The following is a 45,569-nucleotide window of genomic DNA, read 5'->3' as shown; positions in this document are numbered from 1 at the left end:
ACTCCCACGGAAACTCCGACTCCAACTCCCACGGAAACTCCGACTCCAACTCCCACGGAAACTCCGACTCCAACTCCCACGGAAACTCCGACTCCAACTCCCACGGGAACTCCGACTCCAACTCCCACGGAAACTCCGACTCCGACTCCCACGGGAACTCCGACTCCGACTCCCACGGGAACTCCGACTCCGACTCCCACGGGAACTCCGACGGGAACTCCGACTCCAACTCCCACGGGAACTCCAACGCCAACGGGAACTCCAACGCCAACGGGAACTCCAACGCCAACGGGAACTCCGACTCCGACTCCGACGGGAACTCCGACTCCAACGGGAACTCCTGTTGACTCTGACAGCGTTGGCGGCGGCGATGCCGATTGCATTTGCGAACAGATTACCCTACCCGCGATCAGTTCGATTCCGGGCCCGAATTCAGTCGATCGCACTTTCAATGGCACTGACGGCGACGACTTCCTCATCGGCAGCAATCTCAACGACGTTATCAGCGGTTTCAACGGCGACGACATTCTGCTTGGCCAAAAAGGCAACGACAATATTTACGGGGGACTGCCCAGCAATATCCCCCTTGGTCCCAATGCAGACAAAGACTTGCTGTTTGGGGGCAATGGCAATGATTACCTCAACGGCGCCGGCGGCGACGATCGCATTTTCGGGGGTAAGGGCGATGATGTGGCGATCGGCGGCAAAGACGATGACTTGATTTGGGGCGACAAGGGCAATGACACTCTAGTTGGGGCTCAGGGTAACGACTGCTTGTTTGGAGGCAGTTTTGACCCGTCTAGCCCTGACTCGAATGGACGCGATTTGCTGTTTGGCGGTGCTGGCAACGACTTCTTGAATGGGGGAGATGCTGCAGACACTCTAAGCGGCGAAGAGGGCAACGATACGGTTTACGGCGGCAAGGGCAATGACGTTGTGGTGGGGGGTACTGGCAACGATCTGCTGTTGGGCGATCGCGGCAGTGATAGCATTTGCGGCGACGACGGGGACGATACTATTTTCGGAGACAGCGCGATCAACTTTAACGGTGAGCCTGATTCCCTGTGCGGCGGTGCTGGCAATGATTTGATGTTTGGCAACGGCGGTAGTGACAAGCTATGCGGCGAGGAGGGCAACGATACTCTCTACGGGGGTAAAGGCGACGATTGTCTGATAGGGGGTTTGGGCAATGATATTCTCAGCGGCGGCATTGGGCGCGATCGCTTTGTTTTAACAGTAGGTGAAGGCAGCGATCAAATTACTGATTTCACAATAGGGGAAGATTTGCTGGTGTTAGCGGGTGGCCTAACTTTTGGTCAACTTAGTATTACCCAAAACGCTAATGCAGCTTTCATCAGGATTGGTGAGAACGGTCAACTGTTAGCTGCTTTGAATGGAGTGCAAGCTAGTGCGCTCGGTGTGAATGATTTTACCATCTTCGGGTAAGCACAAATTAATTAACTAAGGTGCGGAGTACGCACCTTAGTTAATTATGTAGAGTGGGCAACGCGCTGCTTACCGCTATTAGTAGTGTGTCAAATCATATCGTTTCCGATTGCATCGGTATTGTTCCAATGTCCAAACAGTCAGTTATCCCGAAAGCATAATTTTAGTCAACAGTCAACACTCAAAAATCATATCGCTCGTGCAACCTGAATTGATATCAAATCACTTTTTGTGTCCAGGAGTGCGATCGACAATAATCCAAGCTTTTGCTTGACACTACTCAGAACTCCAGATATTATTTTAGTAATAAAAATGACTTAAACAAGCCACTCTACGGACAAACTACTGACAGTGTATTTACGTAAATAAAAAGATTTAACGTAAAAAAAACATTAGTTGATAGCTAATACATAATCATCTCAAATTTAGGTGCATCTAGATGGGACAGATAATTATTAACGAATTCCGGCGGGATACTGGAAACATTACAGGCAACGAGTATGTAGAGTTACTGCTCACAGAAGATGTAAGTGCAACTCAGCTTCAGAGCTATTTTGTAGGCGACTCAACTGATCCAACTACCGCTAAATATTCAGCTTATCGATTTACTAATATGGCAAGTATTGCTCCTGTGTTTAAAGCAGGAACAATACTTACGATCGGCGGTTCGGTTGCTAATCAAGAGATTGCCTACAACCCCATACCGTCGGGAACAAACAACGATTGGAACATTCGATTGAGTCCCGCAGGTGGATTTTTGACAAAGCTGCTCCCAGCCGGAAATTTGCCTGGGGATTTTGCAGCATCAGATATTGTTTGGGTAGATACTAGCAGTGCGGGAATTACTTCTGTTGATTCCCTCGCCTGGAGGACATCAGGAACACACGGAGCATTTGGGAGTGCAGCTAAGGTGCAAATTCCAGCACCAAGCAACGGGGGTAATGTCGAGTTTGTGAGCGATATTGGCGGCATCAACAGAACTGCTAGTTATACTATAGATAGTCCCGGCTCCTTGGGTTTACCCAACGGCGGAATTAATACTATTTATATTAACAGTCTCCGCAATCGGCCGGTTAACATTGCTCCGAGTTGGGCAGATCTTAATGTGAATCCGCTGCTCGCAATTAATGAAGATATACCCAGCGCAGATAACACAGGCTTTAGTATTTTTAACCTCACTAGCGAGTTAGGAAGTGACGCTAATGGCGATCCTTTGGGTGTCGCAGTCACCGCAGCAGACAATACTAACGGTAACTGGCAATTTTCAACGGACGGCAATACTTGGACAAATTTCGGCACAGTGTCGGAAAGTTCAGCAACCCTACTAGGCCCGACTCCTCTTTATAATGGCTTACTTGGTAACACTCCCACTGCTCAAAATTGGCTGTCTTTGACTAACTTAAATCTTGCTTCTCCTACCGCAACAGCTTCCGAATTTTTTAACGGTAATGGAGTTAATTTAAACAGCACTGCCACCAATAGTATTTATGCTGGCTATAGAAATAATCCTTTAAATCCGTCATTTCCTCCGCTCGATCGCACTACAGGCTTTAGCCTGTCTTTTAATCTCCAAATTATCTCGGAATCCCGCACTAATCAAAATCGGGCTGGTTTTAGCATTGTTGCTGTTACTAGCGATCGCAAAGCGATTGAAATCGGTTTCCAGCAGCTATCTGCAACTTCTGGCAATATCTTTGCACAAGGCGACGGCATTACTCCCAACCCAGGCGGACAAACCAACGGCTTATTTGTTGCAGCCGAGAATTTTGCTTATAACACCAATATTGCTACTAACTACACTCTCAGAGTTCAAGGTGACAATTACTTTCTTTCCGATGGCAGCGATATCATACTAAGCGGCCCGCTGCGCGATTATTCAGGATTTAGCGACCAGATCGATCCTTACGAAACTCCTAATTCTCTATTCCTCGGTGACGGCACTACCTCCGCCCAAGCTAACATCAACCTGACGCGGGTTTCCCTGCAAACGCCTGCGAGAGTCCGCTTTGTACCCAACCCAGACTATTACAGTACCCCAGGAAGCGAACCAACAATTACTTTTCGGGCGTGGGATGGAAGTAACGGAGTGGGTAACGGTACTGCCGGCGTCAATGCTTCTGTTACCGGGGGAACAACGCCGTTTAGCACTAATAGTTTAACAAGTTCGATCGCAGTTAATCCAGTCAACGATGCACCTTCGTTTGTCAAAGGAGTCGATCGCACTCTCAGCAGCAATTCGGGGCCACAAATCATCCCCAGATGGGCGACTGCGATTTCTCCAGGCCCTAACGAATCGGGACAAACTGTGGCTTTTCAAGTGGTAGGGAATGATAATGCTGCTTTGTTTAGTGTACCACCGGCGATCGACTCGGTGGGGACGCTAACCTTTACACCGGTGCCGGGGGCGATCGGCAGTGCTAATATCACTCTGAACCTGAAAGATAATGGCGGTAGAGAGAACGACGGGCTCGATACTTCTGACACCCAAGCGTTCATTATCAATCTCACCAATCCAGGCACATTTAACTTTAGTGCCGCAAATTACAGCGTTAATGAAAACGGTAATTTTGCCACAATTACTGTTACTCGCACTGATGCTACTAATGTGGCTGCTGCTGTCAGTTACAGTACAAGTAATGGAACAGCTAATGCTGGCAGCGATTATAACCAGACATCGGGAACCTTAAATTTTGGCATTGGCGAAACCACTCAAACTTTCACGATTCCCATTGTTGATGATTCAGAGATAGAAGAGGATGAAACTGTTAATTTAACTCTGAATAATCCCACTAATGGATCAGATTTAGGAGCGATTTATAGTGCTGTTTTGACTATTGTAGATACAACTCCGACTCCGACACCGACGCCTGCGGAAACTCCAACTCCAACTCCGACACCGACGCCTGCGGAAACTCCAACTCCGACTCCGACACCGACGCCTGCGGAAACTCCAACTCCGACTCCGACACCGACGCCTGCGGAAACTCCAACTCCAACTCCGACTCCGACACCTGCGGAAATTCCGACGCCAACTCCGACTCCGACACCTGCGGAAATTCCGACGCCAACTCCGACTCCGACGCCTGCGGAAATTCCGACGCCAACTCCGACTCCGACGCCTGCGGAAACTCCGACTCCGACGCCTGCGGAAACTCCGACACCAACTCCGACTCCGACGCCTGCGGAAACTCCAACTCCGACGCCTGCGGAAACTCCGACACCGACTCCGATACCTGCGGAAATTCCAACTCCGACACCGACTCCGACGCCTGCGGAAACTCCGACACCAACTCCGACTCCGACGCCTGCGGAAACTCCGACACCAACTCCGACTCCGACGCCTGCGGAAACTCCAACTCCGACGCCTGCGGAAACTCCGACACCGACTCCGACGCCTGCGGAAACTCCGACACCAACTCCGACTCCGACGCCTGCGGAAACTCCAACTCCGACGCCTGCGGAAACTCCGACACCGACTCCGACGCCTGCGGAAACTCCGACACCAACTCCGACTCCGACGCCTGCGGAAACTCCAACTCCGACGCCTGCGGAAACTCCGACACCGACTCCGACGCCTGCGGAAACTCCGACACCAACTCCGACTCCGACGCCTGCGGAAACTCCAACTCCGACGCCTGCGGAAACTCCGACACCGACTCCGACGCCTGCGGAAACTCCAACTCCGACGCCTGCGGAAACTCCGACACCGACGCCTGCGGAAACTCCAATTCCGACGCCTGCGGAAACTCCGACACCGACTCCGACGCCTGCGGAAACTCCAATTCCGACTCCGACTCCGACGCCTGCGGAAACTCCGACACCGACTCCAACGCCTGCGGAAACTCCAATTCCGACACCGACTCCGACGCCTGCGGAAACTCCAATTCCGACGCCTGCGGAAACTCCGACACCGACTCCGACGCCTGCGGAAACTCCAATTCCGACACCGACTCCGACGCCTGCGGAAACTCCAATTCCGACGCCTGCGGAAACTCCGACACCGACTCCGACACCTGCGGAAATTCCAACTCCGACACCGACTCCGACACCGGGGGAAATTCCGACGCCAACCCCGACTCTGACACCGGGGGAAATTCCGACGCCAACCCCGACTCTGACACCTGCGGAAACTCCAATTCCGACACCGACGCCCATTCCGACGCCGACGCCTGCGGAAACTCCAATTCCGACACCGACGCCAATTCCTGCTGAAACTCCGACGCCTGCGGAAACTCCAATTCCGACACCGACGCCAATTCCTGCTGAAACTCCGACGCCTGCGGAAACTCCAATTCCGACACCGACGCCAATTCCTGCTGAAACTCCAATTCCGACGCTAATTCCTGGGGAAACTCCGACACCAATTCCGACGCCAATTTCAACATCTGCGGAAACTCCAATTCCGACGGCTAAACCTGGGGAAACGCCGATCGCCAATCAGAATTCGATCGCCCCAACCACATCTCCAACAACCGAAACCCCCACACCTGCGCTAATTCCTGCTGCTTCGGAAGACTGTATGTGCGATCGAATCACTTTACCCGATCGCACTTCCATTCCCGGCCCCAATATCCCTGAAAATATCCTCAACGGTACTGACGATAAAGATACTCTAACCGGCAGCGATATTAATGACATCATCAACGGTTTCAACGGCAGCGACTGGCTAAATGGCTTTCTCGGCAACGACAATATTTACGGCGGCTTTGCTAGCCCAGTTACTGTTGGCGCGGATGCAGACAGCGACACTATATTTGGCAACGAAAATAACGACTATCTCATCGGTCACGCTGGGAATGACATTATTTATGGGGGTAAAGATCATGATGTGGCGATCGCAGGCAAAGATAATGACGTAGTTTGGGGTGACAAAGGCAACGATACCCTGCTTGGCGATGAAGGTAATGACAGTTTATTTGGGGGCACTTTTGATGCGTCTGACAGTGACTTGACAGGAAAAGATTTGCTTTTTGGCAATAACGGCAACGACGTTTTGTACGGACAAGAAAGCGAAGATACTCTCAGCGGCGGCAACGACAATGATACCTTACATGGCGGCAAAGATAACGATATAATTTGCGGCGATTCTGGCAATGATTTGCTGTTTGGAGATTTGGGAAATGACAGCATCTGCGGTGGCGATGGCGAGGATACGATTTTCGGAGATATTGACAATATCGCGATGGATGCTAGCAGTCAACAAGATTATTTGTGCGGCGGCAGCGGCAATGATTTAATTTTTGGTAATCAAGATGCCGATCAATTGTGCGGCGGTGACGGTAGCGATACTCTGTACGGGGGTAAGGGTGATGATACTTTGATTGGGGGAATGGGCGACGACTGGTTGATGGGAGACTTCGGAAACGATACGCTGCAAGGGGGAAGCGGGCGCGATTACTTTTTCTTGACTGCGGGTGAAGGCCACGATGTAATCGCTGATTTTAGGCAAGGTGAAGATTTATTAATTTTAACGGGAGGGTTAACGGTCGATCGACTCAGCATATTTGAAGAAAACACTACAACTTTTATCAAAATTTCCAACACAGATCAAATCTTAGCTAGCCTAAAAGGCGTATCAGCTAATCTCATCACTCAACAGGATTTTACAGTAATTGGGCTACCTGGTTTGTAGATATAATATCGAATCTGGTTGTATCAGAATTATTCCTAATATCATGTCCGATCGATTAACCATAATATTTCGGTCTGGGCGGGTTTTTGAGATTGTCAATTATTGGCAGGTATTGTTGGTGAGGGCAGCCCCTACAAAAATCGCGGTCGCTCGATCGGACATGATATGAGACACTACTTAAATCTTTCGTATAGCGTCAGCAAATAGTCATATCGCATTGATTTATCCTATCTGAAATTAATCCATCCTGCCTTCAGAAGGCAGGCTAGGGCGATCGCGAGGAGTATGGAGTCAAACACAATATTGGTACTAGACTTGGGGTTAAGTTGAAACTGTAGGGTGCGTACTTCGCAGCCTACAGTCTCTCGTTTCCAGGCTCGGCTTTGTATTTAAACCGGAATCAGAGTCGGTTCCAAAGTTGCCACTAATTTGAGATTGTACTCATATTCAAAACACGGCTTTTTATAATCCAAACTCCACAGTTCTAGAGCGCAATCGTCTTCGGGATTGAGCGGTTGTAGCCGCAAGTGAAACTCTCTAACTTCCGGGCGGTGTTGGCATTTAAAATCATAAATTGCGCCGATTTGCCGCCTATCTAAAGCCACAGCTAACCGCAGAAAAGGATGCAATTTACTGACTAATTCTCGGTAAGTTTTTGGGAGAACAATAAAATTTTCGTGCTTCTTTTTAGGAGGATTCTTCCGGTGATAGCGAGCCAAATTGGCAATTACTTCAATCTCTGTTTCAGTGTATCCCAATAACTCACCATTGCGAATTAAATAGTAAGAATGCTTGTGGTGCGCTGAATGGCTGACGTACAAACCGCAGTTGTGCAGAATCGCGGCAGCCCACAGCAACTCGCGTTCTTCGGTTCCCCAATTGTGTAGAATTCCTTGAGTTTGGTCGAAAAAATTGAGCGCAAATGCTGCGGTTCTTTCGCTTTGTTCTAAATTGACTTGATATTTGTTAGCCATGTGCAGAATGCTGCGCTGGCGGATTGAACCTTGATAGCGCAAGCGGTTTTCAATTAAACCGTGGGCCAGCATCCAGTCAACTATTACACCTTCCCTCAGAGAGCGATCGCACACAGTCAGCGATTCAATTCCTAATAGTGTCATAGCTTCCTGCAAAATCAAAGCGCCTGCCAGAATAATTTCCGCCCGCTTGTCCGACATTCCTGGAATTGCCAACCTTTCCGAGTAAGAAAGTTTGCGAAAGCGATTGACTAAATCGCGCAAATCTTTTAAACTTAACTGATATCCAGCCAGCGGACTAGGTACTGTTCCAAACTTTTCGCGAGCGTTAATTGCAGCCAGAGTTTCGATTGTTCCAGCAGTGCCAATCAAGCGCAAAGGTTCGCCCGCATTGAAGTGAGAGCGCAATTCGTCGATCGGTCTTTCCAGCGAAATCCGAATATAAGCTTGCAAATAAGCAAACTCCTCCCTAGTAATCGGGTCAGTTTTGACAAATTGTCCTGTTAAGCGAACAGCACCAATTTTTGTACTGGTGAGACAGCGAGGCTCAGAACTGTCTCCTAAAATCAACTCCGTAGAACCGCCCCCAATATCAATAATTACCTGGGACTGATTGTTAAACTCCATACCCGAAAGAACACCGAGATAAATTCTCCGCGCTTCTTCTTGACCAGAAATTAAACTCACATTCAGGTCTAATTCTTCAGCAACTTGTTTGAGAAAATCCCGCCCGTTAGGGGCTTCCCGAACTGCACTCGTAGCCACAGCGATAATTTGTTCAGCATTGAAAGTTTTAGCAATATCTAGAAAACGGCGCAGAGTGGCGATCGCCCTTTCCATAACCTCGGACTTCAAGCGCCCTGTTTTTGCCTCGCAATCGCCCAACCGAACCGTATCTTTTTCTCTAGCAATAATCGTAAATGCGGGCAATTTCGGATCGATGCGCGCCACCACCATGTGAAATGAGTTAGTACCCATATCAATAGCAGCAATAATGCGATTTGACTCCGCAGAAGCAAGTGAATTAACCATTGGAGTATCGGGGTTGACAGATATTTATGATTATTTCACGAATCCAGTGAGGCATTCTATTAAATCAGCAAAAATCTGGAACTGCTGGCTGACCAAGACTTTCACCTGTTTGAAATTCCGGCAGAAGTGCGATCGGCACCACAGATAATAAGTGATTGTGCCTAAAATTTGATAAAATTTAGAGTTAAAAATCTCCAATCTACAATCGAAATGCTTACAGAGTCCGATCGCCAACCCGAATCCACATTGCTAACCGTCGTGAGGCTTTTGAGATGGGACAAACCAGCAGGAAGGCTCATTTTAATGATTCCAGCCCTGTGGGCCGTCTTTTTAGCAGCAGAGGGGAAGCCGCCCGCAGCATTGGTGGGCGTGATTGTGTTGGGTACCTTAGCCACAAGTGCGGCTGGATGCGTCATCAACGACTTATGGGATCGCGATATCGATCCCGAAGTAGAAAGAACTCGATCGCGCCCCCTAGCATCCCGCGCCCTCACCGTGCAAACTGGAATAGGAGTTGCATTAATTTCCTTTGCTTGCGCCGCGATTCTCGCTTTTTATCTCAATCCTTTAAGCTTCTGGCTGTGTGTCGCCGCCGTACCAGTAATTATCTGCTATCCGCTGGCAAAAAGATTCTTTCCAGTGCCGCAATTAGTGTTATCAATAGCCTGGGGTTTTGCAGTTTTAATTAGTTGGAGCGCCGCCGTTAATGAATTAGAATTAGCGACTTGGCTGCTGTGGGGTGCAGTCGTGTTTTGGACGATGGGATTTGATACAGTTTATGCGATGAGCGATCGGGAAGACGATGTGCGTTTGGGGGTGAATTCCAGCGCGATTTTTTTCGGGGATAATGCTGCTAATGCTGTGGGTTTTTTCTTTGTTGGTACAGTGGTTTTGTTAGCGGCAATGGGAGTTAATCTGCACTTGCACATTGGCTTTTGGATGGCAATTATTGCGGCGGCTATTTTGTGGTTTTTGCAGTACAGTCAACTGCGGAATGCGGAGCTTCCTAAGCTTGTTTACGGTCAAATCTTTCGCCAAAATGTTTGGGTGGGGTTTGTCATATTGGCGGGGATGATTGTTGGGGAGATTTTTTAATTTATTGTAGGGCTTTTCCCGCAGGAAACGGGTGTGAAACTCGAATGATTGAAGTTTGAAAGAAGAGCTTCACATCGATTTAAGCGTGAAAGCGTTTGTCTCTGTGCTTTGTATCGAAGTCTCCAACGGCTGCACGATCCAGAAAAAGGGGGATGTGCGATCGCTTATTCTCCCTTTTTCAGGAGTATTATACATAAATATACTTATTTATTAATCCAATTAATTAAAGTTTTTACATAAATTAATGAGGCGTAGGCTTCTAAAAACTGATCTATTTTTTTACATAAAATCATACTCAATTATACCAAATATTGTTGGATAAAAATAAATAAAAACCGATTGTGACAGGTGAGGCTGCGGCATCTGGCTAAGAAAGATCGAGAGCCCTTTCTCACCCAGATTCAGAAGGGTTCTCGATCTGTCAAGAATGCAATATATTCAACCCTAAACTATGATATGAAAAAAATCATAATCGGCATCATGGGTCCGGGCGAAAGTGCCACATCAACAGACTTAGGAAATGCCTATCAACTCGGACAACTCATCGCCGAAGCAGGATGGATATTGCTAAGTGGCGGTAGAAATGTCGGCGTCATGGATGCCGCCAACAAAGGAGCAAAATCAGCTAACGGTTTAACAGTCGGCATCCTTCCGGGAAATGACACTCGTGGCATTTCTGAAGCTGTAGATATTGCCATTGTCACCGATATGGGAAACGCCAGAAATAATATTAACATTCTTTCTTCAGACGTAATAATTGCCTGCGGTATGGGCACGGGCACTGCTTCGGAAATTGCGCTCGCCCTCAAAGCTAACAAACAAGTTATATTGTTAAATCACAGCCGTGAAAGTCAACTTTTTTTTCAAGGTTTAGCACAATTTAACATCTTTGTGGTAAACAATGCTGTAGAGGCTATGAATCAAGCTCGCGAAATCCTAGTAAATTCAAGATGAAATCCAAGATGAGAGTAAGCAAATTCAACTTTTGTGCGATCGGCATTTTTCTGACTTTGGGGATTTTCGTCACTACCAAAGCAGACGGAAGAATTGCACAGTTCAGTTTCAGCAACAAATCTACTCAAAAATTAGCACAAACCCTCCCTCCTCCTCCCCCTTTCGCACAGCCTGTTACCGAACAAGAAGCGCCACCTATTCGCAGTGAATCCGTGCCGGATCAAATAGCTTTAGCAACCCATTTGCAGACAATCAAAGCTAGACTCTACGGCGCTTACTGGTGTCCTAACTGTCACACGCAACAAGAACTTTTCGGCAAAGAAGCATTTACGGCGATTACTTACATTGAGTGCGATCCCAGAGGCAAAGATGCTCAACCAGATTTGTGCAAAGCGGCAAATATTAAAGCTTACCCCACTTGGGAAATTCGGGGTAAATATTACACGGGCAGGCACTCTTTGGAAAAACTGGCTATTTTATCTGGTTATAAAGGCAGCCGCAATTTTCTGCCACCAGTTCCCTCTCCTTAAAAATATTTAAATTCGTTCGCACTCGCACTCGCCCACTAAGAAACCGGGTTTTTGAACCGAGATTGACGGTTTTCAGCAATTGTTTTGGTTAAAAACCCGGTTTCTAGCCACCCGTGCGTGCAGGGCTATAAAGGTAAAGTGCTTATGGCGCACCTAAAATTAGGATTTTTATGAACCCAACTTTTGAATAATATGAATTTACATCACCGCGAGCTGGTTATTTAATTGTAATTAGGTGGACAGATATATGTCAATTTCAGACTAGCACTTATTCAGGAGACTGAAGCAATGCAGTTACAATTTAGCAATAAACAAATAATCTGGAGCAGTTTGCTTTGCTTTACGGCAATTGCATTTCCTGTAACGAGCCAAGCTATAACAGTACAAGAAGTACCGAATCCCAGCCAAGTAAATAACACTTGGGTAACGGACAAGGCAAACATTCTCAGCGACAGCACCGAAACTCAGCTAAATCAAATGATTTCGGATTTAGAGGCGAAAAACGGCTCAGAAATTGCTGTTGTGACAGTTCCTGAAACTAAGCCATCGACGACACCCAAAGCATTTGCTACAGAATTATTTAACTTTTGGGGTATTGGCAAGAAAGGTAAAAATAACGGAGTTTTATTGTTGATTTCGTCGCGGGAACGCCGCGTTCAAATTGAAACAGGTTCTGGCATTCAAAGCATTTTGCCGGATGCTAAAGCAGTGGGTGTAATTAAAACCGAAATTACGCCCCGATTTAAACAGCAGGACTTTGACGGGGGCACATTAGCGGGGACAAAGGCATTAGTAAATGTTTTACAAACTCCGACGGTAAATGCTCAATCTCAAATCACGCTGCCTTTGGCTCCAATCGTACCATCTCAAGGGGTGAAACCGTCACCAATACCTAGTCAATCGCCAGTTATTAGCAATAGTACATCCACAGGTGAAGATTCATCGAATCCAATCTATGACTTACTTGGGTTGTTATTCATAGCATTTATACCTTGCTTCATTATCTTCAGGATATTGGGCAGCTTATTTTCTGGGAAATCTCCTTTCCCCTCCCGCAGCCGTTATCAGGGCAATAACCCCAGTGACTACAGCAGTAGCAGTAGTGACTACAGCATTAGCAGTAGCAGTAGCGACTCCGGGGGTAGCTTTGGCGGGGGCGACTATAGTGGTGGGGGTGGCGGTGGGGATTGGTAATTCGGGAAGGGAGGTAGAAACCGAGTTTTTTTACCAGGAATTAGTCCCCCTCTGCGGGGACGAGAGTTTGTGTAATTGCGGTTTCAACCGCCGAATAATCGAGGGGTAGCTAACTAAAATAGTCTTCAACAATTTTCAAAATCCGCGAGGCTGCCAAACCGTCCCCAAAGGGATTAATTGCCATTGCCATTGCGTTGTATGCTTCTGAATTGCTGAGCAATTCAGCCGCTGCTGTGAAAATTGTATCAGAATTCGTACCTACAAGTTTAGCGGTTCCTGCGGAAATTGCTTCTGGTCTTTCTGTGGTTTCTCGCAATACTAAAACTGGCTTGCCCAAACTAGGTGCTTCTTCTTGCAAGCCACCCGAATCTGTTAAAATTAAATGACATCTTTGAATCGCTCCTACTAATTCTGCGTAATCTAAAGGTTCAGTTAAGAATACTCTTGGATGGTCGCCCAAAAGAGCTTGCAAAGGTTCTCTAACAGTGGGATTTCGGTGCAGGGGTAGTAGTAAAGCTGTATCGGGAAATTTATCTAAGATTTGGAGAAATGCGTAAGCAATTCCTTGTAAGGGATCGCCCCAATTTTCGCGGCGGTGAACTGTTGCTAAGATAGTGCGATATTTGCTCCAGTCTAAAGAGGGAATGTTGCATTCTGGTTGGCGTTTGGCGACAGAAAGCAAAGCATCGATTACTGTGTTGCCTGTGCGGTGAATTTCTCCTAAAACGCCCGATCGCCCTAAATTCTCTTGGGCCAGCTCTGTCGGGGCAAAATGCAGCCGTGTGAGCTGAGATATCAACCGTCGGTTAGCCTCTTCGGGGTAAGGATTCAACACGTCGTCTGTCCGCAATCCGGCTTCTACGTGACCTACGGGTATTTTCTGGTAAAATGCAGCCAAAGTAGCGGCAAACGCTGTCGTTGTATCGCCCTGAACTAACACGATTTCGGGCTGCAATTCTTTAAACAAGGCTTCCAAACCCTGCAAACTCCGAGAAGTAATATCGGTCAAGGTTTGCTGGTGCTGCATAATTGCTAAATCCCGATCGGCTTTTAGATCGAACATTCGCATTACTTGCTCGACCATTTCTCGGTGCTGACCGGTTAAAATTACTTGGGTGTCAAAGGTTGGCGAACTTTTGAAAAGTTGAATTACTGGGGCGAGTTTAATCGCTTCCGGGCGAGTTCCTAAGACGATGCAAACGCGGTGAGTGGCTTCGGGCATGGTAAAATTAGGTGTAAGTTTATTCATATTGCCGTTGGGTGAGGGCGGGTTTTGGAGATGGTCAATTTTAGGCAATTATTGTCGGTGAAACCCGCCCTTACAGGATTATGGAGATTAGTAGATTTTTGTTAATTGCTTATGCCCTATCGCTACATTCTATTTTACAAACCCTACGACGTTTTAACTCAATTCACTGACAACTCCAGCGAAACTAAACGCAGCACTCTCAAAGACTATATTCCTATTCCTAACATTTATGCAGTAGGAAGGCTCGATCGCGATAGTGAAGGTTTGTTGCTGCTAACCGATGACGGACAAATGCAGCACCGCCTCAGTGACCCGAAATTCGCTCATCCCCGCACTTACTGGGTGCAAGTGGAACGAATTCCCGATGCAAGTGCGATCGCCGCTTTGCAGACAGGTGTCACAATTCAAGATTATCGGACTCGATCGGCAAAAGTGCAATTATTGTTAGAAGAACCCGCTTTGCCGCCCCGCGAACCGCCGATTCGATTTCGCAAAAACGTGCCGACAGCTTGGCTGGAAATGACTCTCACAGAAGGCAGGAACCGCCAAGTGCGCCGAATGACCGCAGCAGTGGGGTTTCCGACGCTGCGGCTAGTCAGATGTGCGATCGGGCCTTTGCGTCTGGAAGGTTTAAAACCCGGTGAATGGCGCGAACTAACTCAAGCCGATTTTAGATTTTAGATTTTAGATTGGAGAATTAAAGTCAACAGTCAACCGTCAACAGTCAACCGTCAACTACTTTCGAGGCGGCAAAATAAAGCTCTCGTTTCCATCCTTATCTTTTTGCACCTGAGCTCCCAACTTGACAAGAGCTTGTTTCGCCCTTTGACGCACCACCTTATCAGTTGTTTGAGCATAAACCGTGCTCCAAGCAGTAAATCGCACCGGCACGCTATCGGGATCTCGGCGTAAATACTCAGCAGTTGCTCGAAACATCGGCGCCAATTTCGGCCCTTCCGGGCTTCCTTCCACCCAATCAGCGGCCATTTCGTGGGAGCGAATTGAGTCGGGAATATCCCCCAACAGCAGCAACTCATCAAGACCTTTAGTTCGCCACACTATCCAGGATTGGGAATGAAGTTGCGGCGAAACGGCAAGGGCCCTAGTACCACGCTCTATAAAGTTAACAGCAGTTTCAGGCTTTCCCTGATAAAAAGAAATAGCTGTGGAAAGAAACAGGTAGATGTCCGCCCACCGCGGGTCGCGCTGCGTAACTATGTCAAAATAATCTTGGCTCAGATCGTAACCCGTCACATCTCGGGCTTCGTCGTCGCCAAAATACTGCAAAAATTTAAGAAATGTCCAATCTGCAATTAAATTATCAAATCCAAAACTAGGGATAGTTTTGAGCATTTTTAGCCGCAAGGCTTCTTGCTGCGCCTCTTGCTGTGCGGCTTGCTTGAAACTGGCAGCAGACATTGCAGAGAGTGGCTTTTGCCCTTGAACGCGAACTGGGGACATTCCGCCCAACTGCCCGCTAGACTGCATGGTAACGACCCCCGCCAGCGCTGCTAGACCGATAGCTCCATTAACGAGCAGGCTCAACCACTTACGCGAAAATTTTTCGATTTTAGCTTCCACGGCACTTTTAAATCCAAGTTTTAAATTAAGTTTATTGAAAGAGAGTAATAATTGGTTGGCGATCGACAATAAATCTCGTTAAACTGTCCAAAGGGATGGTGGAGCCTCCACACAATAGTTTAAGTAGTAGTGTGAGATTTTTTAGCAATATAAAATCTCAAATCAAAAATCTAAAATCGAATTGAGCCAAATTCAATGAATCAAGCCCGCAGACGCTTTTCTAAATTACAGGCAGCCCTGTTCAGTGGGGCGATGGCAACAACCGCTTCGATATCTTTACTCGTTCCCGGCCTGAGCCAATCAGTCCGCGCCGAGCTTCAAGATAGCCCCAAAGCTGTCTTAGACGAAGCTTGGCAAATTGTCAACCGAGAGTATGTTGATGGCAGCTTTAACAAGACTGACTGGCAATTGACCCGCCAAGAACTGTTGAGCAAAAACTATACCTCTCGCGAAGCTGCTTACACCGCTCTCCGTAAAGCCCTAGAGAAATTAAACGACCAGTACACGCGCTTCATGGACCCGAAGCAGTACGAAGCCCTGACGAATCAAACCTCTGGGGAACTGACAGGGGTGGGGATGAGGCTGGAAGAAGACGAGAAAACGAAAGCGATTAGGGTAGTCGAGCCGATGGAAAATTCGCCGGCCCTGAAGGCAGGGATTCTAGCGGGCGATACGATTTTGGTGATTGACGGCAAAACTACCAAAGGCATGACTGTATCGGATGCGGCTCAGGTAATTCGGGGCGACGAAGGTACGAAAGTCACGCTGCGAATTGTTCGTGAGGGCAAAAGCGAGTTTGATATCACTCTGACTAGGGCGAGAATTGAGGTAGCAGCGGTTCGCTACAGCCTCAAGAATGAAGGCGGTCAGAATGTCGGTTACATCCGTTTGCAAGAGTTTAGCTCCCACGCGGGCGAACAAATGCAGGCAGCGATTAAAAAGCTCTCGGATCAGAAAGCTGACGCTTTTGTGTTGGATTTGCGGGGCAATCCCGGTGGTTTGCTGCGAGTGAGCATTGATATCGCTCGGATGTGGATGGATACAGGGGCGATCGTCCGCACAGTCGATCGCGCGGGCGATTCTCAGGAAATGAAGGCAAATCGCACTGCGCTCACTGACAAGCCTTTGGTGGTGCTGGTGGACGACAACTCGGCCAGCGCCAGCGAGATTTTGGCAGGTGCTCTGAAGGACAACAAGCGCGCAACTGTGATGGGCGGCCAAACTTTTGGCAAAGCTTTGGTGCAGTCGGTGCATTCTTTGGCTGACGGTTCGGGATTGGCGGTGACGATCGCCCACTACTATACTCCCAACGGTATCGATATCAGCCAAAAGGGAGTTACTCCCGATATTAAGGTAGAAGTCACCGACGAACAAAAGCTGAAATTAGCTAACAAACCGATGTTGGTGGCGACTCAGGACGATCCTTGCTACGCGCAGGCGATCGCACTTTTGAAAACTACCGCTTCCTCGACCCGTCCCGTTGCTGCTAATGAGGTTGTTGTTCCTAAGAAGTAGTTGAAACCGTCAGTAGTTAACAATAAGCATGAAGATGAAACCCGCATCGGCGGGTTTTGTTTTTATTGATTAGTTATTGGTTATTAAGTAAATCAACCTAATTAAACGTAAGATACAGATGGCTAAAAAGTTTGCTCTATGAGCATTCTTCCTGCTTCCTGCTTCCTTCTTTTCTCTACTTAGTTATTGGTTAATTGAGTTCGTGATTAAAGCAAATTAGTGGGATGGGGATTTTTTAACTGCAGATATCAGCAGATGAACACAGATGCACGCTGATGGGATTTCTGAAGTGTTGCAACTCAGACTTAATTAGCTATTCATCCGCCGGATAAACTCTAAGGGCAAACCGTCTGTATCGGCAATAAAAGCTACTTCGTAAACATTTTGCCCGATCGCCTGTTGAGTCGGTTCTAATAAAACTTTCAAAGCTTGAAACTGGTTTGGTTGGTCTTTAGCAGCTTCCTCAAACCGATCTTTCAGAGACTGCAACCAGCTAGGCAAGTCAGTTGTCGCTTCAGTTAAATCGAAAGATAAATGATAATATCCAACATAATGCTCGTCTCCGAAAGCATCCGGTGCGGGTTTTGGTTCCGGGATTTGAATTAGTTCGATGCGTCCGTTGAGACCTTCCATCCAACAGGCCAGGGTGTAACCTGTGGTAAAGCGATCGCTCACAGTAAATCCCAACTGTTCGTAAAAGGCGATCGCCCGGTGAATGTTAGCAGTGCGAATCGAGGCGTGGTGCATTCGATTTTAGATTTTAGATTTTAGATTTTAGATTTTAGAAGGGAAGTAGGAATTCCGGCTTGGGACTTTAGATTTTAGAGGGTAAATTCGGAATTCGGAATTAAAAACGGTCGCCTCTTTAGCGCGAAAGCAATAGAACCTTCTTCCCTTTTCCCTCTTCCTTCTTCCCTCTTCCCTCTTCCTTCTTCCTTCACTTATTCAAACAACCGAAAATAGGGATATCTAATCGGAACTCCCGGCTCTTTTTCCAAATCAAAATTAATCACTTCCCAGCAAGGGTCCTCTTGGGGATCGGGGCTAAAATCCACAGGCAAACCGTACAGCCTCGGCCGCGGCGATTCCGACTGACCGCGCCAAGGCGTGCTGCGTTCCAAATAAGCGCTGATTAAGTCCCGATAGCGTTGGGCAACGATCACGCGAGTTGCTCGGTAGCCTTGAGTATACAGTCGATCGAGCGCTTCGTGAATTTCAAACCGAATCCCGTCCGGGTGGGTGTGCTGGCGATACCATTCATTCTCCCAGCGGCGCCAGTGCCGCCCAGACTGAAGGTGAACCAGTTCCCCCGTTTTTGGATCTGCCTCAAATGCCCCGTGACGCGGACACAAATAGGTATCCGTTAGCGTTAGAGCCGGAATTGTTTGGCGACAGTGGGGACACTGAATTTCCGGGCCAAACATCGGGTATTGCAAGGCAACTTCAATCATTTATTTGCGTCCCAGCATATTTTCTCTGCAAAAGTGCCAAATACTTTTATTATATCCCGTATGAACAACCAGCTAATCTGCTAGAAGTATAACGATCGACCAACAAATGAGCAATCTCAACGAATCTCTGTCTGCACTTCCTTCCTATTGGCCAAGACCTGATCTATCCCAAGCGGCTTTTGTCGCTGAAGGCGCTGTTGTCATCGGCAGGGTAGAGGTGGCTGCGGGCGCTAGTATCTGGTACGGGGCGGTGGTGCGGGCGGATGTAGAGCGAATTGCGATCGGCTCAAGTACCAATATCCAAGATGGAGCAATTCTGCACGGCGATCCTGGGAAACCTACGGTTTTGGAAGATTTCGTGACAGTGGGACACCGAGCTGTGATTCACTCAGCTTACATTGAACGGGGCTGCCTGATCGGGATTGGGGCGATCGTCCTCGATGGAGTCAGGGTGGGAACAGGCTCTATCGTGGGTGCAGGGGCGGTTGTCACCAAGGACGTTCCCCCTCACACGCTAGTTGCGGGAGTGCCTGCCAAACGCCTGCGGGATGTCTCTGAGGAAGAAGCGGCGGAGTTGGTGGAACACGCTAAGCGTTACGAAAAGTTGGCTCTGGTTCACGCGGGGAAAGGTTCTGATTTGGGATTTGGTTAGTTGATACAATAAGATTTTTAGCAAAAAACTATTAGTTTCCAATGGCTTACACTGCGCCAAAAATCTTAACTTTTGAAACATTCCTCGATCAATATTGTGACAACTTCCGCTACGAGCTCGCTGACGGAGAATTAGTTGACATGGAACCAACAGGCCCCCACGAAACCGTCAGCGGTAAACTAGCAACTCAAATCGGCATCGCCATCGCAGCCGAAAAACTACCTTGGTTCATTCCCCGCACTTGTTTGATCCGTCCATTCTCAGATGCAGCTACTGCCCGCCGTCCTGATATTGTCGTATTAGATGAAACTGCTATTGTCAGCGAACCTCTTTGGGAAAGAGAACCTGTGATAACGCTGGGGCGATCTGTTAAATTGGTGGTAGAAGTAGTCAGCACTAATTGGGAAACCGATTACGCCAGAAAAGTTGAAGAATATGCTCTTTTAGGAATTGCCGAATATTGGATAGTTGATTATCGCGGATTGGGGGGCGTGGCTTTTATCGGTAAACCAAAACAACCTACTATCACCGTTTGCCAACTGATTGACCAAGATTACACCCAGCAGCAATTTCGCCTCGGTCAACCGATTATTTCTCCTCTGTTAAAAAGCTTGCAACTTCGCCTAGATGATATTCTGCCCCGTTAGGCGATCGTTGAACCGATTTGAGATTTGAGATTGGAGAATTGATGAATTCGGGAACGCTGAACCCAATTGGTTTAACTCAACAATAAAGAGTCAACAATAGTCGGAAATATCGGGATTCGTTTGCGCGAGAAAAGTTTAAACTTAAATAAAAAAATTTGTCAAGTCTCGATCGAGCGCTAAGATTAATCACATGAATAATGATCGCACATCCAATCCAAACATCCCCCCACAGGCATGGAAACGTCCCATCGGCCTCGGTTGGGAGAATCCCTATACAGTCCGCTACGCAAGCAATCTCGACGACGGGCCCTGGCACGGAATGCCTCTGGGCGGGTTCGGTGCCGGCTGCATCGGGCGATCGTCCCGCGGCGACTTCAACCTCTGGCACATTGACGGCGGCGAGCACATTTTTCGCAGTTTGCCCGCTTGTCAATTCAGCGTTTTTGAAGAAACTCAAGGCAAGAAACAAGCTTTCGCACTGTCCACTGAACCGCCTACCGATGGCAGTTTATCTAGTTGGAAATGGTATCCAAAAGAAGGAAGTTCGGCAACGGATTATGTAACGGATGTAACGGATGGAATTCTGAAGGCAGACGGAAGAAGGGAAGAAAAGGAAAAATTTCACTCTTCTGGGACTTATCATGCTTTGTATCCGCGCAGTTGGTTTGTTTATGAAAATGTGTTTGAGGCTAAATTAAGCTGCGAGCAATTTTCGCCAATTTTGCCGAACAATTATCAGGAAAGCAGTTACCCAGTTGCCATGTTTGAATGGGTGGCGCACAATCCTACAGATGCGCCGATTACTCTCAGCATCATGCTGACTTGGGAGAATATTGTTGGTTGGTTTACTAATGCCAACAAGTCACCGAAAGTGATGGTTCGAGATGATGGCAGTCCATTTTATGACTATCAACCCAGGTGGGGAGAAAGTGCCGGAAATTTAAATTTGTTGGTGGAAGATTTTCACCGAATCGGTTGCGTGATGACGCGGTTGACTGCTGAGGACGAACCGCAAGAGGGGGATGGACAATGGGCGATCGCAACTATTACTAATCCGGCGGTCGAAGTATTCTATCAAACTCGCTGGAACCCGGCGGGGAATGGCGAGGATATTTGGCGGAACTTTTCTGCTGAAGGTTTCTTGTTGGATGACAGAGACGAGACAGCCGCAGCCACAGGAGAACAGTTGGCTTGTGCGATCGCAGTTCGCTTTACTCTTCGACCGGGAAAAACGCGCAAAATCCCCTTTATTATAGCTTGGGATTTGCCCGTTACTGAGTTTGCATCGGGAGTTTGGTACTACCGCCGCTATACGGATTTCTTCGGCCGCAACGGCAAAAATGCTTGGCCGATTATTCGCACTGCAATGAAGCATTCCGATACTTGGCGCGAAAATATTGAAGCTTGGCAAAAACCCATTTTAGAACGGAAAGATTTGTCAGACAGTTTTAAAATGGCGCTGTTTAATGAGTTATACGCCCTGACAGACGGCGGTACTCTGTGGAGTGCGGCTGACGAACGCGATCCCAAGGGCCAATTTGCGGTTTTGGAGTGCATTGATTACCGCTGGTACGAAAGTTTGGACGTGCGGCTTTACGGTTCTTTTGCTTTGTTGATGCTGTGGCCGGATTTGGAAAAGTCGGTGGTTTTAGCGTTCGCTAGGGCAATTTCTGCCGGAGACGATACGCCGAGAATTATTGGCTGGAATCAAGCTTCGGCTATTAGAAAAGCTGTGGGGGCGACGCCGCACGATTTGGGTGCTCCTAACGAACATCCTTGGGAGAAAACGAATTATACTAGCTATCAAGATTGCAATTTGTGGAAGGATTTGCCGTGCGATTTTGTGTTGCAGGTTTATCGGGATTTCCTATTGACTGGCGGCACAGATTGCGAGTTTTTGCAAGAGTGTTGGCCGGCAATAGTTGAGGCTTTGGCTTATCTGAAAACTTTTGATGAGGATGGGGACGGAATTCCTGAGAATTCGGGAGCACCGGATCAGACGTTTGATGACTGGCAAATGCGGGGGATAAGTGCGTATTGCGGGGGTTTGTGGTTGGCGGCGCTGGAGGCTGCGATCGCGATCGGCGAAATCTTAGAAGATGCAGCACCGGAGATAATTCCTAACCCTCCAGCAAAGATAGCATTATATCACAGTTGGCTGCTACAAGCAAGACCGAGCTATCAAGAAAAACTGTGGAACGGTCAATATTATCGTTTGGACAGCGAGAGTAATTCCGAAGTGGTGATGGCAGACCAATTGTGCGGTCAATTTTACGCGAAGCTGTTAGGATTACCGGATATTGTGCCGCCAGAATGTGCAGCCAGCGCTTTAGAAACTGTGTACGATTCTTGCTTTTTGAAGTTCAATGAGGGCGAGTTCGGTGCGGCAAATGGGGTGATGCTGAACGGTTCGCCTGAAAATCCGAATGCGACTCATCCTTTGGAAGTTTGGACGGGGATTAATTTTGGGTTGGCTGCTTTTTTGGTACAGATGGGGATGGAGGAGAAAGCTTTTAAATTGACGGATGCGGTGGTGAAGCAGATTTATGAGAATGGGTTGCAGTTTCGCACGCCGGAAGCGATTACGGCGGGGGGGACTTTTCGGGCGAGTCACTATTTGCGGGCGATGGCAATTTGGGCAATTTACGGGGTGTTGACCAATTTTAAATAGGGAAAAAGGTATATTAGCTGGTGAATCCGACTAAAATTTAAGCCTTAAACTCCCTTTTTAGCCAGGAAAACGGTTAATTTAACTCTCACTAAAATTGACAGTAAAAATTTTTAGCCTTCGAGGAAAACATTAATCTTTCATGCTCAAACTTTAGCTTGGTTAAAATTTGAGCATGAAAAAGCCCGGAGATGGGAGGGGATCGAACTCGGCTATAAACGAGAGAGAAAAAAGGTCTGAGGCAATTGTGGCACCAATGCAGTCCGCACCTTACTTGTATATAATTTGGAGCGATCGCCAATTTCAAGATAAAATAGAAAAATGTCAAATCCTTTGCTTTCCCTCAACTACGAACCAGCCCTCGAGTCCCTCGGCGGCGACTATTTTGATGAAGTCACTGCGGCCGATTTTCCGCAGCATATTCTCCGCTTCCGCAATGACCAATTATTGCCGACATTGGGTTTAGACCCCGCACAAGTAACTGACCAACATTTCATCGAAGCGTTCGGCGAATTTCACTGCGTCCGCCCTTTTTTGGCACTTCGCTATCACGGCTATCAATTCAACACATACAACCCGAATTTAGGCGACGGTAGAGGCTTCTTATACGGCCAAGTTCGCGGGACTGACGGCAGACTTTACGACTTCGGCACTAAAGGTTCCGGCCGCACTCCGTACTCGCGGGGCGGTGACGGTAGACTCACTCTCAAAGGAGGAATTCGCGAAGTTTTAGCCGCCGAAGCTTTGCACCGGTTGGGAGTTCGGACATCTCGGTGTTTTAGTTTAGTTGAAACGGGCGAGGCTTTGTGGCGGGGCGATGAACCATCACCCACGCGATCGTCCGTAATGGTGCGTTTCAGTCATTCTCACATCCGGTTTGGAACTTTTGAAAGGTTGCACTATATCCGCAGGCCGGATTTAACTAAAAAACTTTTAGATTTTGTTATTGAGTATTACTATCCAGAACTGCATTTAGAAGCAAGTAATGCGGGTGTTTCGTCGGTCGAAAAATATGCGCTATTTTATGCAGATTTAGTCAAGCGAGTAGCTGAATTAGTCGCTCAGTGGATGGCAGCAGGATTTTGCCAGGCCGTGCTGAATACTGATAATATGTCGATTACGGGAGAAAGTTTCGATTACGGGCCTTTCGCTTTTATCCCAACTTACAAGCCGGAATTTACAGCAGCTTATTTTGACTATTCGGGTCTTTATTGTTACGGGAATCAACCGTTGATTTGTAGGGACAATTTAGAGAAACTCCAGGAACCTCTAGCAGCGGCGATTCCTCAAGCTGATATGGATGCGGGTTTGGCAAAGTTTGGCGATTATTATAATGCAGCTTATCGGCAGTTGATGCTCAATAGATTGGGATTTGAGGATTTGCCAGAGGCGGAGGGAGATGAGTTGTTGAAGGTGACAATTAAAATGCTGGCGGAGTCTCAAGTTGAGTATCACGATTTCTTTTTTGAACTGCGAAGACAGTTCGATCGCACTTGGCGAGATGATGCTAGTCTAATTTTTGCTGAGGCGGAACCGGCGGAATTGATAGCACCTTGGCGGCAGTTTTATTATCACGTTTTGCAAAGTTTGTCGGCGGATGATATGGACAAAATGGCGGACTGTTTGCGGAGGCACAATCCCGAACAATCGCTGTTGAGACCGACGATTGAGGCTGTTTGGGAGTCCATAGCTATTGAGGATAATTGGCAACCATTTTATGAATTGGTTAAGCGACTTCAAAACTCTTAAAGGGAATTGGGCAGGGGGCATTGTTGACTGTTGACTGTTGACTGTTGACTGTTGACTGTTGACTAACAACTAACAACTAACAACTAACAACTAACAACTGACTACTTGAGCTTTTCAATCTCAAATTGTGCATCTTTGTAGCCGCCAGTAAGTCCTTGATCGAGAAACATTTTGCCGGCTTTTTCTAAATCGCTAATTGCTCCTGCTTTGTCTCCCAAGGAGCGGCGAACCATGCCTCTACCGTAGTAAGCAGCAGCATAATTCGGACTGATCCGAATAGCTTGCACGTAATCTGCGATCGCACTATTGTAATTCTTTAACTCCTGATAAATCTTAGCGCGATTGGCGTAAGCTTCAGCATTGTTGGGGTTGAACCCGATTGCTGCTGTAAAATCTGCGATCGCCCCCTGCGCGTCACCCCCTGCGCTGCGAGCTAAACCACGATTGTTAAAAGCATTAAAATCATTCGGATTCACTCTCAGCGCTTGAGTGCAATCGGCAATTGCTTTCGGATAATCCTTCAAATTTAAATAAGCAATGCAGCGATTGTTGTAAGGAACCCCATCCTCCTCGCTTAGCGAAATTGCCTGAGTGCAATCGTCAATTGCCGCTTGATGCGCTCCCAAATTCAACTGCGTGCTACAACGATTAGCGTAAGCATCTCCACTCTTGGGCTCGATCGCAATTACCTGAGAATAATCCGCCAACGCTCCCTGATAATCTCCTAGGTGAAAGCGAGCTCTCCCCCGACTGTAGAAAGCATCAACATTCTTAGCATCAAGTTTAATTGCCTCAGTATAATCTCCAATCCCCCCCTGCAAATCGCCGCTCCCAGCACGAGCCAACCCCCGGGAATGATAAGCTTTAACAAGGTTCGGCTGCAACCGAATTACTTCGTTAAAATCCTGAATAGCCATCTTGTAATCTTGCAGTTCTAAATAAGCAACTCCTCTTTCATAATATGTATCAGCATCCCTGGGCTGGAGATTCAAAGCTTGAGTGTAATCCTCAATCGCCCCGCGCTTGTCGTTAAAATCGTGACGGGCTAGGCCACGGTTAAAATAAGCCTGAACATATTTAGGATTGAGAGCGATCGCTTGAGAATAATCCGCAATTGCTTCTTGATACTTTTGTAAATCATAATTAGCATTGCCGCGCTGATAAAAACTCTCAGCATTTTTAGGATTCAATTGAATTGACTTATTAAAAGCCTGCAAAGCGGCCGCCGCATCTTGATTGCGAGACTTTTCCACTCCCTGTTCGTAATATTCCTTAGCTTTAAGCGGATTCGGGCGACTCCAATAACTAAACAGAAATATCAGAACTATCGCCGCCCCGACGCCCGCCAAAATCAGCAACCAAAATCGACTTCCCAAACGTGAATAAAAACTATCAGAAGACATTAAGCTGGGAGCAATACTTTTCTTGTGAGCCGTATTCACAGGATCTTGGCGGTGTCTCAACTTGCTGAGAGCTAGCAAAACTTCATCCGCAGATTGATAGCGCTTGGCAAATTGGTGACAGACCATTTTGTCAATGATATTGGCTAATCCCACAGAACATTGAGATCGGTTTCGCCACACAATTTCCCCCGTGTGAGAAGGACTCGGATCTTGCAATTTTGGCAAATCCGTACCGGGTAAACCAGTGATAGCTTGGACTGCCATCATCCCGACTGCATAGAGGTCACTGCTAAATTGCGGGTTGCCTTGAAATTGTTCGATCGGCATATAAGCCGGAGTTCCAGTAGCAATGGTGCGCGGAAATTCTGTATCGTACTCGCTGACATGACTCGCAACTTCTTTAACCGAACCGAAGTCAATTAAAACTAATTTGCCGTCTGGTTTGCGGCGGATTAAGTTGGAGGGATTAACATCGCGGTGAATCACTCCCTGAGAGTGTACGAAGGCGAGAACTTGTAACACTTCTTGCAACAGATCTAGCACTCGTTCTTCTCGCCAAGGTTGACCGGCCACAATTTCCCTATTTAGGGCGTGTCCGGGGACAAACTCTTCGACGAGGTAGAATTGATTGGCTTCTTCAAAATAAGCTAGTAAAAATGGAATTTGATCGTGTTTTCCCAGCTTTTCTAATATTTCTGCTTCTTGTTTAAATAAGCGATAAGCTGTTTTGAGAACGGTGGAAGTGTTGCTGGGAGGGCGCAGTTGTTTGACTACACATTGAGGGTGGCCCGGTCGGCGAGTATCGACAGCTAAATAAGTTTGTCCAAAAGCTCCTGAACTGAGAATTTGCACTACGCGATAACGCCTGTCTAAAAGTTGACCAACCATGTTCATATCTATAAGTGAGAATTGGTAACGGGGAGGTGGTAATTTGGAATTGGTAACGGGGAGTTGGTAACGAGAAGTTGGTAAGTGGGAATTGGTAATTGGGTCTTCTTGTTTCTTCCTTCTTCCTTCTCCCTTTTTTCTTCTTTTTTTAACATCTGAATGGTGACTAATATTTTATTTAGGGTCGTTGATTTGTGATTGTGCGTTTTGGAAACCATCGGCTCTTCCTTGTTCGAGAAAGAGGGTTGCAGCTTTCTGAAAATCTTCGATCGCCCCAGCACGGTCTTTGAGTTGGCGGCGGACGAGGCCTCGGCTGTAAAAAGCGCTAGCATTGTTGGGGTTGAGCCGCAGCGAGTGAGCGAAATCCTCAACCGCTAAAGGGTAATTTTTTAGTTCTGAGTAAATAGTACCGCGATTGCTGTAAGCTACTGCATCGCTAGGATTGAGTCGAATTGCTTGAGTAAAATCTTCTAAAGCTCCCTGCTTGTCTCCCGAAGCCGATCGAGCTAATCCTCGATTGCTGTATGCTTTGGCATTGTTGCCGTTGAGTCCGATCGTCAAACTGCAATCTTCGCTGGCCTTTTGAAATTGTTTTAAATTTAGATAAGCAATGCAGCGGTTGTTGTAAGCTGCTTCATCTTTTGGATCGAGGCGAATTCCTTCGGTGCAATCTGCAATCGCTTTATCGTAGGTGGCCAAATTCAAGTAAGCGCTGCACCGATTGGTATAAGCATCAGCGAGATCTGGTTGCAATTCGATCGCCTTAGTATAATCTTCCATCGCTCCTTGATAATCTGCCAGATTAAACCGTGCTCGACCACGACTGTAGTATACGCCAGCTTGTTTGGGGCTAATTTGAAGGGCTTGAGTAAAATCTGCCATTGCTCCTGTTTTGTCGCCTGCCGCCGATCGAGCTAAACCCCGATTGCTGTAAGCTGTAGCATCGTTGGGACTGAGCCGAATTGCTTGAGTGTAGTCTTCCATTGCCTGGGGGTAGTCGCCCAAATCGTAGTAGGCTAAACCCCGCTGAGAGTAAGCCTCACCGTCGCTGGGATGCAGTCGCACTACTTGGGTGAAATCTTCTACTGCCCCCCGCTTGTCCCCGATTTCGAGGCGGGCCATACCTCGATTGTACAGAGCTTTGGTGTGGCTAGGATTTACTTTAATTGCTTGCGTGTAATCCTGTATTGCTTGCTCGGTTGCGCCCATGTCGTAGCGAGCGTTTGCCCGCTTGTAGTAAGTTTCCGCATCGCTGGCATTCAGGGCGATCGCTTGAGTATAATCGGCGATCGCGCCTGTTGTGTCACCTTGCTGCGCCTTGTTAACACCGCGGGCTAACAATTCTTTTGACCTCGCCGGACTTTGACTCTGCCAAAAGTAAATTATCAGTGCCGTTAAGATTAAAGCTGCCGCTGTTGCAGCCAACAGCAGCAGTTTGGTTTGGCTTTGTCTTCGCGGTTGACTCCTAGGGTGCGTGATGATTGTGGCTGGCGGCGGCTCAACCTCCAATTTTACGGCGATTTGTTTGAGGTCTGCTAAAACTTCGGCCGCCTCCTGATAGCGTTCCTCGCAGTCAGGGCGCACCATTCGATCGATAATATCTGCTAGGGCAGGCGAACAAGTTGCTCGGTTTCGCCAGGGAATTTCGTTTTTGTTGTTTTTTAAGGCACTCAGTTCGTTGGGTGAGAGTCCCGTCACGGCAAGCTGGGCGATCGTACCTAGAGCGTAGATGTCGCTATTGTAACGGGGGTTGCCGTTCAATTGCTCGATCGGCACGTATAACTCCTGGGCCGCCAAATCCTGTTTTTTTGCCTCATGCCGTTTAACAGAATTCGGGGAAGTTTGCGACAACAAATGACAGTTAGCAAGTTCCGGGTTAATTTCTTTGTCTAAGCTAAAGTCTACCAATACAAATTTGCCGTCTGACTCGCGCCGGATCGCTCTGTCTGGTTGAATTCTGCGGTGAATGAAACCTTTATCGTGTATGAACAGCAAAATTTCTAATATTTCTGATAGCAGACAAATTACTTGGTCTTCATCCCAAGGTTGACCGGGTATTAATTCTTGACTTAAAGGTGAGCCGGCAATAAATTCTTCAATTAAGTATAAACTTTGATTTTCCTCAAAATACGCCAATAATTCGGGAATTTTGTCGTGTTTCCCCAATTTTTCAATTATTTCTGCGTTTCTTTGAAATAAAACTTTGACTAATTCTGGAGTTTGCGAACTTGTGCCGGGTAGCCGCATTTCTCTAACCGTGCATTGCGGATACCCCGGACGGTGAGTATCTGCTGCTAGATAAGTTTTTCCCACCTCACTTGAGTCTGTGACTTTAATGATGCGGTAACGTCTGTCTAGAAGTTGACCAATCATGCTTTGCCCTCTACCCTGTCAATGTTCCATTATCGCATGAAATCAGAATAGCCAAAATATTTGGCTGAGTAATTTAAGTTCGATCGAGCCCTGACTCCCACCCAAAAACAGATAGTTGCTTTCCGACAGGAGTCGTTAGCCTCCCAAAATTTTAGACCCCAGTTCAAGCTACCCGATTCATTTGTGAAGTCAATCTAAAATCTAAAATCTAAAATCGACTGACTGGACAAACGGGCGATCGGATTGGCTAGCCAAGTCCAGCGCGGTGACCACGCTCTTCTAATATCTTAGGAAAAAAATGCTGAAATTGTTTATCCTCTCAATGAAAACTGTATAATTTAACAACCGGGGCGGAGGTGACTCAAATGAAAGTACAACTGGTTGAATCTCTAATTCAATTTATCCGGTCTCTCGAAGCCTGCGAGCAATTAGCGATCGCAGGAAAAAGATTAAAACATCTCCCTTGCCCTTTGGCTCAGAAACTCGTGCAGCTTGCCCAAAAAGGCGGAAATTTAATTTTTTTGAATGACGAACCAGAGATTTATATCCTCGAATACCGAGAAGCAATTGCTTGATACTCAAAAACAGGAAATTGAGAGAACTTTTAAATGTGTGAACAATAAAAATGTCTGAATCATTAACAAAAGGAGGAACGATCACAGCGATCGCCACTGCCATAGTTCCCCAACAAGGCAGCGTCGGCATTGTGCGAGTTTCCGGTTCCGCAGCCTTAAAAATTGCCGAAACTCTCTTTCGCGCCCCAGGACGGCAAATATGGGAGTCTCACCGCATTCTTTACGGCCACATCCGCCGCCCCAAAACTGAAGAATTAGTCGATGAAGCTTTGCTGCTAATCATGAAAGCACCGCGTTCTTTTACTCGCGAAGATGTGGTGGAATTTCACTGTCACGGCGGTATTATGGCCGTGCAGCAAGTCTTGCAGTTGTGTTTGGAAAATGGGGCGAGATTGGCCCAGCCGGGAGAGTTTTCGCTGCGGGCTTTTTTGAACGGGAGGCTGGATTTAACTCAAGCTGAAAGTATTGCAGATTTGGTGGGAGCAAAATCGCCCGCTGCTGCACAAAGTGCTTTAGCTGGTTTGCAAGGAAAATTAGCGCAGCCAATTCGCAAATTGAGAACAACTTGTTTGGACGTGCTGGCAGAAATTGAGGCGAGAATTGATTTTGAGGAAGATTTGCCGCCTTTAGATGAAGCTAAAACTTCTTTGGAAATAAATCATGTTTTGGAGGAATTGTCAACAATTTTGGCAACCGCCGATCGCGGAGAATTGTTGAGAACCGGTTTGAAAGTAGCGATTGTCGGGCGGCCGAATGTGGGAAAATCGAGTTTGTTGAATGCGTGGAGTAAGAGCGATCGGGCGATCGTCACGGATTTGCCCGGTACGACGCGGGACGTGGTAGAATCGCAGCTAGTTGTGGCCGGCATTCCGGTGCAGGTGCTCGATACTGCAGGCATTCGAGAAACCGAAGACAAGGTAGAAAAAATTGGCGTTGAGCGATCGCGCGCAGCAGCAAAACAAGCCGATTTAGTGTTGTTGACAATTGACGCGGAATCTGGCTGGACAGAGGAAGATTTGGAAATTTACGAACAAGTAAAGCACCGCCAGCTAATTATAATTATCAACAAAATCGACCTAGTAAACACCATCCCTGAACTACCTTTTTCCTCTGAAACTCACCGTATAGTTACCGCAGCAGCAGCCCTCGATCGAGGCATAGAAGACTTAGAAACAGCAATTTTAGATGCTGTCAGCGGGGGAAATTTGCAAGCAGCAAACTCAGATATAGCCATCAACCAGCGGCAAGCAGCAGCCTTAACTAAAGCTAAAATGTCTCTAGAACAATGCACAGATACTATTAGCAACAAATTGCCTTTAGATTTCTGGACAATAGATTTGCGCGGTGCAATTCAAGCATTGGGGGAAGTTACGGGCGAAGAAGTGACCGAATCAGTGCTCGACAGAATATTTAGCAGGTTTTGCATTGGTAAATAGTCACTGGAGTTTAGACTAACAAGGGAAAGAAAAGGGAGCCTGTGATGGGGACAGGCTTCCTAAAGGCAGAAAATTGAGAATTAGCAAAAAACCTCAAATCTGCCTGCCATGAATTGTGAAGCCTTGAGAGAATTTCGTCAACAAGCCTATAAAATGCTAGGTCAAGCCAAAGATGCCACCTTTGAGCTGATGGATGCAGTTATGACCACGCCAAAAGCCACTTCTTTAACAGAGGGTACTGCCCTGAAGGAAAGGATCAAAAAATCAACCGAATTCAAATAAAAGTAGGCATCTGGAGTTGTAAATTATCATTATAATGATGTACAAAACGCCCTCATTGCAGCAATATGATTTTCTGATTTTTTAGAGAAGGCTAAGCTCTTTCTTACCAACCGAGATACTCGTTGTCGAATAGTACAGTTGAAGCGCTCGATATAGCTAGTACAACCACTATCTTTGTCTACACGGCGCCATGACGTTTGCTGGGCAATACAGAATCGTGAGTACTCCAATGGTAGGTATAAATTATTGCACATTGACGGTAAACTGGTGGCATTGAATTCCATAAAGCAAGAGCTGATACTGCACTACGATCTCCAATGTGTACACCAACAATTTCCCTAGTCTGGGCATCCAATGCCAGCCATACCAACTGATGATTTCCTTTATTATCGACTTGCCGACCATAGCTCATCCATCTGAACACTCCAGCGCTTTTTTGGCTTGGCACTCACCTCCACTTGCTTCTTAACAGCAACAGAAGCGGCATTTACGTAGCGCTGTACTGTATCTTCTGACACTTGTAATATCCGAGCATCCCGGCGTGGGAAATACGTTCAAGTAGCATCCGTGACATTAACTCTTCTTGTTCTTTAGTAATAGCTTTTCAGGTCGGATTCAAAACAAATTGACGGCCACATTCTCGACATTTGTAATGAAAGTTTGTGATGCCGAGTTTGACCGTTACGATTGACTGCTTCTGAGCCACAATTAGGACAATGGGGAATTTCTACTGTCATATCACTAATCGTAAACACTTCTCTCTAATAGTAGCTTACTCTATCCTTTCCTTCAGGGCACTACCAGCTGATGAATTGTTACTGTTAATGAAACAAAAAGTTGATGGACTGGTCGCTGACGATGAGCAGTTACAGCAATTCCTACTGTGGGTAAATCAAAAATCCCTTTCTGTTGATTTTCCGTACAAACCTGCAGCAGTGAGATTTTTTTACTTTTCCCTTCTCCCATCCCTTGAGCTTGCTCTTAATCGTAACCCTGAACGTTTCCTTGACCCAGCCCTTTACCTTGCGGTTAAACATACCTTTGACCCTGCTGTTGAATTTACCCTTGACCTTGCCATTTTGCTTGTACTCCACGGTGCTATTGGCCCAGCCCTTAGTCTTGCCCACGACATTCTTCTTGTCCCTCTTGTGGAACCTGAACTGATGCAAGCACTGCAAAAACTTAAGAAAGAACTCCCTCACCCTGATGGTGACAAGGAAATATTTAGGGAATGGTGGCAAGCTAACGGACAAGTTTGGACTAGGGAATTAAGACAAATCATCATTTACTATCGCAATATAGGTCACGATTGGCTGTTCAGCGAACAGCAAAAGTCATTGCTCAGGAAGTATTACGATGCTAATAAATTGTTGGTATATTGCCTCAATAGCGGTTGTAATTTATCTCCTACTGTGCGGCAGGAAATTGAGGGGACATTGCTGTTGCCGATCGCAAATCTGCAAACAATCGGTGACAAGTGCGATCGCCCGCTCTAATTCCACTCGCTACCTACTCCGATATCAAGATGCGATCGCCCCACAATAGGTCATTCCAAGCCAGGAAAGTGTCAAAGGATATATCAACCTTGAAACACTGGGACAAACAGCAAAAAGCTCCCCTTTCTAGGGAGCTTAGCCACTTCAGTTATGTTCAAAACAGAAATTCTACTGCGCCTTTGGCAATGACTTTTGAGGGGTTGCTACATCAACTTTGGGAATATCCATTATCGGTGCATTCACGCCAAGCATCAAATCGTTGGGATTAACAATCTCCACCAGAGGCTCGTTTAAAGCCATAATCAAACCGTCAGATTCAGCAGGAAGGGGCGATCGAGCAAACTGGGGAGCAAACAATTGGCGGCCACCACCGACACCAGACACCACCCCAATCAACAAAGCTGCGATCGCACCTCCACCCAAAATCCAAGTTTGTTTCGGCTTGCGTTCCACCCGCTGCAAAACCTTCGTCGCCAACTCCTCGGCAGATTGTTCGGCAGCAGGCACCGGCATTGCCTGAAAACTCTGCTGCATCATCAGCAGTCGCGAGTACAAACGTTTTGTAGTGGGGTCATTTGTCAGCCAGTCCTCAACTTGCCGACGTTCTGCAGCCGTCACTTCGCCGTCGAGGTAGGCACTCAGCAATTCAAAGCGATCGCGCATCATAGTAGTTACATTCCCCTGGGGATAATTGTTGTTAGCTTGAGTTTCAGCGAGTGAATCCCCGATACCTTGCTGATTCTGATTTTTATCCGATTCAAAGTTATAATTCATATTTCACAATTGCTTTAATTGGGGGAAGGATGCCCTCCCTATTAGAATGATTTACTGCTTATTTATATTTTAAAAGAGAAGTTTTGATGTGACAGCAAACATCACCAAATCTTCTTAACCCGCCTCTGAAATTACTTTTGCTAATTACCATCGAGATATTTTTGCAATTCCAACTGCAATCTTTGGCGAGCTCTAGCAATTCTCGACTTGACAGTTCCCAGAGAAACTCCGGTCATTTCGGCTATTTCCTCATAGGCTAAACCTTCTATTTCCCTTAAAACAATTGTCGTGCGGAATACTTCCGGCAAATCGGCGATCGCCACCCGCAACTGGTCGTAAAATTCTCTAGTCGTCAAATCTTCATCAGGCCCCGGACTGTCGGCCGGAATTTCCCAATCTACCTCGCCATCTTCCAGAGCACGGGGTACGTCCAGCGACAGCGGAGTTCGCACCCGCTTGCGCTTCCGCAACTCATCGTAAAACAAATTAGTGGCGATGCGGCTCAGCCAGCCCCGAAATTTAACAGGCTCTTGCAAACGGTTAATATTGCGGTAGACCCGAATCCACACTTCCTGAGCCAAGTCTGCTCGGTCTTGCCAGTCAGGGGCCAAATGATAGAGTACCCTGTCTACGTGGGACTGATACCGCTTCAACAGTTCTGAAAAGGCAGTGCTCTCAGGTCGATTTCCTTCCTGACAACGCAACACCAAGTCATAATTAGAGAGTTTTTCGGCTGGCAATTGCACTCTTTGAACGGTCGCCACAACCGCAGACCAGGACACGGAAATAAAGTCGCTCATCGGTGGAATTGGCTCATCGAACATTCCACACTTTTTGACGTTAGGAGATCGTAACAAGTTCCCCTCTTCAATCTTAAATATCAAATCTCAAATCTCAAATCGATTGACTAATGCCCGACAACCTCGCACGCTCCAATACTAACCCAACTGCTAGAACCGTCAGCCCAATGTTCCTTTTTCCAAATCGGTACATTGTGTTTGAGCGTATCTATGGCGTACTGGCAAGCTGCAAACGCCTCCCCCCGGTGGGGACAGCCAACAGCCACCAATACGCTGATTTCGCCCACCTGCAAGTGTCCGACGCGGTGGTGAATAGCGACCCGATTGACATCGGCCCACTGGCGGCGGATTTCAGTAGCAATTTGCTGGAATACTCGCACTGCCATCGGTTCGTAGGCTTGATATTCTAGGGAAACTACTGCTTGACCGTCAGTTTGGTTGCGGACTGTACCGCTCATTATTACCACGGCTCCGTTCGCGGGGTCATCTGCCAAAGCGTATATTTCCTCTACAGACAACGGCGCTATGGTAATGGCGAAGCTGTCTGATTCATGGCGTTGAGGAATTGTGCCGATCGAAAGTGCAGCGAAGGAGTTCATTGCGAAAGAAGTGGTGCTGGAGAACTTGATCGATCTTGACACAAATCAAGTCGCGATGGATTTGTCTTGCATCCTTGTCCGGGAAACGGGGTGGCTAATCTTGAGCCACATCTCGTAGCACGGCCGAGGGTCCGAAGCCATCGCCCCGAACTTCTGCACGAGTGCGATCGGCTACAATATGACTCACCACAACCCAATTCATACCGTACTTGAAGACGACCAAAATACTTGTTCGATAAAATTAACTGCCAGTATTGCTGTAGCAACTCAATAAATAAGCACACCCACTAAGTGGTGTCATTCGTAACTCAGTACAAGCAATCTCAAACCCCAAACGATTACTTTCTTCCCTTTTGAATGACACAGTTAAGTTTAATTCTGCCCGGACTTCTGATCCGCGTCGGCAAAATTTTTAGCAGCCGATGTAAACTTTATTTATTTTTTTGTTCCGGAAAGCTACATAAATGACATGATATACCTGTGCAGGGTTCAGGAACATTAGCCAATACTCGGCAAAAGCAAAACCTTAACGCCCTTTTGTGGCTTTTATGAAACATAAGTTAATAATTTGGGCTGTTAATTGAGGTTTTGACCTGAGTCTGTACCAAGAAAGGTTAACAACAATCACGAGGAAACTATGGAAGCACTAGCATTGAGCCACTCTTTTGTTGCTTATGAATCTCCAGAGTCCGAACTCCAAGTCAAGTCGTTAGACCAACTGGGCTTGAAAATTCCTAATTCGGCATGGATAGGCGTTGCAGGTATGGCAGTAGCCCTATCTGTTCTGAGTGTCGGTGGCGAAGCCCAGGCCGCTTGCTACTCCCGCTGCGGCAAGAAAAGCCATCACGGCCATCACAGCTACGCCAAAGTTGTCACGAATGGCAGCCGACTGAATATCCGCAACCGCCCCGATAGCTGTTCTCATGTAATCGGCAAGTTATATTATGGAGACCACGTAAAATTGACCGGTCGTTACAAACACGGCTGGGCCCAACTGAAAGGTGGTGGCTGGGTGTCTGCGTCCTGGCTTTCCTAACTCTTAACTAGAGCACTTTACATTTCTAGAAAGAGTTTTAATCGTTACCCGGCAATACTGGGTAACGATTATTTTAAAGAGGCGATGGAAATTGAAAATAATCAAATATCCAAAATTCAAGACTAACAACTAACAGCCTAAACTTTACCGCCGCCGATGAGATAAAGTAATGCCATTCGCACCGCCACGCCGCTGGTAACTTGCTGAGAAATCAGGCTAAACTGGGCATCGTCCATCAAATCCGAACTAATTTCCACGCCGCGGTTAACTGGGCCTGGGTGCAACACCTTCACATCAGGCTTGCAGAGTTTGAGCCGATCGCGCGTAATCCCGTACAAAGAATGGTACTCTCGTAAACTCGGCAGCAAATGGTCGCTCATCCGTTCCTTTTGCAGTCGCAAAGTCATCACAAAATCAGCATCGGCCAAAGCAGGTTCAAGCTGCCAATGCAAAAATAACTTACCTTCCCTACCATCGCCACACTCAGCAAACAACAGCGGTAGCAAAGTTGGCGGCCCAGCCAAATGAACCTCTGCCCCAGAAGCCGTTAAACTCCAAATATTAGACCTAGCCACCCGCGAATGCAAAATATCCCCCACCACAGCAATTTTTTTGCCCGCTAAAAGTTCCAGCCGCGGACTTTCGGTATCTAACAGAGCACAAATAGTAAATAAGTCTAGCAAACCTTGCGATGGGTGTTCGTGCTGGCCGTCTCCAGCATTGAGAACGCTGACTCTCGAACCCAAGCGATCCATTTCCGAAGCAATCGTGCTGGGAACTCCAGCTTGTTCGTGCCGGATCACCATCAAATCCGTTCCCATCGCCAGATAAGTCTTAGCCGTATCCAGAATAGTCTCCCCCTTCGTCAGAGAAGAACTTCCCGGCGTAAAATTTAGCGTATCCGCCGACAGCCGCTTCGCCGCCAACTCAAAACTATTGCGAGTCCGGGTAGAAGGTTCAAAAAACAAATTCGCGACCACTTGACCCTGCAGGGCCGGCACTTTCTTCGTGCGGCGGCCGAGCACCTCCCGAAAACTGGCTGCTGTTTGCAGCACCGTATCGTATTCGTCCGAGGTAAAATCAGCCAGAGTGAGAATGTGTCGCCTTGTCCAAGTCATACAATTTTAGATTTTAGATTTTAGATTTTAGATTGACTCAATCAGGACGGACGATGGGTTGGGAACTTGTTTGTACGCCCGCCCTGCTGTCGCCTTTGAATGTTCGATCGACATTTAGGGGTGGCGATCAACAGTATCCAACAATTTTTGATCGCTTTTGCGGTGAGTAGAGCTATAATCAGTTTATGTAGTTCACATCCCACTCTCACAGCGAACCCAGCGTCGAAGGTGAAACAGGTGTGGTTTACCCGCAGGAAAGCGGAAATTACGCTGTAGCAGCGAAAGCGCAGTAGTTGCAGTTTCTCCTACGCAAACTCAGCCTTTTCAAGAACAAGCCGAACGCAGCCCTTGCATCTACTACTATGTGGAAACAATTGAGGCGGCAAACCTTCCACTGCCGATCGACAGCATACAGTGCGACATTTCACAGATGATTAATTCTTTGAAGTCGGTCTTGACTATTCAGTCTTACTTATAGGGCCTTGTCAAAACGAACAGTGTTGAGATACAAGTTGAATATGTAGCTTCCCGACTAAAATCTACACGTATCTTGGCTAGACTGTTCTTGGCGAAACTGCGATAAAGAGTGTGCGCTGGGAAGTGGTAATTACACAAGATTTAAACAATTCAAGAGGTATTATGAGCCAGAAGGTGATACAGCCGATGGTTAAGTTCCAGCGTCAGGTGCATTCTCTCGTCACGTCTGACATTATCAAACCGACAGACAGTATTTGGAAAATTGCTCTGCTTTACGGCGACGAATGGCCGTACTGGAAACAGCAATTGCTAGAGTTTGATTTTTCTATGCAAGACCCCGTGAGCGAGTTGATAGCTGTAGAAGCTTGGGACGAAGAATAACAGAGAAGACGGAGGACTGGGGTGTCGGAGAGAAATTTCTAGGCGATCGGGTAAATTTTCTTTCATAAATTTCCGTTGCTAGCTTCTTCCCTCTTCCCTCTTCCCTTTGCCCTCTTCCTAATGACTGGTGACTTTTGATTTGTGACTTTTGACTTTTGACTTCTATTAAACCGAAGCTGCTAAAGCTCGAGCTAATTGTTGAGCAGTTTGAAAGCGATCCCCAGGCTTAGCTGCCGTGGTTCGCAAAATGGTCTCCCGCAGTTTGGGGGCGATCGTCGGAATATTTTCGAGCTTAAACCCATAACCTCCAGCTATTTTCCCGTAAAAGTTTTGAGGGCTTTGGGCCGTCAGCAAAAAAATCAAAGTAGGCCCAATAGCATATAAATCCGACTGAGGGAGAGGTTGTCCCCGGTCTTGTTCTGGTGCGGTGTAGCCTTCAACGCCGATGCGAGTCCCTGGAGGAGTGCCGATTTCTTTAACAGCACCAAAATCCAGCACTGTAATGCAATTGTCGCGGTGGCGCACCAGCAAATTAGCAGGTTTAATATCCCGGTGGACGATCGGGGGTTTTTGAGAGTGAATGTAGTCCAAAACCTCACAGGTTTGGATCATCCACTCTATTGCTTGTTGGGGAGCAACAGGCCCGCGGTTGTAGATGCGTTTTTCTAAATCCTCGCCGTGGAGCATTTCCATCACCAAGTATTTTTTGCCGCCTTCCACAAAAAAGTCAAAAAACTGAGGAATTCCCGGATGGTGGAGGGCCTTGAGAGTTTTAGCTTCACGTTCAAACAGTTCTTGAGCTTTGACTATTTGAGCCATATCAGCATTCATTTCCTTGAGGACTACCAGAGAAGCTGCGGGGGAACTTCCGGGTTGTTGAGCTTTCGCTTTATCTCGATCCCAGGCTAAAGTCGTTGTTCCCATACCGCCTTGGCCCAAAGTTCTCAGCACTTGGTAGTGACGGACTGTGCGATCGACTTTAATCGGTTCGCCGCAGTGGATGCAGAATAAATTCCCCGGCGGGTTTCCCGCGTGGGTACACCTCGGTGCCACGAGATTGACGGTGGGGTTCGCCTCAATTTTGCCACCGACTTCAATAGTAACCACTTGGAAATGCAGAATTGGGCCGCCCCGCGCCAACTGGATCAGGGCACCGTCGGATATCCAACCCTGAGACATGAGAATACCGTTCACCAAAGTGCCATTTGTCCCGGAATTGACTAAGTACCACTGGCTGGATCTCCCGCTATTAACTCTTTGCAATTCCAGATGCTGCCGTGACACTAGAGCATTGGGGATCACAACGTGATTTTCAGGAGAGCGGCCGATGCGAATAATGGATTCGCTCTCGAAACTCCACTGTTGCAGGGGGGTCTGTTTGTCTGGATCTAAAAGAGTCAGCAGCATTTTCGATTGATGTGGTTGAACTCCCTGATGTGGCAGTGAGAGTTGGCGGAAATTTACAGATTAGGGGCGTAGGGCTTTGAAAAATTAGAAATTAAAAATTAATTATGAGCTTTACAGGTGAGTTTCACTAAACCTTTATAATATCCTGATTGTGATTAAATATTGCATAAAGCATGAATTTATAAATAGTTTTTTGGGAACAATTATTCATAAAATTGGTGAGGGGTCGATGGCTCCTTAAAACACAGCCGATCAATTTAACAATTGCAACAACAAAAACTAAGTAAACAATCGCTAAACTTTTACGTAAATTTGATGTAGCAGCAGATTGTGATGTCAGCCCCACATATATGTAGGGCTGACACTTCCCACCTATGCCCACCTTGCCACGATAGCGATCAAGTATAAAACAGATTTTGCATCAGCCCGCCTGCTGAATCACTTCATTTTAGTTAATTTTTTTTCATTATACTAACTATTTTTGTAAGTAAAAGCTCTTTCAACTATGATGAATCCACTTACTATCAAGCCACTTTTTCCGGTAGATTCCCGGAAGAAAATCTAAAAATTAAAGCTACGGATAAATGGTTGGTACTTCACAGTTTTTTTGCAATCGTATGGGTCTGTAATCATTTTTTGAACACTCAAACCGAAGCTGTTTTAACACCGGATACCTAGAAAACAGAGCGAGCAGTAAAACGTTGCCCGGAAATGGCAGAATCTGTTTTTTTTCTCTGCAACAGTTGCAGGTTTAACCCATGCCGTCACAGGGGGAATGTGCCACCTTTGAAAAAGTTGGCAGCATCCAAATTCTAAAATCGAAATGCGCCTACCTGCGCCCGAATGATAATTGCCGTGATATTGTCGTGACCGTTGCGTTTATTACCCAGTTCAATCAACTGGGCAACTCCCTGGTCGAGATCGGCTTGGGCATTGAATAGGGGTTCGAGAGTGTTCTGCCAGTGAGTTTCCAACAAATCATTATCTGTCAGGCCATCGGAAGCCAAAATTAATAAGGTATCTTCGCACAAGTCTAAAAACTGCACGTCAGGCTTGAGAAAATTACTGTCTCGCGGGCCGAGGGCTTGAGTTAGTTGATAGGCGTCGGGACGGGCATAAGCAGTTTCCGGGTCAACCCCGCGCTTAATTTCGCGCTGACCTACTTCGTGGTCGGAGGTGATTTTTTCTAGGGTTTGTCCCTTTCTCAGTCGGTAGAGGCGGCTGTCGCCGACGTGGGCAACGGCGAATTGGGTGTCTTGAACTAAGACTGCGACTAGAGTTGTACCCATGCGGGCGCTGCCGGAGCGTCCGTCCTTTTGATTGATTTCAAAGATGGCTTTGTTGGCTAGCAGGACTCCCTCGCGGATGGTGTCTGCCGGAGGTAGTTGATTTTCCCAACGGGTTTGAAAGAATTCTCTGAGAGTTTCAGCCGCTAGTTGACTGGCTACTTCTCCGCTGTCGTGTCCGCCCATGCCGTCGCAGAGAATGTAAAGCCCTTTGGTTTGAAAAATGCGACCGAAGGAACTTTCGAGTTTGTTTAGCTGAGTCCAGATGCTGAAGAAGTCTTCGTTGTGGTCGCGCGTGCGGCCAACATCGGTGAGGCCTGCGTCTTCTAAGCTGTAAATCTGGAGTGGCATGGGCTGGGTTAAGACCTCGCCAACGTCCGGGGGCGACTCGTCGGGGCCGCGGAAAGGCCTGCGCGTCGGGGTTGAGCTTGGTGAAGGTGCGGGTTGGAGTTCGAGGGGAACTGTTTCTAGGCGCGATCGCAATTCTTCGATTGTGTTAATCTCGCCTCTGTACATTTGTTGCAGCAGTTCGAGCAAGGCGCCAAACTGAGTGCGACTATCGGACTGGCTAAATATCACCTGCCACAGTTGCCCCAAATCTACCAGTTGCAGGTTGGAGCCGGCGGGTTCGGGATAGAGGTATTGCAGTCGCAAAGAAGCCAAGGAAAAGGAAGAGTCGGGGTTGACTCGCAAATTTGTCAGTTCCAACAAGCTTTGCCGACAGCGCCAGGGTTCTAGGGCAGCCCAGAGTTCTGTCATTTCGTGCAGCCAGTATAAAATTTGCTGGGTGGAAGTTTCGGGTTGACTCCAGCGTTCTACCAGCAGCGGCCATTGGGAGCAGTCTTCTAGCAGCAGGACTGCCTGTTCGTTGTCTGACCAGCTATCGTGAATGACTGGCAGGTTTTGAGAGAATTGCCACCGGAGTGCCAGATAAGGTTCAGCTATGCCTTGGCAAAGCTCTGCTAAGGCGGGATTGGTTGAATTTTCTCCGCCTTTGATTGCTGCGGTATAGGGGGATGTTCGTCTGGCGACGCTGGCAGAGTTGGCTGCTAGCATGGCTTTGAGGGGTGACATTTCCAGCGGCTGACAGTCCAATACTGTTACTGCTACTGTGTCTGAGCGTTTTCTCGGCGGCACAGTTTCTAGGAGTTGGTAGCGCTGCTGAGTGTCTAAATAAGCTCCGGCTGGCTGGGAAGGGATTAAATATTCTGAATTGGGGACGGGGACTTCTGGAGATGGAGGGGAGGTGTCAGCTATGTTTGGGCTGTGGGGGTTCTCGGTTGCTTCCTGGATTTGTTTAGGCTGTGGTGCGGTTGTAAAATTCTGTTGAGATGGGGTTATTTCGCGCTCTGGTGCTGTAGTAGAGCATTTTTCTGTTGTTTGAAAGGATGCTGGTGCGATCGCCCCCACCGCTACCACAGCGTCTATTTCTGGGCTGATTAATTCGGCGACTTCGGTCAGTGGAGAAGTTGATTCGACTGCTGTTGGGGGTTCGGCTGGGGTGGTAATTTCTGTTTTAATGGCGTCTGTGATTGGTTCAGCAGAGTTTTGGGGCGATGTAGTTTGTGGAACGATGTCTGGTTTTTGGGGAAACTCGGCTGGAGGTAGGGTTGACTCGTCTGGTTCGACTGCTGGAAAATTCGATCGACCGCAGATAATGGCCCGCCACACTTGACCTGTTGTGACGCCGCAATTCTGACATTCTTTGGCGCTAAAAGCGACTTGGGCACCGCATTCGTGGCAAGGTTTGTAAATTAGGGAATTTCCGCATTGTTGACAAAACTTGTTTGGATTGGGATTTTCAAATTGGCAGCGGGGACAGAGAAGCATAGGGGTTTAAAATTGGAGATGGGCGATCGAGTTTGGCGGTGGGGAGTTTTGGGTTTTGGGCTGTGAGTTAGGAGTTATGAGTTTTGGGCCTGACTCGCAACGGATAACTCGCATTGCCCTATGCCTTATTTTATCGGGATGAATTCAGAACTAAGATATTTCTTAGAACTGAGATGTTGCCGCCGTGTCAGGAATAGACCTCTTAAGCCAGACCCACAAAAATTTCTCTCGCTTCAGGGTCCAAAAGCCAGCCCCACCAGTGGTAACAGCGCGTGTAACCCATAAGCAAAGTTATCTCATGAGTGGAACGGGCCGGAGAGTCCGTTCTTAACAATGGTGCAATATCTCAGTTAGAAGGGAATTGCTGTAGAATCTTCTTGGAAAACGGTTTCTCGCGCGATCGACACAATGGTGGACAGGGGTACTTCACAGAAATATTTCCGCCGGAATTGTTCTTCGGAGACTGCTGCTAGGAATTGCGCTGCAAAACGCGCGGCGATGGGGGAATTTGGCATGGAGGATGGGAGGGATTGACTATCTAATAAGGATTTGGGGATTTGATCAGGCGCGTCTTGCTGCTGTGCGGTTTCGGGTTGTCTGGTGATGTGGAAAGCTCGATCGCGATAATTGATTTTGAAACCGAGATATGTTAGGGTTTTGAACCCTAGTTGCAGCGATGTGTCACTGATGCCGAGTTTTTGGCGGAGTTGCTGTCTGGTGACGGGTTTGTTGGTGCGGCTGAGGTATTTGGCGATGCCGATTAGCTGTTGGCAGATTTGCTGTGGGGGTACGAGTGGAGGTAATGTGTAGGCGATCGCGAGTTTTTTCTGAGTGTGCTGTGCTTGGCGAAACCATATCCGCAGTTCGTCCCAGCTTGCGGGGCATTCTTTGAGGACGATCGAGTTTTCGCGATCGACCTTTTCGGAATGGTAAACTAGATTGTCGATCGGCATTTGAGATTCTAAGTTTGTGCTGGCTGCTAACAACTCTTCATCATTATTTGTATTGCGCCAGTCTACGATCCAATCTATTTTAGTCAGCGAATTGATTTGGTTCTCTTCCGTGCGTTCCCGCACTGCTACGAGACGCACTTCATACCGCGATTTGTAAGTATTAAAATCGAGTTCGACGGTGACATCGCAGCGGCCTTGGGGAACTTCGTTTTGATTGTGTCCCCACCAAATGCCGGGAAATCCCGTATCGGTAGATTCGTCCCTAATTATAAATTCTGTTTTGATATATTCTACTTTTTGCCCTTTCAAATCCTTAATTTTTTGATTCCACAGATTGTCAAACCAGCAGTTTTCAATCAGCAATTTGGGTGCGGGGTTGCCCATGCCGCACGGTTCGAGCAATTTTAGTTCTTGAAATAAGTCCTTGCCTAATTCGGAGACAGTAATTTTTAGGTCGGCTTGAACGGGGGCGGCTGTTAAACTCTCGGTGCTGTATTGTTGTCGCAGTTGCTGATTTACCGCATCGGTAAATAGGGGGATATTTTCAACGGGGAGACTCAATCCGGCGGCGAAGGGATGACCGCCAAATCTGTGCAATAAATGCGCTTGGTCTTTGACTAATTGGTAAAGGTCGATTTGATTGGCGGAACGCGCCGAACCCCTGGCAATTTTGGATGGGAAAAGTGTTTGTGCTTGTGAATCTAAGAAAGAGGTAAATTGCGTTTCCGGGGTATTTTCGTTAATTTCTTCGCTTCCTTCTGTGCTGAATAAAATCACGGGGCGGCCGTATTCTTGGGCGATTTGTCCCGCTACTAATCCTAATACTCCTACAGGCCATTGCGGGTCGCTGAGGACGATGACGCTAGTAGTTGAGAGGTCGAGTTTGGCTAATTTATTGGCGGCATCTTTGGCAACATCTTTTTGTAAAGATTTACGTCTGCTGTTGGCAATTTCGGTTAAATTTGCTAGTTCTTCGCAGCGTTTTTTGTCGCGGCTGGTGAGGAGTTCTACGCAGAAGCTGGCGTCACCTTGAATGCGGCTGACGGCGTTGATTCGGGGGCCGAGTCCGAAGGAAATGTCGGTTGGGCGATCGCCCGATCTTTTGCACAGTTCGAGCAATTTTGCAACTCCTGGGCGGGTGGGATTTGTGAGTTGTTTTTGCAGTTGTTCGATTCCGAGTTGTGCTAGGTAGCGGCAGTCTCCTGTGAGTTGGACTAAATCGGCAATTAAGCCGATCGCTACTAATTCTAATAAATCTGCGATCGGGCGCTGCGGAATATCCGGTAATGTGTGATATAATGCTTCAATTAATTTGTAAGCGACTCCCACTCCTGAAAGGTTAAATAGTTGGTGGTTTGGGGGAAAGTAGCGGGGATTGATAATGGCTGTAGCTGGCGGGCGCTCTTCCGGTAATGTATGATGGTCGGTGACAATTGTATCGATGTTTAAGCTAGTCGCATATTCGATTTCGGCGATGTTTGTACTGCCGGTATCGCAGGTAATAATTAACCTAATTCCCGATTTTGCTAAAGCGTCTATTCCCGGAACATTGAGTCCGTGAGATTCGGTTAAGCGGTTGGGAATGTAATAAATTAGTTGGTCTTTTTGAGCAAAAAATTCTCCCAGTCCGTCCCAAAGTACCGAGGTTGAGGTAATGCCGTCGGCGTCGAAATCTCCCCAAATTGCGACTTTTTCGCCGCTGTTTCGTGCTTGCTGGATTCTTTCTATCGCCCAGTTCATTTCTAGCCCGAACTCAAAGGGACTTGCTGGTTGGTAAAGTTGGGGATTTAAAAAACCGGGTATTTGTTCGGGGTTTTGAATTCCTCTATACCAGAGAAGTGTGGCGGCATAGTTTCCGGGGAGTTCTGGTGCATGGTTTCTGACAGCTTGAATTAGCCAAGCTGGGGGCGGGGATAGAGGTTGAGTTGGCAAATTTTGAAGTAGTTCTGTCATAAGTTATTTCATTAATTCCTGTAGATACTGTCTTGAACTGTCAAGGGGTCGCGAGTAAATAATTTGGGTCGAAAGGCTTTTGGGATTTTAAAATCCCAAAAGCCAAATGCACCAGTTTCCTCATCAGCGCACC

At 47.3% G+C, this 45,569-nt stretch carries 32 protein-coding genes and 1 pseudogene; 18 read left to right on the top strand and 15 right to left on the bottom strand.

The genetic code is table 11. The annotated features are described in order from the left end of the window. Both NDI35_RS25690 and NDI35_RS25685 read left to right on the top strand, forming a co-directional pair. Positions 1 to 1,446, top strand: a 1,446-nt coding sequence (locus NDI35_RS25690; RefSeq protein WP_445315195.1) for a calcium-binding protein, incomplete at its 5' end; no start/stop codon positions are given. Positions 1,447 to 1,885: 439 nt separating this feature from the next. Then, positions 1,886 to 7,078 carry a choice-of-anchor Y domain-containing protein gene (locus NDI35_RS25685; protein ID WP_445315194.1) on the top strand — a complete coding sequence of 1,731 codons (5,193 nt, stop codon included), beginning with the start codon at positions 1,886 to 1,888 and terminating at the stop codon, positions 7,076 to 7,078. A 389-nt stretch (positions 7,079 to 7,467) separates the two neighbouring features. Here the strand turns inward: NDI35_RS25685 and NDI35_RS25680 are convergent, their stop codons facing one another. After that, positions 7,468 to 9,084 (bottom strand): Ppx/GppA phosphatase family protein, encoded by a 1,617-nt coding sequence (locus NDI35_RS25680; protein WP_445315193.1) that lies wholly within the window; start codon positions 9,082 to 9,084, stop codon positions 7,468 to 7,470. Between the two features lie 210 nt (positions 9,085 to 9,294). Here NDI35_RS25680 and NDI35_RS25675 point away from each other — a divergent pair, with 210 nt between their 5' ends. The 4 genes from NDI35_RS25675 to NDI35_RS25660 all read left to right on the top strand — a co-directional run bounded on the left by NDI35_RS25675 (position 9,295) and on the right by NDI35_RS25660 (position 12,857). Further along, positions 9,295 to 10,179: a 4-hydroxybenzoate solanesyltransferase gene (locus NDI35_RS25675; RefSeq protein WP_445315192.1), complete on the top strand. Its 885-nt coding sequence runs from the start codon at positions 9,295 to 9,297 to the stop codon at positions 10,177 to 10,179. Positions 10,180 to 10,635: 456 nt separating this feature from the next. Continuing rightward, the gene (locus NDI35_RS25670) at positions 10,636 to 11,133 is read left to right on the top strand and encodes a TIGR00725 family protein (protein ID WP_445315191.1); all 498 of its coding nucleotides are present in this window, start codon (positions 10,636 to 10,638) and stop codon (positions 11,131 to 11,133) included. An 8-nt stretch (positions 11,134 to 11,141) separates the two neighbouring features. Further along, positions 11,142 to 11,663, top strand: coding sequence for a hypothetical protein (locus tag NDI35_RS25665; RefSeq protein ID WP_445315190.1), 522 nt, complete (start codon positions 11,142 to 11,144; stop codon positions 11,661 to 11,663). Between the two features lie 288 nt (positions 11,664 to 11,951). Further along, complete coding sequence (locus NDI35_RS25660; protein ID WP_445315189.1) at positions 11,952 to 12,857, top strand: TPM domain-containing protein; 906 nt, start codon at positions 11,952 to 11,954, stop codon at positions 12,855 to 12,857. 109 nt (positions 12,858 to 12,966) lie between these two features. Here the strand turns inward: NDI35_RS25660 and wecB are convergent, their stop codons facing one another. Beyond that, entirely contained in the window at positions 12,967 to 14,106 is a 1,140-nt protein-coding gene (gene wecB, locus NDI35_RS25655) for a non-hydrolyzing UDP-N-acetylglucosamine 2-epimerase (protein WP_445315188.1), read from the bottom strand. 111 nt (positions 14,107 to 14,217) lie between these two features. Here wecB and NDI35_RS25650 point away from each other — a divergent pair, with 111 nt between their 5' ends. Next, positions 14,218 to 14,787 carry a pseudouridine synthase gene (locus tag NDI35_RS25650; RefSeq protein WP_445315187.1) on the top strand — a complete coding sequence of 190 codons (570 nt, stop codon included), beginning with the start codon at positions 14,218 to 14,220 and terminating at the stop codon, positions 14,785 to 14,787. 54 nt (positions 14,788 to 14,841) lie between these two features. On the opposite strand, the gene NDI35_RS25645 is transcribed toward NDI35_RS25650, so the two are convergent. Then, complete coding sequence (locus NDI35_RS25645; RefSeq protein WP_445315186.1) at positions 14,842 to 15,687, bottom strand: hypothetical protein; 846 nt, start codon at positions 15,685 to 15,687, stop codon at positions 14,842 to 14,844. 195 nt (positions 15,688 to 15,882) lie between these two features. Here NDI35_RS25645 and ctpB point away from each other — a divergent pair, with 195 nt between their 5' ends. Next, entirely contained in the window at positions 15,883 to 17,202 is a 1,320-nt protein-coding gene (ctpB, locus tag NDI35_RS25640; RefSeq protein ID WP_445315185.1) for a carboxyl-terminal processing protease CtpB, read from the top strand. 309 nt (positions 17,203 to 17,511) lie between these two features. Here ctpB and NDI35_RS25635 read toward each other — a convergent pair whose 3' ends face one another. Then, complete coding sequence (locus NDI35_RS25635; protein ID WP_190693504.1) at positions 17,512 to 17,949, bottom strand: VOC family protein; 438 nt, start codon at positions 17,947 to 17,949, stop codon at positions 17,512 to 17,514. Positions 17,950 to 18,143: 194 nt separating this feature from the next. After that, positions 18,144 to 18,653 (bottom strand): TIGR02652 family protein, encoded by a 510-nt coding sequence (locus tag NDI35_RS25630; protein ID WP_006631343.1) that lies wholly within the window; start codon positions 18,651 to 18,653, stop codon positions 18,144 to 18,146. Positions 18,654 to 18,759: 106 nt separating this feature from the next. Here NDI35_RS25630 and NDI35_RS25625 point away from each other — a divergent pair, with 106 nt between their 5' ends. From NDI35_RS25625 to NDI35_RS25610, 4 genes are all read left to right on the top strand, one after another. Beyond that, positions 18,760 to 19,305: a gamma carbonic anhydrase family protein gene (locus NDI35_RS25625; RefSeq protein WP_445315184.1), complete on the top strand. Its 546-nt coding sequence runs from the start codon at positions 18,760 to 18,762 to the stop codon at positions 19,303 to 19,305. A gap of 41 nt (positions 19,306 to 19,346) precedes the next feature. Next, complete coding sequence (locus NDI35_RS25620; protein ID WP_445315183.1) at positions 19,347 to 19,952, top strand: Uma2 family endonuclease; 606 nt, start codon at positions 19,347 to 19,349, stop codon at positions 19,950 to 19,952. Between the two features lie 190 nt (positions 19,953 to 20,142). Further along, positions 20,143 to 22,623 carry a GH116 family glycosyl hydrolase gene (locus tag NDI35_RS25615; protein ID WP_445315182.1) on the top strand — a complete coding sequence of 827 codons (2,481 nt, stop codon included), beginning with the start codon at positions 20,143 to 20,145 and terminating at the stop codon, positions 22,621 to 22,623. Between the two features lie 318 nt (positions 22,624 to 22,941). Next, complete coding sequence (locus NDI35_RS25610) at positions 22,942 to 24,369, top strand: protein adenylyltransferase SelO (RefSeq protein WP_445315181.1); 1,428 nt, start codon at positions 22,942 to 22,944, stop codon at positions 24,367 to 24,369. 101 nt (positions 24,370 to 24,470) lie between these two features. Here the strand turns inward: NDI35_RS25610 and NDI35_RS25605 are convergent, their stop codons facing one another. Both NDI35_RS25605 and NDI35_RS25600 read right to left on the bottom strand, forming a co-directional pair. Next, positions 24,471 to 26,660, bottom strand: a complete 2,190-nt coding sequence (locus NDI35_RS25605) for a tetratricopeptide repeat protein (RefSeq protein ID WP_445315196.1) — start codon at positions 26,658 to 26,660, stop codon at positions 24,471 to 24,473. A 174-nt stretch (positions 26,661 to 26,834) separates the two neighbouring features. Further along, complete coding sequence (locus NDI35_RS25600; protein WP_445315180.1) at positions 26,835 to 29,033, bottom strand: tetratricopeptide repeat protein; 2,199 nt, start codon at positions 29,031 to 29,033, stop codon at positions 26,835 to 26,837. 365 nt (positions 29,034 to 29,398) lie between these two features. On the opposite strand from NDI35_RS25600, the gene NDI35_RS25595 reads away from it, so the two are divergent. The 3 genes from NDI35_RS25595 to NDI35_RS25585 all read left to right on the top strand — a co-directional run bounded on the left by NDI35_RS25595 (position 29,399) and on the right by NDI35_RS25585 (position 31,326). After that, on the top strand, positions 29,399 to 29,608 hold the full coding sequence (locus tag NDI35_RS25595) for a hypothetical protein (RefSeq protein ID WP_445315179.1): 210 nt from the start codon (positions 29,399 to 29,401) through the stop codon (positions 29,606 to 29,608). Between the two features lie 50 nt (positions 29,609 to 29,658). After that, positions 29,659 to 31,044, top strand: coding sequence for a tRNA uridine-5-carboxymethylaminomethyl(34) synthesis GTPase MnmE (gene mnmE / locus NDI35_RS25590; RefSeq protein ID WP_445315178.1), 1,386 nt, complete (start codon positions 29,659 to 29,661; stop codon positions 31,042 to 31,044). Positions 31,045 to 31,152: 108 nt separating this feature from the next. Next, on the top strand, positions 31,153 to 31,326 hold the full coding sequence (locus tag NDI35_RS25585; protein ID WP_445315177.1) for a hypothetical protein: 174 nt from the start codon (positions 31,153 to 31,155) through the stop codon (positions 31,324 to 31,326). Here the strand turns inward: NDI35_RS25585 and NDI35_RS25580 are convergent. Beyond that, a pseudogene (locus tag NDI35_RS25580) lies at positions 31,319 to 32,063 on the bottom strand (IS1 family transposase). The gene NDI35_RS25585 and the pseudogene NDI35_RS25580 overlap by 8 nt on opposite strands. Here NDI35_RS25580 and NDI35_RS25575 point away from each other — a divergent pair. After that, a complete protein-coding gene (locus NDI35_RS25575) occupies positions 32,043 to 32,822 on the top strand; it encodes an NACHT C-terminal helical domain 2-containing protein (RefSeq protein ID WP_445315176.1) in 780 nt (259 codons plus the stop codon). The pseudogene NDI35_RS25580 and the gene NDI35_RS25575 overlap by 21 nt on opposite strands. A gap of 168 nt (positions 32,823 to 32,990) precedes the next feature. Here the strand turns inward: NDI35_RS25575 and NDI35_RS25570 are convergent, their stop codons facing one another. The 3 genes from NDI35_RS25570 to NDI35_RS25560 all read right to left on the bottom strand — a co-directional run bounded on the left by NDI35_RS25570 (position 32,991) and on the right by NDI35_RS25560 (position 34,995). Next, positions 32,991 to 33,596 carry an anti-sigma factor family protein gene (locus NDI35_RS25570; protein WP_445315175.1) on the bottom strand — a complete coding sequence of 202 codons (606 nt, stop codon included), beginning with the start codon at positions 33,594 to 33,596 and terminating at the stop codon, positions 32,991 to 32,993. A gap of 140 nt (positions 33,597 to 33,736) precedes the next feature. Next, a complete protein-coding gene (locus tag NDI35_RS25565; RefSeq protein WP_006631278.1) occupies positions 33,737 to 34,396 on the bottom strand; it encodes a sigma-70 family RNA polymerase sigma factor in 660 nt (219 codons plus the stop codon). Positions 34,397 to 34,503: 107 nt separating this feature from the next. Continuing rightward, complete coding sequence (locus NDI35_RS25560; protein WP_445315174.1) at positions 34,504 to 34,995, bottom strand: molybdenum cofactor biosynthesis protein MoaE; 492 nt, start codon at positions 34,993 to 34,995, stop codon at positions 34,504 to 34,506. 637 nt (positions 34,996 to 35,632) lie between these two features. Between NDI35_RS25560 and NDI35_RS25555 the strand changes: the two genes are divergently transcribed. Then, on the top strand, positions 35,633 to 36,031 hold the full coding sequence (locus tag NDI35_RS25555) for an SH3 domain-containing protein (RefSeq protein ID WP_445315173.1): 399 nt from the start codon (positions 35,633 to 35,635) through the stop codon (positions 36,029 to 36,031). Positions 36,032 to 36,168: 137 nt separating this feature from the next. Here the strand turns inward: NDI35_RS25555 and NDI35_RS25550 are convergent, their stop codons facing one another. Continuing rightward, positions 36,169 to 37,149 (bottom strand): aspartate carbamoyltransferase catalytic subunit, encoded by a 981-nt coding sequence (locus tag NDI35_RS25550; RefSeq protein ID WP_445315172.1) that lies wholly within the window; start codon positions 37,147 to 37,149, stop codon positions 36,169 to 36,171. A gap of 639 nt (positions 37,150 to 37,788) precedes the next feature. Between NDI35_RS25550 and NDI35_RS25545 the strand changes: the two genes are divergently transcribed. After that, positions 37,789 to 38,007, top strand: a complete 219-nt coding sequence (locus NDI35_RS25545; protein ID WP_193973492.1) for a DUF4327 family protein — start codon at positions 37,789 to 37,791, stop codon at positions 38,005 to 38,007. A 165-nt stretch (positions 38,008 to 38,172) separates the two neighbouring features. On the opposite strand, the gene NDI35_RS25540 is transcribed toward NDI35_RS25545, so the two are convergent. From NDI35_RS25540 to NDI35_RS25530, 3 genes are all read right to left on the bottom strand, one after another. Further along, positions 38,173 to 39,414 (bottom strand): protein kinase domain-containing protein, encoded by a 1,242-nt coding sequence (locus NDI35_RS25540; protein ID WP_445315171.1) that lies wholly within the window; start codon positions 39,412 to 39,414, stop codon positions 38,173 to 38,175. A gap of 812 nt (positions 39,415 to 40,226) precedes the next feature. Beyond that, positions 40,227 to 42,530, bottom strand: a complete 2,304-nt coding sequence (locus NDI35_RS25535) for a serine/threonine phosphatase (RefSeq protein WP_445315170.1) — start codon at positions 42,528 to 42,530, stop codon at positions 40,227 to 40,229. Between the two features lie 350 nt (positions 42,531 to 42,880). Further along, a complete protein-coding gene (locus NDI35_RS25530; RefSeq protein WP_445315169.1) occupies positions 42,881 to 45,436 on the bottom strand; it encodes a single-stranded-DNA-specific exonuclease RecJ in 2,556 nt (851 codons plus the stop codon). Positions 45,437 to 45,569 lie beyond the last annotated feature (133 nt).

The sequence above is a fragment of the Microcoleus vaginatus FACHB-2002 genome (assembly GCF_040004035.1).
GTDB classification, from domain to species: domain Bacteria; phylum Cyanobacteriota; class Cyanobacteriia; order Cyanobacteriales; family Microcoleaceae; genus Microcoleus; species Microcoleus vaginatus_C.
Note: the sequence above shows the minus strand (reverse complement) of the source record. Positions and strands in the feature narration are given on the sequence as shown.

Excerpts from the sequence above, each read along its gene's own strand:
- NDI35_RS25685 (WP_445315194.1), top strand. The coding sequence starts at position 1,886 with ATGGGACAGATAATTATTAACGAATTCCGGCGGGATACTGGAAACATT.
- NDI35_RS25680 (WP_445315193.1), bottom strand. The coding sequence starts at position 9,084 with ATGGTTAATTCACTTGCTTCTGCGGAGTCAAATCGCATTATTGCTGCT.
- NDI35_RS25675 (WP_445315192.1), top strand. The coding sequence starts at position 9,295 with ATGCTTACAGAGTCCGATCGCCAACCCGAATCCACATTGCTAACCGTC.
- NDI35_RS25670 (WP_445315191.1), top strand. The coding sequence starts at position 10,636 with ATGAAAAAAATCATAATCGGCATCATGGGTCCGGGCGAAAGTGCCACA.
- NDI35_RS25665 (WP_445315190.1), top strand. The coding sequence starts at position 11,142 with ATGAGAGTAAGCAAATTCAACTTTTGTGCGATCGGCATTTTTCTGACT.
- NDI35_RS25660 (WP_445315189.1), top strand. The coding sequence starts at position 11,952 with ATGCAGTTACAATTTAGCAATAAACAAATAATCTGGAGCAGTTTGCTT.
- wecB (WP_445315188.1), bottom strand. The coding sequence starts at position 14,106 with ATGAATAAACTTACACCTAATTTTACCATGCCCGAAGCCACTCACCGC.
- NDI35_RS25650 (WP_445315187.1), top strand. The coding sequence starts at position 14,218 with ATGCCCTATCGCTACATTCTATTTTACAAACCCTACGACGTTTTAACT.
- ctpB (WP_445315185.1), top strand. The coding sequence starts at position 15,883 with ATGAATCAAGCCCGCAGACGCTTTTCTAAATTACAGGCAGCCCTGTTC.
- NDI35_RS25635 (WP_190693504.1), bottom strand. The coding sequence starts at position 17,949 with ATGCACCACGCCTCGATTCGCACTGCTAACATTCACCGGGCGATCGCC.
- NDI35_RS25630 (WP_006631343.1), bottom strand. The coding sequence starts at position 18,653 with ATGATTGAAGTTGCCTTGCAATACCCGATGTTTGGCCCGGAAATTCAG.
- NDI35_RS25625 (WP_445315184.1), top strand. The coding sequence starts at position 18,760 with ATGAGCAATCTCAACGAATCTCTGTCTGCACTTCCTTCCTATTGGCCA.
- NDI35_RS25620 (WP_445315183.1), top strand. The coding sequence starts at position 19,347 with ATGGCTTACACTGCGCCAAAAATCTTAACTTTTGAAACATTCCTCGAT.
- NDI35_RS25615 (WP_445315182.1), top strand. The coding sequence starts at position 20,143 with ATGAATAATGATCGCACATCCAATCCAAACATCCCCCCACAGGCATGG.
- NDI35_RS25610 (WP_445315181.1), top strand. The coding sequence starts at position 22,942 with ATGTCAAATCCTTTGCTTTCCCTCAACTACGAACCAGCCCTCGAGTCC.
- NDI35_RS25605 (WP_445315196.1), bottom strand. The coding sequence starts at position 26,660 with ATGGTTGGTCAACTTTTAGACAGGCGTTATCGCGTAGTGCAAATTCTC.
- NDI35_RS25600 (WP_445315180.1), bottom strand. The coding sequence starts at position 29,033 with ATGATTGGTCAACTTCTAGACAGACGTTACCGCATCATTAAAGTCACA.
- NDI35_RS25595 (WP_445315179.1), top strand. The coding sequence starts at position 29,399 with ATGAAAGTACAACTGGTTGAATCTCTAATTCAATTTATCCGGTCTCTC.
- mnmE (WP_445315178.1), top strand. The coding sequence starts at position 29,659 with ATGTCTGAATCATTAACAAAAGGAGGAACGATCACAGCGATCGCCACT.
- NDI35_RS25585 (WP_445315177.1), top strand. The coding sequence starts at position 31,153 with ATGAATTGTGAAGCCTTGAGAGAATTTCGTCAACAAGCCTATAAAATG.
- NDI35_RS25575 (WP_445315176.1), top strand. The coding sequence starts at position 32,043 with ATGGGGAATTTCTACTGTCATATCACTAATCGTAAACACTTCTCTCTA.
- NDI35_RS25570 (WP_445315175.1), bottom strand. The coding sequence starts at position 33,596 with ATGAATTATAACTTTGAATCGGATAAAAATCAGAATCAGCAAGGTATC.
- NDI35_RS25565 (WP_006631278.1), bottom strand. The coding sequence starts at position 34,396 with ATGAGCGACTTTATTTCCGTGTCCTGGTCTGCGGTTGTGGCGACCGTT.
- NDI35_RS25560 (WP_445315174.1), bottom strand. The coding sequence starts at position 34,995 with ATGAACTCCTTCGCTGCACTTTCGATCGGCACAATTCCTCAACGCCAT.
- NDI35_RS25555 (WP_445315173.1), top strand. The coding sequence starts at position 35,633 with ATGGAAGCACTAGCATTGAGCCACTCTTTTGTTGCTTATGAATCTCCA.
- NDI35_RS25550 (WP_445315172.1), bottom strand. The coding sequence starts at position 37,149 with ATGACTTGGACAAGGCGACACATTCTCACTCTGGCTGATTTTACCTCG.
- NDI35_RS25545 (WP_193973492.1), top strand. The coding sequence starts at position 37,789 with ATGAGCCAGAAGGTGATACAGCCGATGGTTAAGTTCCAGCGTCAGGTG.
- NDI35_RS25540 (WP_445315171.1), bottom strand. The coding sequence starts at position 39,414 with ATGCTGCTGACTCTTTTAGATCCAGACAAACAGACCCCCCTGCAACAG.
- NDI35_RS25535 (WP_445315170.1), bottom strand. The coding sequence starts at position 42,530 with ATGCTTCTCTGTCCCCGCTGCCAATTTGAAAATCCCAATCCAAACAAG.
- NDI35_RS25530 (WP_445315169.1), bottom strand. The coding sequence starts at position 45,436 with ATGACAGAACTACTTCAAAATTTGCCAACTCAACCTCTATCCCCGCCC.